At 69.2% G+C, this 57,671-nt stretch carries 50 protein-coding genes and 2 pseudogenes (2 of these 52 running past the window's edge); 31 read left to right on the forward strand and 21 right to left on the reverse strand.

Annotated features, from left to right (window positions below):
* On the reverse strand, nt 1-925 hold the 5' portion of the coding sequence (locus tag ACFY2X_RS00255; RefSeq protein ID WP_389930094.1) for a glycoside hydrolase family 15 protein. The gene continues 917 nt to the left of window position 1, outside the view; 925 of the gene's 1,842 nt are visible here — the first part of the coding sequence; it begins with the start codon at nt 923-925; the stop codon falls past the left edge of the window.
* Between the two features lie 124 nt (nt 926-1,049).
* On the opposite strand from ACFY2X_RS00255, the gene ACFY2X_RS00260 reads away from it, so the two are divergent.
* Nucleotides 1,050-1,760 carry a VOC family protein gene (locus ACFY2X_RS00260; RefSeq protein WP_389930096.1) on the forward strand — a complete coding sequence of 237 codons (711 nt, stop codon included), beginning with the start codon at nt 1,050-1,052 and terminating at the stop codon, nt 1,758-1,760.
* A 33-nt stretch (nt 1,761-1,793) separates the two neighbouring features.
* Here ACFY2X_RS00260 and ACFY2X_RS00265 read toward each other — a convergent pair.
* Nucleotides 1,794-2,088 (reverse strand): annotated as a pseudogene (locus ACFY2X_RS00265) (IS5/IS1182 family transposase); the annotation flags it as partial.
* Between the two features lie 1,299 nt (nt 2,089-3,387).
* On the opposite strand from ACFY2X_RS00265, the gene ACFY2X_RS00270 reads away from it, so the two are divergent.
* On the forward strand, nt 3,388-6,453 hold the full coding sequence (locus ACFY2X_RS00270) for an NPCBM/NEW2 domain-containing protein (RefSeq protein WP_389930098.1): 3,066 nt from the start codon (nt 3,388-3,390) through the stop codon (nt 6,451-6,453).
* A gap of 132 nt (nt 6,454-6,585) precedes the next feature.
* Here ACFY2X_RS00270 and ACFY2X_RS00275 read toward each other — a convergent pair whose 3' ends face one another.
* The 3 genes from ACFY2X_RS00275 to ACFY2X_RS00285 form a co-directional block, all read right to left on the reverse strand.
* Complete coding sequence (locus ACFY2X_RS00275; protein WP_389930100.1) at nt 6,586-7,461, reverse strand: NmrA family NAD(P)-binding protein; 876 nt, start codon at nt 7,459-7,461, stop codon at nt 6,586-6,588.
* A 78-nt stretch (nt 7,462-7,539) separates the two neighbouring features.
* Nucleotides 7,540-8,001: a hypothetical protein gene (locus tag ACFY2X_RS00280; protein WP_389930103.1), complete on the reverse strand. Its 462-nt coding sequence runs from the start codon at nt 7,999-8,001 to the stop codon at nt 7,540-7,542.
* Nucleotides 8,002-8,098: 97 nt separating this feature from the next.
* Nucleotides 8,099-8,620 (reverse strand): MarR family winged helix-turn-helix transcriptional regulator, encoded by a 522-nt coding sequence (locus ACFY2X_RS00285; protein WP_389930106.1) that lies wholly within the window; start codon nt 8,618-8,620, stop codon nt 8,099-8,101.
* Between the two features lie 89 nt (nt 8,621-8,709).
* Here ACFY2X_RS00285 and ACFY2X_RS00290 point away from each other — a divergent pair.
* Nucleotides 8,710-8,965 (forward strand): annotated as a pseudogene (locus ACFY2X_RS00290) (IS5/IS1182 family transposase); the annotation flags it as partial.
* A 259-nt stretch (nt 8,966-9,224) separates the two neighbouring features.
* The gene (locus ACFY2X_RS00295) at nt 9,225-10,124 is read left to right on the forward strand and encodes a hypothetical protein (RefSeq protein WP_389930108.1); all 900 of its coding nucleotides are present in this window, start codon (nt 9,225-9,227) and stop codon (nt 10,122-10,124) included.
* 146 nt (nt 10,125-10,270) lie between these two features.
* Here ACFY2X_RS00295 and ACFY2X_RS00300 read toward each other — a convergent pair whose 3' ends face one another.
* Complete coding sequence (locus tag ACFY2X_RS00300; RefSeq protein ID WP_389930111.1) at nt 10,271-10,525, reverse strand: Smr/MutS family protein; 255 nt, start codon at nt 10,523-10,525, stop codon at nt 10,271-10,273.
* A 462-nt stretch (nt 10,526-10,987) separates the two neighbouring features.
* Here ACFY2X_RS00300 and ACFY2X_RS00305 point away from each other — a divergent pair, with 462 nt between their 5' ends.
* Nucleotides 10,988-14,293: a S8 family serine peptidase gene (locus ACFY2X_RS00305; RefSeq protein WP_389930114.1), complete on the forward strand. Its 3,306-nt coding sequence runs from the start codon at nt 10,988-10,990 to the stop codon at nt 14,291-14,293.
* 159 nt (nt 14,294-14,452) lie between these two features.
* Here ACFY2X_RS00305 and ACFY2X_RS00310 read toward each other — a convergent pair whose 3' ends face one another.
* Complete coding sequence (locus tag ACFY2X_RS00310; RefSeq protein ID WP_389930117.1) at nt 14,453-14,881, reverse strand: CBS domain-containing protein; 429 nt, start codon at nt 14,879-14,881, stop codon at nt 14,453-14,455.
* A 349-nt stretch (nt 14,882-15,230) separates the two neighbouring features.
* Here ACFY2X_RS00310 and ACFY2X_RS00315 point away from each other — a divergent pair, with 349 nt between their 5' ends.
* From ACFY2X_RS00315 to ACFY2X_RS00365, 11 genes are all read left to right on the forward strand, one after another.
* Nucleotides 15,231-16,661: an aminopeptidase P family protein gene (locus ACFY2X_RS00315; RefSeq protein WP_389930120.1), complete on the forward strand. Its 1,431-nt coding sequence runs from the start codon at nt 15,231-15,233 to the stop codon at nt 16,659-16,661.
* A 200-nt stretch (nt 16,662-16,861) separates the two neighbouring features.
* Nucleotides 16,862-17,671, forward strand: a complete 810-nt coding sequence (locus ACFY2X_RS00320) for an MlaE family ABC transporter permease (protein WP_389930123.1) — start codon at nt 16,862-16,864, stop codon at nt 17,669-17,671.
* On the forward strand, nt 17,671-18,537 hold the full coding sequence (locus tag ACFY2X_RS00325) for an ABC transporter permease (protein ID WP_389930126.1): 867 nt from the start codon (nt 17,671-17,673) through the stop codon (nt 18,535-18,537). The genes ACFY2X_RS00320 and ACFY2X_RS00325 overlap by 1 nt, the downstream gene beginning before the upstream one ends.
* Before the next feature lie 6 nt (nt 18,538-18,543).
* A complete protein-coding gene (locus ACFY2X_RS00330; RefSeq protein ID WP_389930129.1) occupies nt 18,544-19,560 on the forward strand; it encodes an MlaD family protein in 1,017 nt (338 codons plus the stop codon).
* A 4-nt stretch (nt 19,561-19,564) separates the two neighbouring features.
* Nucleotides 19,565-20,623 carry an MCE family protein gene (locus tag ACFY2X_RS00335; RefSeq protein WP_389930131.1) on the forward strand — a complete coding sequence of 353 codons (1,059 nt, stop codon included), beginning with the start codon at nt 19,565-19,567 and terminating at the stop codon, nt 20,621-20,623.
* Nucleotides 20,623-21,648: an MlaD family protein gene (locus ACFY2X_RS00340; RefSeq protein WP_389930134.1), complete on the forward strand. Its 1,026-nt coding sequence runs from the start codon at nt 20,623-20,625 to the stop codon at nt 21,646-21,648. Before ACFY2X_RS00335 ends, ACFY2X_RS00340 begins: the two co-directional genes overlap by 1 nt.
* Nucleotides 21,649-21,769: 121 nt before the next feature.
* Nucleotides 21,770-22,801, forward strand: a complete 1,032-nt coding sequence (locus ACFY2X_RS00345) for an MCE family protein (RefSeq protein ID WP_389930137.1) — start codon at nt 21,770-21,772, stop codon at nt 22,799-22,801.
* Between the two features lie 198 nt (nt 22,802-22,999).
* A complete protein-coding gene (locus ACFY2X_RS00350) occupies nt 23,000-24,019 on the forward strand; it encodes an MCE family protein (protein WP_389930140.1) in 1,020 nt (339 codons plus the stop codon).
* Nucleotides 24,016-25,389, forward strand: coding sequence for an MCE family protein (locus tag ACFY2X_RS00355; RefSeq protein ID WP_389930142.1), 1,374 nt, complete (start codon nt 24,016-24,018; stop codon nt 25,387-25,389). Before ACFY2X_RS00350 ends, ACFY2X_RS00355 begins: the two co-directional genes overlap by 4 nt.
* A 3-nt stretch (nt 25,390-25,392) precedes the next feature.
* Nucleotides 25,393-26,256 carry a hypothetical protein gene (locus ACFY2X_RS00360; protein ID WP_389930144.1) on the forward strand — a complete coding sequence of 288 codons (864 nt, stop codon included), beginning with the start codon at nt 25,393-25,395 and terminating at the stop codon, nt 26,254-26,256.
* 83 nt (nt 26,257-26,339) lie between these two features.
* Nucleotides 26,340-26,999 (forward strand): 4'-phosphopantetheinyl transferase superfamily protein, encoded by a 660-nt coding sequence (locus ACFY2X_RS00365; protein ID WP_389930147.1) that lies wholly within the window; start codon nt 26,340-26,342, stop codon nt 26,997-26,999.
* 166 nt (nt 27,000-27,165) lie between these two features.
* On the opposite strand, the gene ACFY2X_RS00370 is transcribed toward ACFY2X_RS00365, so the two are convergent.
* The gene (locus tag ACFY2X_RS00370; RefSeq protein ID WP_389930149.1) at nt 27,166-28,092 is read right to left on the reverse strand and encodes an NADP-dependent oxidoreductase; all 927 of its coding nucleotides are present in this window, start codon (nt 28,090-28,092) and stop codon (nt 27,166-27,168) included.
* A 200-nt stretch (nt 28,093-28,292) separates the two neighbouring features.
* Between ACFY2X_RS00370 and ACFY2X_RS00375 the strand changes: the two genes are divergently transcribed.
* From ACFY2X_RS00375 to ACFY2X_RS00400, 6 genes are all read left to right on the forward strand, one after another.
* Nucleotides 28,293-28,676 carry a winged helix-turn-helix transcriptional regulator gene (locus ACFY2X_RS00375; protein WP_389930152.1) on the forward strand — a complete coding sequence of 128 codons (384 nt, stop codon included), beginning with the start codon at nt 28,293-28,295 and terminating at the stop codon, nt 28,674-28,676.
* A gap of 284 nt (nt 28,677-28,960) precedes the next feature.
* Nucleotides 28,961-30,721, forward strand: a complete 1,761-nt coding sequence (locus ACFY2X_RS00380) for an alpha/beta fold hydrolase (RefSeq protein ID WP_389930155.1) — start codon at nt 28,961-28,963, stop codon at nt 30,719-30,721.
* A 97-nt stretch (nt 30,722-30,818) separates the two neighbouring features.
* Nucleotides 30,819-31,409 carry a malonic semialdehyde reductase gene (locus ACFY2X_RS00385; protein WP_389930158.1) on the forward strand — a complete coding sequence of 197 codons (591 nt, stop codon included), beginning with the start codon at nt 30,819-30,821 and terminating at the stop codon, nt 31,407-31,409.
* 100 nt (nt 31,410-31,509) lie between these two features.
* Nucleotides 31,510-31,974 (forward strand): MarR family winged helix-turn-helix transcriptional regulator, encoded by a 465-nt coding sequence (locus ACFY2X_RS00390; protein ID WP_389930161.1) that lies wholly within the window; start codon nt 31,510-31,512, stop codon nt 31,972-31,974.
* Nucleotides 31,975-32,114: 140 nt separating this feature from the next.
* Nucleotides 32,115-32,792, forward strand: a complete 678-nt coding sequence (locus tag ACFY2X_RS00395; protein ID WP_389930165.1) for an LppX_LprAFG lipoprotein — start codon at nt 32,115-32,117, stop codon at nt 32,790-32,792.
* A 3-nt stretch (nt 32,793-32,795) separates the two neighbouring features.
* A complete protein-coding gene (locus tag ACFY2X_RS00400) occupies nt 32,796-34,424 on the forward strand; it encodes an MFS transporter (protein WP_389930167.1) in 1,629 nt (542 codons plus the stop codon).
* A 149-nt stretch (nt 34,425-34,573) separates the two neighbouring features.
* Here the strand turns inward: ACFY2X_RS00400 and der are convergent, their stop codons facing one another.
* The 11 genes from der to ACFY2X_RS00455 form a co-directional block, all read right to left on the reverse strand.
* Nucleotides 34,574-36,013 (reverse strand): ribosome biogenesis GTPase Der, encoded by a 1,440-nt coding sequence (gene der / locus ACFY2X_RS00405; RefSeq protein ID WP_389930170.1) that lies wholly within the window; start codon nt 36,011-36,013, stop codon nt 34,574-34,576.
* Complete coding sequence (gene cmk, locus ACFY2X_RS00410; RefSeq protein ID WP_389930173.1) at nt 36,010-36,666, reverse strand: (d)CMP kinase; 657 nt, start codon at nt 36,664-36,666, stop codon at nt 36,010-36,012. The genes der and cmk overlap by 4 nt, the downstream gene beginning before the upstream one ends.
* A gap of 200 nt (nt 36,667-36,866) precedes the next feature.
* Entirely contained in the window at nt 36,867-37,967 is a 1,101-nt protein-coding gene (locus ACFY2X_RS00415; protein WP_389930176.1) for a prephenate dehydrogenase, read from the reverse strand.
* Nucleotides 37,968-37,974: 7 nt separating this feature from the next.
* Nucleotides 37,975-38,334, reverse strand: a complete 360-nt coding sequence (gene aroH / locus ACFY2X_RS00420) for a chorismate mutase (RefSeq protein WP_389930179.1) — start codon at nt 38,332-38,334, stop codon at nt 37,975-37,977.
* Between the two features lie 80 nt (nt 38,335-38,414).
* Nucleotides 38,415-40,058: a pseudouridine synthase gene (locus ACFY2X_RS00425; protein WP_389930183.1), complete on the reverse strand. Its 1,644-nt coding sequence runs from the start codon at nt 40,056-40,058 to the stop codon at nt 38,415-38,417.
* Nucleotides 40,058-40,615: an SMC-Scp complex subunit ScpB gene (gene scpB, locus ACFY2X_RS00430; RefSeq protein ID WP_389930186.1), complete on the reverse strand. Its 558-nt coding sequence runs from the start codon at nt 40,613-40,615 to the stop codon at nt 40,058-40,060. The genes ACFY2X_RS00425 and scpB overlap by 1 nt, the downstream gene beginning before the upstream one ends.
* Nucleotides 40,608-41,432 carry a segregation and condensation protein A gene (locus ACFY2X_RS00435; protein WP_389930189.1) on the reverse strand — a complete coding sequence of 275 codons (825 nt, stop codon included), beginning with the start codon at nt 41,430-41,432 and terminating at the stop codon, nt 40,608-40,610. Before ACFY2X_RS00435 ends, scpB begins: the two co-directional genes overlap by 8 nt.
* Nucleotides 41,433-41,463: 31 nt before the next feature.
* Nucleotides 41,464-42,411 (reverse strand): ParA family protein, encoded by a 948-nt coding sequence (locus ACFY2X_RS00440; protein WP_389930192.1) that lies wholly within the window; start codon nt 42,409-42,411, stop codon nt 41,464-41,466.
* A gap of 99 nt (nt 42,412-42,510) precedes the next feature.
* Complete coding sequence (locus ACFY2X_RS00445) at nt 42,511-43,437, reverse strand: site-specific tyrosine recombinase XerD (RefSeq protein ID WP_389931255.1); 927 nt, start codon at nt 43,435-43,437, stop codon at nt 42,511-42,513.
* A 12-nt stretch (nt 43,438-43,449) separates the two neighbouring features.
* Entirely contained in the window at nt 43,450-44,073 is a 624-nt protein-coding gene (locus ACFY2X_RS00450; RefSeq protein WP_389930194.1) for an NUDIX domain-containing protein, read from the reverse strand.
* Nucleotides 44,070-45,740 carry a CTP synthase gene (locus ACFY2X_RS00455; protein WP_389931257.1) on the reverse strand — a complete coding sequence of 557 codons (1,671 nt, stop codon included), beginning with the start codon at nt 45,738-45,740 and terminating at the stop codon, nt 44,070-44,072. Before ACFY2X_RS00455 ends, ACFY2X_RS00450 begins: the two co-directional genes overlap by 4 nt.
* Nucleotides 45,741-45,893: 153 nt before the next feature.
* Here ACFY2X_RS00455 and ACFY2X_RS00460 point away from each other — a divergent pair, with 153 nt between their 5' ends.
* The 4 genes from ACFY2X_RS00460 to ACFY2X_RS00475 all read left to right on the forward strand — a co-directional run bounded on the left by ACFY2X_RS00460 (nt 45,894) and on the right by ACFY2X_RS00475 (nt 49,178).
* On the forward strand, nt 45,894-46,607 hold the full coding sequence (locus ACFY2X_RS00460) for an acyltransferase (RefSeq protein WP_389930197.1): 714 nt from the start codon (nt 45,894-45,896) through the stop codon (nt 46,605-46,607).
* A gap of 51 nt (nt 46,608-46,658) precedes the next feature.
* Nucleotides 46,659-47,810: an NAD(P)H-dependent flavin oxidoreductase gene (locus ACFY2X_RS00465; protein ID WP_389930199.1), complete on the forward strand. Its 1,152-nt coding sequence runs from the start codon at nt 46,659-46,661 to the stop codon at nt 47,808-47,810.
* A 97-nt stretch (nt 47,811-47,907) separates the two neighbouring features.
* Nucleotides 47,908-48,498 (forward strand): DUF4126 domain-containing protein, encoded by a 591-nt coding sequence (locus tag ACFY2X_RS00470; protein ID WP_389930201.1) that lies wholly within the window; start codon nt 47,908-47,910, stop codon nt 48,496-48,498.
* 65 nt (nt 48,499-48,563) lie between these two features.
* Nucleotides 48,564-49,178: a hypothetical protein gene (locus ACFY2X_RS00475; RefSeq protein ID WP_389930204.1), complete on the forward strand. Its 615-nt coding sequence runs from the start codon at nt 48,564-48,566 to the stop codon at nt 49,176-49,178.
* A 188-nt stretch (nt 49,179-49,366) separates the two neighbouring features.
* Here the strand turns inward: ACFY2X_RS00475 and uvrB are convergent, their stop codons facing one another.
* On the reverse strand, nt 49,367-51,478 hold the full coding sequence (gene uvrB, locus ACFY2X_RS00480) for an excinuclease ABC subunit UvrB (RefSeq protein WP_389930207.1): 2,112 nt from the start codon (nt 51,476-51,478) through the stop codon (nt 49,367-49,369).
* Nucleotides 51,479-51,627: 149 nt separating this feature from the next.
* Between uvrB and ACFY2X_RS00485 the strand changes: the two genes are divergently transcribed.
* Genes ACFY2X_RS00485 through ACFY2X_RS00495 form a run of 3 tightly spaced genes read left to right on the forward strand, consistent with a single transcriptional unit; the run spans nt 51,628 to nt 55,282 of the window.
* The gene (locus ACFY2X_RS00485; protein WP_389930210.1) at nt 51,628-53,199 is read left to right on the forward strand and encodes an SPFH domain-containing protein; all 1,572 of its coding nucleotides are present in this window, start codon (nt 51,628-51,630) and stop codon (nt 53,197-53,199) included.
* Nucleotides 53,200-53,203: 4 nt separating this feature from the next.
* The gene (locus ACFY2X_RS00490) at nt 53,204-54,481 is read left to right on the forward strand and encodes an SPFH domain-containing protein (RefSeq protein WP_389930213.1); all 1,278 of its coding nucleotides are present in this window, start codon (nt 53,204-53,206) and stop codon (nt 54,479-54,481) included.
* Between the two features lie 27 nt (nt 54,482-54,508).
* Nucleotides 54,509-55,282, forward strand: a complete 774-nt coding sequence (locus ACFY2X_RS00495; protein WP_389930215.1) for a sporulation protein — start codon at nt 54,509-54,511, stop codon at nt 55,280-55,282.
* Nucleotides 55,283-55,312: 30 nt separating this feature from the next.
* Here the strand turns inward: ACFY2X_RS00495 and ACFY2X_RS00500 are convergent, their stop codons facing one another.
* Nucleotides 55,313-56,254: a PIG-L family deacetylase gene (locus ACFY2X_RS00500; RefSeq protein WP_389930218.1), complete on the reverse strand. Its 942-nt coding sequence runs from the start codon at nt 56,252-56,254 to the stop codon at nt 55,313-55,315.
* A gap of 321 nt (nt 56,255-56,575) precedes the next feature.
* Here ACFY2X_RS00500 and ACFY2X_RS00505 point away from each other — a divergent pair, with 321 nt between their 5' ends.
* Both ACFY2X_RS00505 and ACFY2X_RS00510 read left to right on the forward strand, forming a co-directional pair.
* Nucleotides 56,576-57,193: a hypothetical protein gene (locus ACFY2X_RS00505; protein ID WP_389930221.1), complete on the forward strand. Its 618-nt coding sequence runs from the start codon at nt 56,576-56,578 to the stop codon at nt 57,191-57,193.
* Nucleotides 57,194-57,344: 151 nt separating this feature from the next.
* Nucleotides 57,345-57,671: the 5' end (the start) of a hypothetical protein gene (locus ACFY2X_RS00510; RefSeq protein ID WP_389930224.1), read on the forward strand. 687 nt of this gene lie beyond the right edge of the window; the window shows 327 of its 1,014 coding nt (coding positions 1-327); it begins with the start codon at nt 57,345-57,347; its stop codon lies off the right edge, out of view.

Here is a 57,671-nt window from a genome sequence, read left to right on the forward strand (position 1 = left end):
GCATGAACGCCGCCGCCTCCTCGCTGAAGCCCAGCCTGAGCAGGGCGTACACGCAGAACGCCGAGTCGCGGATCCAGACGTACCGGTAGTCCCAGTTGCGCTCCCCGCCGATCTGCTCGGGCAGGCTGGTCGTCGCCGCGGCCACGATCCCGCCGGTCGGCGCGTAGGTGAGCAGCTTCAGCGTCAGCGCGGAGCGGTGCACCATCTCCCGCCACCGGCCACGGTAGCGCGACGCGGACAGCCAGTGCCGCCAGAACGCGACCGTGGCGGCGAACTCGTCCTTGGCCTCGGCGATCGGGCACGATCTCAGCTTCACGCTGTCGCCGAGCTTGTCGAGGGCGAACACCGCGCATTCGCCTTCCTGGAGCTTGAACTCCGAGCACACGTCCGGGCCGTCGGCCTCGATGGGCGTGCTGGCGCTCAGGGCCAGGGAGAGCGACGGCGACTCGAAGATCGCCAGGCCCTGCCGGACGTCCAGGGTGTGCGGCTGCCTCCCGTAGTCGAACCGGGGAGCCACCCGGGCCCGGAACAGCAGCGACCCCCGGACACACATCACCCGCCGGATCAGCCGGTGCCGTTCGGCTTCGCGCGCGTCCTCGGCGATCGGCATGAAGTCCTGGATCTCGCCCACCCCGTCGGCGGCGAAGAAACGGGTGATCAGCACGTTGGTGTCGGGGAAGTAGAACTGCTTGGTTCTCGCCGGCACGCTGGGGGCCAGCTCGAACGACCCGCCCCGGTCGGCGTCCAGGATCGAGGCGAAGACACTCGGCGCGTCGAAGCGGGGGCAGCAGTACCAGCTGATCGTGCCGGCCATGTCCACCAGCGCCACACTGCGCAGGTCGCCGATCAGCCCGTGGTCGGCGATCGGCGGGTATCGGGAAGCGCCCGTCGAGCCCGGGCGGTAAGCGGATTCCGCTGCCGTCATCTCAGCCTTCTCACCGTCAGCCGCGCACCCTATGTCCTCACGCTACGCCCACCGGGGTCTACGCTGTGTCAAGGAGCCGGCACGTTCGTCAAGGGCCGGCCGGATCCGCTGGGATCATGTCGGTATGACAGAGAAGATTGCGGATTCCGGCGGGAAACTGAGCCGGCAGGAGATCTCCGAGGCCGTCGGCGACCTGGGGTGGCGTTACGTCCTGGGCATCGTGCGCGCGTCGGTGCCCGTGGCGTCGCTGGCTCAGGCGGCCGACGTCGCCGCCCGCGTGGTGGCCGTGGCCGGTGACGACGGCGACGGGAGCCTGTGGATGGACGTCCGCCGGGATCGGATCGTCCTGTCGCTGCAGTCGCTCGCCGTCGGCTGGGTGACACCGATTGAGATCGAGCTCGCCCACCGGATCTCCGCCGCCGTGGGCGAGTCCGGGCTGCGCACCGACGCGGAGATCGGCGATCGGGGAGCACGGTCGATCCAGCTCCTCGAGATCGCGATCGACGCGATCGACATCGCCGCCATCCGCCCGTTCTGGAAGGCGGTGACGGGGTACGGCGACGAGGCGGGCGCGTCGGGTCCCGAGGACCCGCTCGTCGACCCCGTGGGCCAGGGCCCGGCGATCTGGTTCCAGCAGATGGACGCGCCCCGGCCCCAGCGCAATCGGATCCACCTCGACATCTCGGTCCCCCACGACGAGGCGCCCCACCGCATCAAGGCCGCGCTGGCCGCGGGCGGAGTGCTGCTGTCCGACGCCGAGGCGCCCTCTTTCTGGGTGCTGGCGGACGCGGAAGGCAACGAGGCGTGCGTGACGACATGGCAGGGCAGGGACTGATGCCTGTCCGGGGTTCGCTCTTTTGATGGATCGGAGACTCCGGATCCACGGGCCGGCACCGCGTAGGCAGAGCCCGGCCAGGTAGCTCTCCGGGGTCTTGTCGAAGCGGAAGGCCGGCCCGCGCCACTGTTTGATCCGGTTGATGCAGCGCTCCGCCGTGTTGCGCTCCTTGTACAGAACCTCATCTGTGGTGGATGGGACGGCCTTCGCGTGAGCCCCGCTTCGTGCGGTTGGCCGCCTGGTCCGCCTTCTCCGGGATCACCGCCCGGATGCCGCGTCTGCGCAGATAGGCGCGATTGGCGGCCGAGTAGGCCTTGCCGGCGGCCACCATCAGCCGGGCCTTGCCACCGTTGCCGCCGTTGCCGGCGTTCGGTCCGGGCCTCGGCTCCATCTTCTTCCTGCCCGCCTTCTTCCTGCCCGCCCGTGAGGTCACCACGCGCCATGCCCTGCGCTCTGCCAGGGCCTGAGGGTGCCGCGCAGGCGAACCCGCAACCTCATGATTCGAACCCCGAACAGGCCCCATTACTGGGAGGCCTCGTTCCGAACCAGCTCTCAAAGTCACGTACGCCCGGCTGCTGCTGTGGCTTCTCGGCGGGGCGCCATCTGTGGTCAGGGCGCTGAGCTGGAGAAGTCGGCGTCGATCCATGGCGCGGCTCCCGCGGTGGTGGTGTTGCCAGGACGCTACACCCCTGGTTGCAAGTTTTCAATGAAAGTTTTCACTCGATCGGTCAGATTGGCTCCACTCAAGCCGTTCCAGGGCACAGCCGTCCCGTCTCGGTCACTTTGCTGGAGCACGTGCCATCCGGTCGCATCGGGGCATCGAGCCGCCGACATGTGGATTCCGGCGTGTTGAGGCAGCGCGCCTGGACTTGCAGCGCCCGGCCCGCATCTGGTGCGGGCATAGATGAGCCAGGAGCGTAGTCAGCAATCGTCAAACTAAACAACTATTGACATAGATCATGGTGAAGTACTCAATAGGAAACACAGTTCAACTTCTTTCAACGCAATGTTCGGCGTACCGATGAAAGGACGTCACCCGTGCCCACCCGCCGCGTCCGGTGGCGGCTCACCCTCGCCCCCTCCCCCACGCCCCCCTGTGTCAACATCGCCGCGATGACCTCGTGCAGCACCACGCGGAACGCCCTCAATTCCGGCTAGCAGCTCCAGGCCGGTGACGAACGGCCGGAGGGCGACACTCCGGCCTCGCACCGATGGCCCGCACCATCACCTCGGAGGGCCGACTTCATCAACCGGGCGGCCCGTCGCCTTGATCCCCCCGACCCCGCCCCGCCGGTCGCGAAGCAGCGTCGGCAAGCAGACCTGAGCGACCGCACATACCACTCAGGTGACCCCGCCCGGCCGGAGGTACCCCGGCCGCACTTCGGCATCGACGCACTCGCGGGCGGTCGCACCCGCACTCACCGATGGCAGGGCCCTGGAGTCGCCCTGTACCACCCGGGTCGGCCGGCTTCCTCGGCAACGTGGCCGGCGGCATGCAAACGCAGGCCGTCGGGGCCGCCAACGGCTGCCGGCACCGCTCTGTCCCGGCACGTTTCACAGCAAACCAGATGGCGTGCGATGGCGCCCGTCTCGAAACTCGGAATACACCGAAAGGAATCGATCGCACATGCGTCGATTTACTTGTGCACTACTTGCCTTATTGGCATCGGCCCTCACTTTGGTTGCCCTTCCCGGCATACCCGCCGAGGCGGCGGGGCCGTACGTCATCGAAGCCGAGAGCATGACGCTGGCCAACTTCACGACAGCCACCGTCAACCACACCTATAACGGCGCGGCAATCGAGACCGTCACCTACGTCCAGGGCGTTTCAGGGCAGACGAGCACCGCTACCAAGCCCTACACCGGAGCCGCCGGAACCTACGACATCATCACGCGCTACAACGGCAAGACCGCAAGCGGAGTGAAATATACGATTTCCGTGAACTCCACCACCGTGGATTCATGGGAAACGTCGCAGCGGAACGGCAGCGACTACACCAATCCGGTGAACATCGACAACCATACGTCGAGCAAGGTCACACTCAACACCGGTGACACCGTCAAGCTGACGGCCGTGTCCGCCGGCGAGACACCGCGCGTCGACAAAATCACGATCCAGGAATACGTGGGGCCGCCGACCAGCACGCTGACCATCGATTCACCGAACGCGACGCTGAACGACGGTTTCAACTGGGGCAAGGATCGGGCCTTGGGTATGACGTTCTACCCGGGGAACCCGATGATGGGACACGAACCGGAGTGGTGGCGCCTCACGGATTCCACGCACACCACGATGACGCCCGGCTACTGGGGTTCCTACGTCAACCGGGAGGCCTTCTACAACCGGGACATCGCCCACCAGTCGGATGGCGCGCACGCGCTCGGCCTGGATGCCAAGACGTTCAACATGCTGAAGACGTTCGCCGGCGATGCCGACGATCCGGGCCAGAATGGTTGGCCGTTGTGGGCGCATAGCTCCTCCGGGATCATGTACTACATCGACGGCACGGGCTTCCGGGAATTGCCGTCGCCGTTCAACGTGATGGCCAAGGCCTACAAGCAGTACCTGTGGACGGGCGACTCGAACTGGATCAACGATCCGGCCCTTTCGGCGTACTACGACTCGACCATGGGTTCGTTCCTGACCAATCACGAGGTGAAGTGGAACGACGCGAGCCCGTCCAGCGAGCAGCCGGTGGCGAAAAAGCAGACCGGGGAATACACAGCGACATTCTTCGAGTTCCCGAATGAGAATCTCGTCTCCGCCGCCGACGCGCTCGGGTACCAATACCAGTCGATGCTGGCGTATGCGGCGATCCTGAAGGCGAAGGGCGACAACGCCAACAGCACGAAGTGGACCAATCGCGCTCAGCGGGTGCGCGACTACTTCGAGAAGAACTGGTGGGACGCGTCGAACAACCGGTACATCCGCGGCAAGGACGCCGGCGGCACGGGCTACAGCAGCTGGGGGCACGAGGCCAGCTTCCTGATGATGCTGACAGGGCTGGGCGACCACGGCACCAGGACCAGCAGTTACCTGGATTTCATCGCCGCCAACGATGACGACTTGAATGTCGAGGCGACCTCCTATCTGCCGGAGATGTACTACCAGTACAACCGGCCTTCAGAGGGCTGGTCGTGGCTCAAGAAGCTCATGACCGGCAGGAACGGTTACCCGGAGATCTCGTTCATGGTGGTCAGCAGCACCATCGACGGCATGATGGGCGTGCAACCGGATGCCCCGAACAACAAGGTGGCCACCATCCCGCGGTTGACGTCCGAGGTGCCCTGGGTGGAAATCAACCACCTCAAGGTCGGCGGCAACGACCTGAAGCTCAAGCACACCGGCACGACGAGTTCCACGCTGACCAACAACTCCGGCGGCACCGTCAACTGGGAAGCCCAGTTCTACGGAACCCTCTCCACGATCAACGTGAACGGCACCGCGCAGACGCCGCAGACCAAGTCGCTGTACGGCCGGACGGTGTCCTACGTGACCGTGCCGGTGGCCAGCGGTGCGTCCGTGACCGCGACCGCCGGAGCCACAGGGGGTGACACCACGGCTCCCACCGCGCCGACCAACCTCACATCCAGCAATGTGACGTCGAACAGCGTGGACCTGAAGTGGACGGCGTCGACCGACAACGTCGGCGTGACCGGCTACAGCATCTACCGCGGCACCACGCTGATCGGTTCGTCGACGGGCACGAGCTTCACGGCGACCGACCTTTCGGCCTCGACACCGTACACGTTCACGGTGAAGGCGAGGGACGCCGCCGAGAACGTCTCCGGGGCCAGCAACGCGGTCACCGTCACCACCGCCACCAGCGGGAACGGACAGACGGTCGATCTGAGCGATCTCACGTGGGCCAATGCCACGAGCGACTTCGGCACCATTCAGAAGAACAGGAGCGTCGATGGGAACCCCATCAGGCTGAACGGCACCACCTACGCCAAGGGCATCGGTACGCACGCCAACAGCACCATCACCTACACCTTGAACGGCGGGTACTCAAGGTTCCAATCGAATGTCGGCGTCGATGACGAGGTCAGCGCGAACGCGACGATCAAGTTCCAGGTCTGGGGCGACGGCGTCAAGCTGTACGAGAGCCCGGCGGCCATGACGCCGTCGAGCGCGACCCAGTCCATCGACGTCAGCATCGCCGGCGTGACCTCGCTGGTGCTGAAGGTGACGGACGCCGGCGACGGCATCAACAGCGACCACGCCGACTGGGCGAATGCAAAGATCATCGGGAACAGTGGCAGCGGTGGTGCGGTGTCCCTCAGCGATCTGAACTGGACCGGCACTCCCACGATCGAGTGGGGCACCATTCACAAGGACCAGAGTGTTGACGGGCACACCCTCACCCTGAACGGGACCACGTACACCAAGGGCATCGGTACGCACGCCAACAGCACCATCACCTACACCTTGAACGGCGGGTACTCAAGGTTCCAATCGGACGTCGGCGTCGATGACGAGGTCAGCGCGAACGCGACGATCAAGTTCCAGGTCTGGGGCGACGGCGTCAAGCTGTACGAGAGCCCGGCGGCCATGACGCCGTCGAGCGCGACCCAGTCCATCGACGTCAGCATCGCCGGCGTGACCTCGCTGGTGCTGAAGGTGACGGACGCCGGCGACGGCATCAACAGCGACCACGCCGACTGGGCCGGAGCAAAACTGGTGCGGTAACACCGGCACCGAAGCCTGCACCGAAGCCGGCGGGGAGCCCTCCGGGGCGACCCGCCGGCTTGTCACGCGTATGCCAGCCGCTTCCCGTCGCCGATCCTCGACTTCGCCGATTCCGTCGTCCCCCGAGCAGAATCAACGAAAAAGGGGGGCTGTCGTGAACATGGTGAGATGTTCACGGATGAAGGTGTCGAGTGTTCGGGCGGGGTGGCCGAGGACGGTCTCCACGGTGTTGTTCGGGGCCTCTGGACGCGCGATGGCCAGTTGCTGGATCTCCACGACGTGGCTCGCGAGCCAGTCCGGCATGTGCGCGGTTCGGATGAGATGGGCGTGGAAATCGTCCGGTGACAGGTCGATGTAGCGGACGGGGTGGCCCGTCAACTTGCCCAGGAGGTCGGCGAGTTCCGGTTGGCTGAAGGCCTGGGGGCCGGTCAGTGCGTACGTGGCGCCGGCAAGATCCGGACGGAGGAGGGTCTCCACGGCGACGTCGGCGATGTCCCGGACGTCGATGTAGTTGCAGGGCGCGTCGCGCATCGCCCCGATGAGAACGCCCTCGGCGACTGCCTGGGCATTCAGGAGCAACTTCTGCATGAACGCATACGGCCGAAGCACCGTGCCCACCATGCCGGTTGCTGCGAGGCGTTCCTCAACCTGCCAGTGCCCGCGTGAGATGGCGACCGGGGAGTCCGGCTCGGCGGCCGGGGCGGAGAGTTTGACGACGTGCCGTACCCCGCACGCGGCTGCGGCGTCTATCGCGTTGATCTCCAACTCGACCTGACTTGGGCTGTTGGCCATGGCGAGGAACAGTTGCGTGGATCCGGTGAACGCGGCACGGAGCGCGCGGGGATCCGCGGCGTCCGCACCGACGACCTCGACCGGCATTTCCGCACCGATCGCGACGCGCAGTTTGTCCGGAGTACGGCTGACGGCGCGGCAGGGGATGCCCCGTTCGACCAGTCGCCGGAGCAACGCGCCGCCGGTGGCACCGGTCGCGCCTATGATGGTGATCACAGTGTGTGCCTTTCATGGTTGATGGGTCCAGGGAAACGGGTGGAGACCGGCCGGATCATTTCTGCTTCCGGAACACGGTCACGCCTGCTGCCGGGATGCCATGCCGCGCCACCGCCAGGTGACGATTGCGGTGGCCAGGGCGGCCGACAACGGCAGGTCGATCCGCAGCCGTTTCAACCACCAGGCATCGGGCACCGACGTGTGCGACGGCAGCCAGTCGGACGCGAACAACCCGGCCAGGCCCGCGATTCCGGCGGCGGCAATGCCGAGTCCGATGGCGAGTACCGGCCGCGGCACCGACGTCGTCCACCGGCGCGGCCGGCCCCGGCGATGCAGCCACGCACCGATGATGAAGGCCACCACGGCCGACGTAGCCCCGATGGAGGTGAAGGCGGCCATGGTCAGTTCGGGCTGTCCGCTGAGGATTCCACCGAGCCCGCCTGTGAGCGCGGGCGACAGGTAGGCGACCGCGACTTCCTTCCAGAGTGTGAACGGGCGTGTGGCGGAACTGCGCTCGGCGGCCCTGCGGGTACGGCTCACCATCGGCTCCTCAACAAGATAATTAGGTAGCTAACTATATTCCCACAGAGAAGCGCCGCCCGATCAGGGTGGCGCTTCTCTGTGGGGGTGCGGGAGGCTACTCGGCGGCCAGCACGCCGATCCGCTGGGAGATCCGCTCCAGGAGGTCCAGGAACAGCCCGCGTTCGTCGGTGGTCAGTCCGCCGACCAGCGCCTGGATCCGCGCGAAGTGGTCCGCGGCCATATCGCGCAGTCGCTGGGCACCGCGCGCCGTAAGTACGACCACCGCACCCCGCCCGTCCTCCGCGGATGCGCGGCGAACCACAAGGCCCTCGCGCTCGAGCCCGTCCACCAGGCCGGTCACTGTGGCACGCGAGACACCAAGGCTCTTGGCAAGCTGTGACGGCGCCTTTTCTCCGTCGCTGTCCTCAAGGTTCGCCAGGAGGCGGTAACGCCCTGTCGACAGCCCAAAACGCGAGAAGTGCACTTCGGACGCGCGGTCCAGTCGCGCCCCGGCGTCCATCAGCCGCACCGCCACAAGCACCGCCTGCGGGTCGGCATCGAGCCCGTACCGCGCGATCTGCCGCTGCGCCTGATCAAGCGTGGGCACAGCGTCGGGGTTCGCGTCCTCGTTGCTCATGAAATTAATATGGCAGCTAACTATCTATCGGTCAAGTCATGCGACGGCGCCGACCGCATCACAGCCTGGTTCACCACTCGGTGGGGTGGCGCGGCATCCGGGCGGTGATCCCGGAGAAGGCGGACCAGGCGGCCAACCGCACGAAGCGAAGCTCACGCGAAGGCCGCCCCATCCACCACAGATGAGGTTCTGTACAAGGAGCGCAACACGGCGGAGCGCTGCATCAACCGGATCAAACAGTGGCGCGGGCCGGCCTTCCGCTTCGACAAGACCCCGGAGAGCCATCCGGCCGGGCTCTGCCTGCGCGGCGCCGTCCTGTGGATCCGGGGCCTCCGATCCATCTAAAGATCCGAACAGGCCTCAGTGCGGTGACCGCATACCTTCACCGGGTTCGTCGTCCGTCCAGGGCGCCGGTACGGCGAGCGGTAGGACGGTCTCGATCGGCGCGGGTGAGCGGTGCCTGGCCCGCTGAACGTTCCCGGTCACCGCATTAGACGACCGATTAGCCCGCTCGCTCCCGCGGGGATCCGCCTCCCTCGCGCGGGGGAGGCGGATCCCGCCCGGAGGTGAGGTGCGGGGGACTGCGTCCGGCCAGAGTGGACGCATGACAGAGCGTTTGGTCCCGTGGATCGCGGCGGTGTGGGCGCTGGCCTACGCGGCCGTGCGCGGCTATTGGGTGTTGGCGGGCGAGCCCGCCTGGGGCCGGGGCAGTGACCTCACGCTGCCGGGGTGGTCGGCGATCGGGCTGTGCGTGGCGGCGGCGGCCGTCGTGGTGGCGCTGAGGACGACGGGTGGCCGGGCGGTCCTCGTTCTCGCCGCCTGGGTGCTGAGCGTCGCGCTGACCGGTGCCGCGGCCATGGTCCTGCTCGACGTGGTGGGCGGCATCCTGCCTGACATGGGCATCCCGCAGGACGGGATGGGTTTCTTGAGCAGGATGGGCTGCCTGGCCGTGGCCGCGCTCACCGGGGCGACCGCGCTGGCCTACCAGCGCAGGCTGCGTGGCTGCGCCAGGTGCAGCGGGATCCCGAGGCTCGCGCGCACCCCGCGCTGGGCGTATCTGGGCGCCTACGCGGCCGTGACCGGGTTCGCGTTCAGGGTCTTCGCGCAGTTCGCGCTGTTCGACAGCGACGGCATCCCCAGCAGGGGCGGCCCCCAGCTTCTGATCTTCGAGGCCGGGTTCGTGCTCGGCGGCGTGCTGCTCCCGCTGGCCCTCGTCCACTCCTGGGGCAAGGTGTGGCCCCGGTGGGTGGTCCCGCTGGCCGGGCGCCGGGTGCCGCGCTGGCTGGTGGTGGGGCCCGGGTTCGCGGTCGCGGGGGCGCTGTGCGGATATTTCGGCATGGGCCTGGCACAGCTGGTCCTGGAGACCCTCAACGGCACGCTCCAGCAGCCGGTGTTCATGTGGGTGGCGGTGCCGGCGTACGTGATGTGGGGCGTCGGCGTCGCCACCGCATCGGTCGCCTACTACCGGATCACCCGGCCCGCATGCGCGGCCTGCGGGCGTTGACGGTCCGCGGGCATGGACGGTCTGGGGGGTGTGGATGGTCGGGGGCGTGGACGGTCCGGGGACGTTGACGGCCTGCGGGCATGGACGGCCCGGGGGCGTTGACGGATCACGGACGCCGGAGGCCGCGCGTTCGGAGCGCCGTCAGGTCACCTGTGGCGGAAGTAGACGAACAGGCGGCCGTGGTTCTTGGAGTCCTTGTCGATGCGGTGGTAGAGCGCTTTGATCTCCTTCTGCTCCAGGAAGCGCAGGACCTTCTTCTTGAGCTGTCCCGAGCCCTTGCCCGGGATGATCTCGACCTCGGTGGCCTTCTTCCTGATGGCCTCGTCGATGATGCCCCGCAGCGCCCTGTCGATCTCTTCACTCCGGTTGAAGATCGGGTGCAGATCCAGCTTGAGCTTCAAAGCGTCTCCTCCACCGGGAAGTTCGTGTGGACCGGCCGTGCCGGCGTCGATGCGAAGCCGGCAGCGTCAAGGCTAAGGCCTCCGGCGCGGCCGCGACAGACCACCTGGGGCACGTCGTGGCCGGCCGTACGCCGGCCGTACGCCGGTCGTCGGGCGCGGCAAGAGGCCCTTCTGGGCCGCCAAGCAGATCATGTAATTAAATTTGACCAATTCAGCCGATTATTGTGGCAATTTCCGGATCTAGGCAAATAAATGGCCTCTAGTTAGGCTCCCCTTCATGATCGGCCGCCTTTACGGGTGGCCGATCTCTCGTCACCCAACGGGGAGGGCCGAGTCCTCCTCAGCCATGCCCTGATCCGGGCATGTCCGGGTGGCCTGGCACCTCCTTGCCGTGACGTGGTCACGCATCCCCACAGGGAGGTCTCGTTGCCAAGCAAGTCCCCGTTACCCAGGATCAGGCGCGTGGCGGTGCTCGCCGCCGGCGTCGGGCTCGTCGCGGCGATGACGCCGACGGCGAGCGCGGATCCGACCCCCACCCCGGCCTCGAAATGGACCGCGACGCCGCTGACCGGCGGCGAGTCGGTCCAGGGCGCCAAGTCGGTGACCGGCAAGCTCGCCCAGAGCGACGCGGCGCTGCTGAAGTCGACCTCGGGCGCCACGGTCAGCGTGATGGTCAAGCTCGACTACGACTCGTATGCCGCCTATCAGGGCGAACTTAAAGGACTTCCCGCTACGAGTCCTTCTAAAACCGGTAAGTCCCTCGATATCAAAGGTACTGCCGCCAAGAAATACGAAAAGCATATCGAGGAGGTCGAAAACACCTTCCTCTCCGAACTGGCCAAGAAAGTCCCGGGCGCCAAGGCCGGCCAGAAGCTGCGCACCGTCTACGGCGGCATCGCCCTGCGGATTCCGGCCAACAAGGCGGCCGAGCTGCTGAAGCTGCCCGGGGTAGCCGCCGTCCAGGAGGACAAGCCCGAGCAGCTCCTGACCGACTCCAGCGCCTCCTTCATCGGGGCGCCGGCGATCTACAGCAAGCTGGGCGGCAGCGCCTCGTCCGGCAAGGGCGTCATCGTCGGCGTCCTGGACTCCGGCGCCTGGCCGGAGCATCCCCAGTTCGCCGACCCCGGCACCCTGCCCGAGGTGCCCCCGACCAAGGACGGCAGCCCGCGCGTCTGCGACTTCGGTGACAACCCGCTGACCCCGGCGGCCGACCCGTTCCCCTGCAACCGGAAACTGATCGGCGGCGCGCCGTTCCTCGACACCTACAACGCGGTGTTCCCCGGCGGGGAGGTCTATCCCGACAGCGCCCGCGACTCCAACGGCCACGGCACCCACACCTCGACCACCTCGGCCGGCGGTCCGGTGGCCGACGCCAACCCGCTCGGCATCAGCCGCGGTCCGATCCACGGCATCGCCCCGGCCGCGCACGTGTCGGTCTACAAGGTCTGCGGCGAGCAGGGCTGCTTCCCCTCCGACTCCACGCAGGCGGTGGGCCGGGCGATCCTCGACGGTGTCCGTGTGATCAACTTCTCGATCTCCGGCGGCACCTCCCCCTACAGCGACCCGGTGGAGCTGGCCTTCCTCGACGCCTACGCGGCGGGCGTGCTCGTCTCGGCCTCGGCGGGCAACGCCGGTCCTGGGGCGGCGACCGTCAACCACGTCGGCCCCTGGGTGACCACCGTGGCGGCCTCCACGCAGAGCAGGACGTTCCAGTCCACGATCACGCTGACCGGCTCGGGCGGCGCGACGGCCACGGTCAAGGGCGCCTCCATCACGGCCGGGGTGGACTCGCCGCTGCCGGTGGTCCTCGCCTCCGCCCCGCCGTACTCCAACGCGCTCTGCACGGCCCCGGCCCCCGCGGGCCTGTTCACCGGAAAGATCGTCGCCTGTGAACGCGGCGCCGGTCGGGTGCTCAAGGGCTACAACGTGCGCCAGGGCGGCGCGGCCGGAATGATCCTCTACAACTCCACGCCGCTCGACGTGATGACCGACAACCACTGGCTTCCGGCGGTCCACATCGACAAGCCGGAGACCGACACCCTGTTGTCCTTCCTGTCCGCCAACCCCGGCGCGACCGCCAGGTTCACCCAGGGCGCCAAGGCCACCTGGCAGGGCGACGTGATCACCACGTTCTCCTCCCGCGGCCCCGGCGGCGACTTCCTCAAGCCGGACGTCACCGCGCCCGGCCTGCACATCCTGGCCGGGCAGACGCCGACCCTGGAGGGCCCGGCGGGCGGTCCGCAGGGCAACCTGTACCAGGTCATCGCCGGCACCTCGATGTCGTCGCCGCACGTCGCGGGCGCCGCGGCCCTGGTGTTCGCGCTGCACCCCGACTGGACCCCTGGCCAGGTCAAGTCCGCTCTGGAGACGACGGCCAAGACCTCGGTCACCAAGCAGGACCGCGTCACCCCCGCCGACCCGTTCGACTTCGGCGGCGGCCGCATCGACCTGACCAAGGCCGGCGACCCCGGTCTGACCCTGAGCGAGACCGCGGAGAACTTCGCCGCCTCGGCGAACGACGAGCTCAACCGCATCGACCTCAACCTGCCGTCGGTGAACGCCCCGATCATGCCGGGTCTCATCACCGCCAAGCGGACCGTCACCAACGTCACCGACAAGACGCTCACCTACACCGCCGGCGGCACGACCGTGGACGGGGCGCACATCGCGGTGCTGCCGCCGCTGTTCAGCGTCAAGCCGGGCAAGAGCGCCGAGCTCACCGTGGTCATCACCGCGCCGGACCTGCCGGACGGGCAGTACTTCGGCCAGGTGAACCTCAAGCAGGTGGGCGGCAAGCGCGATCTGCACCTGCCCGTGGCGTTCGTCCGCAAGGAGGGCGCCATCCCGGTCGACCAGACCTGCACCCCGGCCAGCATCCCCCGCGGCACCGGTGAGTCCACCTGCACGGTCAGCGTGCAGAACAACACCCTCCAGGACGCCGAGGTGACGGCGGTCAGCACCCTGGACGGGAAGCTGAGCCTGAACAGCGTGACCGGCGCCACGAAGGTCGGCTCCCAGATCGCGACGGCGAAGACCACCCTCGTGGCCAGGCAGCCGGACAAGCCCAGCATCGCCCCGGGCACCGGGCCCGCCCCCTACATACCGCTGGACAGCTTCGGCATCACGCCGACGCCGATCGGCGACGAGCAGGCGATCAACTTCAACGTTCCCGCGTTCACGTACGCGGGCAAGACCTACACCCGGATCGGCATCGTCTCCAACGGCTACACGGTCGCGGGCGGCACGTCGGGTTCCACCGACATCTCCGCCACGCCGCAGCACCTGCCCGACCCGGCCACCCCGAACAACCTGCTCGCCCCCTACTGGACCGACCTGGACGGCACCGGCACTCCGGGCGTGTACGCGGGGACCCTGTCCGACGGCGTGAGCAGGTGGCTCGTCGTCGAATGGCGGCTCAACGTCTACGGCACGACCGACGCCAAGGTGTTCCAGCAGTGGATCGGGCTGAACGGCACCGAGGACATCACCTACACCTACGACCCGGGCCACCTGCCCGGCGACGCCCCGGCGTCCTACGGCCTGACCGTCGGCGCCGAGAACGACGAGGGCACGGCCGGCGGCCAGATCACCGGTCCGCCGACCCAGGACCTGCGGGTGACCAGCACGCCCGGCGCTCCCGGCGGCACCCTGACCTACACGATGAAGGTCAAGGGAGTCAGCGCGGGGACCGGGACGGTGACGACCGGCACCTCCACGCCCAAGGTCAAGGGCATCACCATCGAGGTCGACAAGATAACCGTGCAGTAGGAGGCGCGGAAGACGTGGGACCCCGTGGGGCCCGGCACCCGGTGCCGGGCCCCACGGGCCTTGCCGTGTCTCACCCGCGCCTGGCGTGAGATCTCACGCCAGGCGGCGGAGGGGCGTGCCGCCGGCCTTCCGCCCGCCCCGGCCGCCCGGGAGAGGTCTTCAGCGGTGGAGGTAGTCGACCAGGTAGGCCTTCTCGGTCTCCAGCGTCTCGATGGCGCTCTTGACCACGTCGCCGATGCTCACGATCCCGGCCAGCCGTTCGCCGTCCACGACGGGCACGTGCCGGATGCGGTGCGTGGTCATGGTCTGGCGCAGGTCGTCGACGTTGGCGTCGGGCGGGCAGGTGCGGACCTCGGCCGTCATGATGGACGACACCGGAGAGCTCAGCACACCGGGGCCGCGGTCGTGCAGGCGGCGCACCACGTCGCGTTCGGAGACGATGCCCATGATCGACGAGCCGTCCTCGGACACCACCACGGCGCCGATGTTGTGTTCGGCCAGAACGGCCAGCAGTTCGGTCACCGTCGCCTGGGGGCGGACGGTCGCCACGTCTGTTCCTTTGCCTTTCAAGATCGCACCGATCAGCATCGAGACCACCTCGTTCAGCCGGCTGGGGTATTCCTGAACTTTGCCCTGTCCGCGCTCCGTCTAAGCGTCCGCGACGGCAAAGCGTGTAGTCGCCACGTTAGGGGTGGCAACCGGACCGCGTCGAGGGCTGGAGCGGGTTCTACCTGCGAGAAAGGCACCCGGCCCATGCCGTCGGCGGCGGCGTTCACCGGTCGTCCGGCGACGATCTCCGGCCCGGCCGGAGACGCCTCGGCGCACCGCCGGTCGAGGGTGCGGTTCACACTCCCCCAAAGTCCCTAAAGTAGGGATGCAAGCCGTACCACCCGAGAGTAATGTGTGAAATACCACACTCCTTCGCTCCGGGGACACGATGACCGACAAGCTCAACACCGGCAGCCACGACCTGCCCATCTCCGACGCCCTCGCCGAGTTCATGCGGACCGGCTGGGCCGACACCCACCGCGACGACCTGGCCGCACTGCCCCAGGCCGCGTACACCGCCAAGCGGCGCGGCGCGCTCGCCGCGCGCTTTCCCGGAGAGCGGCTCGTCATCCCGTCCGGCACGCTCAAGGTCCGCAGCAACGACGACGACTACCGCTTCCGCACGCACAGCGCGTTCGCCTACCTCACCGGTGACCAGGAACCGGACAACGTCCTGGTCATCGAGCCGTCCGGGACGGCCAGGCTGTTCCTGCGGCCGCGATCGCCGCGCTCCGCGCCGGGGACGGCGGGGCAGGAGTTCTATCGGGACCGCCGCTACGGCGAGTTCTGGGTGGGCCGCCGCCCCGACCTGGCCGAGGCCGAGGCGCTCTACCAGATCGAGTGCGCGCCGCTCGACAAGCTCGACGATGCGCTCAGCGGGCCCGCGCGGGTCCTGCGCGGGGTGGACGCGTCGGTGGACGCCCGGGTCGCACCGCATGACGGCGGCTCCGACAAGGACGCGGAGCTGGCCGCCTTCCTCTCCGAGATGCGACTGATCAAGGACGAGTGGGAGATCGCCGAGCTACAGTTCTCGGTGGACGCGACCACGCGCGGGTTCGAGGACGTCGTACGGGCGCTGCCCGCGGCCTTGGCCCACCGGCGCGGCGAGCGCTACCTGGAGGGGGTCTTCGGCCTCCGGTCCCGCCTGGAGGGAAACTACGTCGGCTACCAGAGCATCGTGGCCTCCGGCGCCCACGCGTGCGTGCTGCACTGGATCCGCAACGACGGCCGCCTGAACGAGAACGAGCTGCTGCTGCTCGACGCGGGCGTGGAGACCGACAACCTCTACACCGCCGACATCACCAGGACCCTGCCGCTGTCGGGACGCTTCAACCCGGTCCAGCGCCAGGTCTACGAGCTGGTCTACGAGGCCCAGACCGCCGCGATCGCCACCCTGCGGCCGGGCGCGAGGTTCCGTGACTTCCACCGGGCGGCCATGCGGGTCATCGCCGAGGGACTGCACGACTGGGGCGTCCTGAAGATCAGCGCGGACGAGGCGATGGAGGCCGACAGCGGGCTGTACCGCCGCTACACCCTGTGCAGCAGCGGCCACATGCTCGGCATGGACGTCCACGACTGCGCCAAGGCCCGCTCGGAGGTCTATCTGGACGGCGTGCTCGAGGAGGGGCAGGTGCTCACCGTCGAGCCCGGTCTCTACCTCCAGCCGGACGACCTGACGCTCCCGCCGGAGCTGCGTGGCATCGGCGTGCGCATCGAGGACGACCTCGTCATCACCGCCGACGGTGCCCGCCTGATGTCGGCCGGGCTGCCCCGCCACCCCGACGAGATCGAGGGGTGGATGAGCGCGATCTCCTCCTGATCGCGACGCCGGCCTCGATCGGCCCTCACGGACGCCCGGGAAAGGTGTGAGGTCCTGACAAGTTGTGACCTGGGCCTCATCCCTTTTCATCAAATTACACAAGAGCCATCGACTTACTGGACTACCCGTCAGTAGGGTGGCTGCTCCATGGTGGGAGCGGCGAATCCCGAGGTGGTCATGGCACAACGGGCGGCAAGCTGATGGCGGGCGGCGGACGGGACCGGGTCACCGGTTACGTCGTCCGCAGGACCACCGACACTCTGGGCCGGGTGGGCGACATGTCGGTGATCGCCCTGGAGGGCTTCCGCCGTACCTGGGACGTCAGGACCTGGTTCTGGGAGTTCGTCCAGCAGTGCTGGTTCCTCGCCCGCGTCACCAGCCTGCCCGTCCTGCTCGTCTCGCTCCCCCTCGGCGCGACCGTCGCCCTCCAGGTCGGCCAGCTGGCCTGGCAGCTCGGAGCGTCCTCGGCCACCGGCGGCGCAGTGGTCGTCGGCCTGGTCCGCGAGGTCGCCCCCATGGCCTCGGCGCTGCTCATCGCGGGCGCCGGCGGCTCCGCCATGACCTCCGACATCGGCGCCCGCAACATCCGCGACGAGCTGGCCGCCATGGAGGTGATGGCGGTCAACCCGATCCACCGCCTGGTCACCCCCCGGCTCTGGGCCGCGAGCACGGTGGCGGTGCTGCTGGTCCCGCTGGTCATCGTGGCCGGGGCGAGCGGCGGCTACTTCTTCAACGTCATCGTCCAGGGTGTCACCCCCGGCGCCTACTTCGACGGCGCGGTGTCCCTGCTGGTCACCAGCGACCTGCTGGTCACGCTGTTCAAAGCATGGATCTTCGGCTTCATCGCGGCGATCATGTCCTGCTACTTCGGCATGACCTGCCAGACCAGCCCCGTCGGCGTGGGCCGTGCGGTGAACCAGTCCACGGTCGTCACCTTCATGCTGGTGTTCGCGGTCAACTACGTGATCACCATGATCTACTTCCTCGCCTACCCCCCGAGGGCCATGTGATGGCCGCGATCCAGGGGGCGCGCACCGCCGGATTCCGCGTGTACGGCATGCTGCGCGACCTCGCGGACCGCCTGGCCTCGCTGTCGGACTGGCCGCTCTTCCTGTGGAAGGTCGTCTTCTACTCGATCCGGGACATCGTCTTCCGGATGAAGTTCACCAAAGTCGTGCTCCGCCAGATCAGCGACGTGGTAGTGGGCGTCGGGGCGACCATCATCGGCGGCGGCATGATCTTCGTGGCGTTCACCATGGCCTTCGCGGTCGGCGCCACCGTCGGCCTGCAGGGCTACCAGGGACTGCAGTCGATCGGCGCGGAGTCCTTCATCGGCCTGGTGGGCAGCTTCGCCAACGTCCGGGAGATCACCCCGATCATCGCGGCGGTCGCGCTCGCGGCTCAGGTCGGCTCGTCCTTCACCGCGGAGCTGGGGGCGATGCGGATCTCCGAGGAGATCGACGCGCTTGAGGTGATGGCCATCAACGCCTTCACCTACCTGATCTGCACCCGGGTGGTGGCCGCGCTGATCGCGCTGATCCCGGTCTACCTGATCGCGTTGTTCGCCAGCTTCTTCGCCACCCGGCTGATGTGCACGGTCCTGTTCGGCATGTCGCCGGGCGTCTACGACTACTACTTCTATCTCGGCCTGCCGCTGATGGACATCGTCTACAGCGTGACCAAGGTGGTCGTCTTCGCCTTCGCCGTGATCAGCATCCACTGCTACTACGGGTTCAACGCCACCGGAGGCCCGGTCGGCGTGGGGACCGCGGCCGGGCGGGCGATCCGCCAGTCCATCATCACCGTCATCCTTCTCAACCTGCTGCTGTCCTACCTGTTCTGGGGTGGCGGCGGCGGCCTTCTGCTGACGGGGTGAGCGACGATGGCCCATGGTGAAGTCTCCCTGCCCGTCAGGCTCGCGATCTCGCTCGGCGTGGTGCTCATCCTCGTCCTGGCGCTCGTCCTCGTCATCCGCGGCGCGGCGAGCGCGAGCGGAACACGGCTGACCGCGGCGTTCACCCGTGCCGGGCAGGGGCTGGACCCCAACTCCCCCGTCAAGATCCGTGGCATCACGGTGGGCGAGGTCAGCTCCGTCACGCTGAACGGCAAGGGCCGGGCGCTGGTCGCCATCCGCGTGGAGCCCGGCGTCAAGGTGCCCGAGACCGTCACCGCCTCGATCGAGCCGACCTCGGTCTTCGGTCCCAAGTTCGTCAACCTGATCCTCGGTTCCGGCGAGGCGGGCGGCCCCTATCTGGGGGACGGCGCCCTCATCACCCGGGCGGAGGCGCCCAAGGACCTGTCGGACTCCCTCTCCGACGCCTATGAGGGGCTGGGCGCGGTGGACCCCAACGACATCACGACCATCGTGCACACCCTGGGCCGCGGCCTGGACGGCAAGGGCCCGCAGCTCCGGGAGATCGTCGACAGCACCGGGAAGATCATCGAGGTGGCACACCGGCGCCGCGGGGAGTTCAGGCGGTTCATCGGCGACGCCGGAGCGCTCAGCACCAGCCTCGCCGACAAGGGCGACGAGCTGGTGGCGATCTCCGCCGACGTCAACGTGATCACTCCGGGCCTGCTGAAGCGGGCCGACAAGGTGCGCGCGCTGCTCCGGGAGTTCGACGAGATCTCCCACCTGACCGCGCACGGCCTGCGCAGGCACCGCGGGGACCTCAAGGCCGCGGTGAACTCCGGGGAGCGCGCGGCCGCGCTGCTCTACGCCCAGCTCGGCGTCGCGGGCGACGGCGTGCGGGGGCTGAACCGGCTGCTCGCCGTACTGAACGACCTGGTCACGGGCAAGGGCCCGAACGGCGCCAACCAGATCAAGATGGAAGCTTTCGTCGCGACCGACATCTGCGAGCTGTTCGTCGGCGCCTGCGGCCCCACGAACGGCAGGTGAGCGGATGGCACGGTCGAGAGAACAGGTCCAGCGCCGTTGGACACTCGCCAAGTTCGTCCTCTTCCTCCTTGTGACGAGCACCCTCATCGTCCTGATCGGCGCCCAGATCGCCCGCGTGAACGTGGACGACACCTACACCCTCGTCGGCACCTTCGACGACGTCTCGGGGCTGCACGAGGGCGACCAGGTGAAGATCGCGGGCGCCCCGGTCGGCCAGGTCGACTCGATCGAGGTCGTCAACGGCAAGGCAGAGGTCACGCTCAGCGTGCGGAGCACGGTGAGGGTGCCCTCCGACAGCTCGGCCGCGATCCGGTGGCGCAACACGATCGGTCAGCGGGTCGTCTACCTGGAGCCGGGAGCCGCCAAGGACATGCTGGGCGACGGCGCCCGGGTGAAGCGGACGAGCTCGGTGGTGGACATCGGCGAGCTGGTCAGCGATCTCGGCCCGCTCACCCGCAGCCTGGACCCCGAGCAGATCAACCAGTTGCTGACTGCGGCGGGCGAGGCGCTGGACGGCAACCAGGAGAACATCCCCAAGCTGGTCGACAACCTCGACGATCTGACCACCACGGTCGCCGAGCGCAAGAAGATCATCAAGGGGTTGCTCGAAGACTACGCCACGGTGACCGAGGTGGTCGCCCGCAGGGACAAGCAGATCTCCCGGCTCGTGGACGACCTGGTCGCGCTGACCGGCGCGTTCGCCCGCAACCGCGAACTGGTCGACGACGCCCTGGTGGAGCTGTCCACCACGGTCAAGGTCAACAACCAGGTGCTCGGCCGGAACTCCCAGGAGTTCGGCCGGGTGGTGGACGACATGACACGGCTCACCGGCGGCATCCGGCGCAACATCGGCAGCGTCGAGAAGGTGCTCAACACGATCACCCCACCGCTCCAGCGCTCCTTCCAGGTGACCAGCCGGGGCCACTTCGTCACCTCGGCGGTTCCGTGCCTGGCGCTCGGCCCGCTGCCCTGTCCCTATCCGATGAGCAGTCCCCCTCCGCTGCGCGGCGGCCTCAAGCTGACCAGCACGGGGAACCTGCGGCGAGTGCTGGTGGGGCCCTGATGGCGCTCAAGTCGTTCCGTGACCGCGACAAGAGGCTCGTCGGCGTGGTGTCGATGGCGATCCTCGCCACCGTGCTGGTCGTCACCTTCCTCATCGGCAACCTGGGACTGCTGGAGGGCGGCTACACCATGTCGGCGGTGCTGGCGGACTCCGGCGGTCTGCGCTCCGGCAACGACGTGCGCGTGGCGGGTGTTCCGGTCGGCAAGGTTACCGAGGTCCGCGCCGACTACGGGCAGGGGAACGTCGTGGTGACCTGGAAGATGAACGACGGGATCAGACTGGGCCCGCAGACCCGGGCCGAGGTCACCCTGTCGAATCTGCTGGGCGGCCGCTACCTCAAGCTCACCGGGCCGGTCGCCCGGCCGTACATGGACGAGCTGCCCGAGGACAGGCGGCGGATCCCGATGACGCGGACCGGCACCCCCGTGCTGATCACCGACGCGCTCAAGGACGCCACCCGGCTGGTGCAGAAGCTCGACACCGACGCGGTCGACAAGCTCCTTTCGGAACTGGCGGAGCTCAAGCCCGCCCGGCAGGGCCGGGTCAGCAAGCTGCTCGACGACATCGGCGAGCTGTCGGAGACCATCAGCGAGAGCGAACCCCAGCTCCGGAGGCTGCTGGACAACGGCAACAAGATCATGAAGGTGCTGGAGGCGAAGGACGCGCAGCTCGGCCGCCTGATCGACGCGGTCCAGATCATGCTCGACGAGCTACGGCGCCGCCGTGACGAGCTGAAGTCCTTGCTCGGTGACGGCAGCGAGCTGGTCAACAGCATCACCACCCTGGTCACCCGGCACGAGAAGAACCTGATCGCGGTGGTGGACGACGTGACCGCGATCGGCAACCGGCTCGACTCCACCAGCGGCAAGGCTCTCAATTCCGTCCTGGCCTGGGTCGGGCCCACCTTCTCCGGGCTGGCCACGGCCGGAGGCCAGGGACCGTGGGTGGAGGCCATCGCCACCGGGCTCGGTCCGATCAATCCCGAGGTGCTCGGCGCCATCCGCAAGGACAGGAAGAACCGATGACACGTCGTGGACCAGGGAGGACGGGCCGTTCGCGGCGCGCATCCGGAGCGGAGCGACCCAGATGACACGTGGCCTGCGAGGGGCGAATCGTTCACGCCGCGCGCTCGGAGCCGGACGCCCCATGACGAGAGCGGTCGCGGCACTGCTCGCCGGGGTGCTGCTGGTCTCCGCGGGAGGCTGCTCGCCGTTGCCCGGCGGGGCGGCGTCGTACCGGCTGACGGCCTACTTCAGCGCGGCGCCCTCCCTGTACGAACAGGCCAAGGTGAAGGTGATGGGCCTGGACGCGGGGACGGTGGAGAAGCTCACCGTCGAAGGGGACAGGGTCCGCGCGGACCTGCTCATCGACGGGCAGGTGCCGCTGCCCGCCGATGTCAACGCGGTCGTGGCGGCGCAGAACACGCTGGGCGAGCGGAGCGTGGTGCTCCACCCGCCGTGGAAGCCGGGCCGGGCGAGGATCGCACCGGGTGCGGTGATCCCGCTGGAGCGGACCGACCTTCCGGTGGAGATCGACGACGCCCTGGAGGCGTTCACCAAACTCACCGACGCCCTCGACACCGACAAGATAGGCGATGTGGCCGGGAACCTGGCCGACACGGTCCGGGGCCGGGGCAGGCAGATCAACCAGGCGCTGGCCGACGCCGCCTCGCTGACCCGCACCCTCGCCGGGCAGGACGAGCAGCTGATCGATCTGGCCGAGGGCCTGAACCGGATCGCCTCCAGCCTCAACAAGCGCGAGGGCCAGGTCAAGACGACCATCGACGCCTTCGCCGAGGCCAGTGCCACCCTGGCCGACGAACGCCGGCGCATGGAGCACTTCATCACCGGGCTGGCGCAGTTCGTGCAACGGGGCGACGTGCTGGTCGAGGCCTACCAGGAAAGGCTGCCCAGAGGCGTGGCCAACCTCGCCGAGCTGGTGCTGACGCTGAAGGTGAACAGCGAGTCCGCGGCCAGGGCCATCGCCGGAGCCCGCGGGTTCACCGACAACCTGGTCACGTCCTGGGACAGGGAACATCACCTGATCAAGATTCGCCTGGTGCTCAACGCGATGACACGGGCCTGGCTGAGGCCCCTGTTCGACTCGCTGGGCCTGGGCAGGGTGCCGTGCCTGCCGGGAGAGCTGAGCAACTGCCCCTGGGAGCGGGGAAAGCGGTGAGCGCGGCGGTCGGCGCGGTGGAGCAGGCCGCCCGCGAAGCGAACGAGGAGACCGAATGACCCACCAGCACGGAAAGAAACCGACGAAGCACGCAAAAAGGGCAAATGACCTGCAGTGAGGGTAGGAACCCGACACGGTGAGCACGGCGGCGGGGGCGAACGAGGAGGGCGAGTGACCGGTGGAAAGGGAGGGCGCTCGATGGGACCGTGGGCGCGCCTGACCGCGGGGCTGACCGGGCTCTGCCTGACCGCGGCCTGCACCCTGCAAACCGTGGGTGCGCCGACCGGCGAGCTCACCCTGAACGCGACCTTCGACGACGTGCAGAGCCTGGTGCCCGGGCACAGCGTGCAGGTCTCCGACGTGCGCGTGGGCAGCGTGACCGACATTCGCCTGGAGGGATACCGCGCGAAGGTCACCATGTCCATCGAGGACGGCAACCAGGTGCCCGAGGGCACGAGCGCCGTCGTCGCCAAGACCTCGATCCTGGGTGAGAACTACATCGAGCTGAAGCTGCCCGACGGCAAGGACATGACGACCGGGCCCTTCATGCGAAGCGGCTCGACGATCACCAGGACCTCGGTGAAGCCGGACATCGAGCAGGTCACCGAACGCGCGGGACCTCTGATCGACGCGCTCGGCGCCCAGGACGTGAACGCCGTCCTGGACGCGGCGGCGACCGGGATCGGCGGCAAGGGCAAGGACCTCAACCGGCTGCTCAAGCAGGTCACCGAGGTCACCACCGTCTACGCCCAGTCCCGCGAGGACCTGGCCCGCACCATAGACGGCCTGGCCAGGCTCGGCGACGACCTCGCCAAGGGCTCCGGGGAGCTGGACAGGCTGCCCGGCACGCTCGCGGACGCCACCGCCCGCCTGAACCACGGCCGCAAGCACGTGAAGAAGACACTCCAGGAGCTCACCGCGCTGGCTCGCGAGGTCAACACCACCGTCTATCCGAGACACGCGGCCCGGCTGCGCGCCCTGCTGAACAGGCTCGACGCGGTCTCCAACGCGATGGTCCGCGGCAAGGAGGACCTGAAGGTCCTGGTCGGCCGGGTGCAGCGGTTCATCGACCTGCCGCCGATCGTGGTGAACGGCCAGCTCCTGATCTTCGTCTGGCTCAAGGGGCTGTTGCTGCCCAAACCGAAGAAGAGCCGCGACCGGCCCCGTCTGCCCAACTCGGTGGACGACTTCCGCCTGCTCCTGGAGCCGCCGCGATGAAGAACCGCGTCTGGATCAACCTCGGCTTCTTCGCGGTGCTCGGCGTCGTGATGACCGTCTGGGCGTTCACCAGCGTCATCAAGCTGGATCTCATCGAGCGGCCGTACCGGATCAACGCGGAGTTCCTCTCCTCCCCCGGGCTGGTGCGTGGCTTCGACGTGGCCTACCTCGGCGTCCGGGTCGGCCGGGTCGACGAGGTGTCGCTGGCGCCCGGCAAGATCGTGGTGGGCCTGAGCATCAACCGCGACGTACGGCTGCCGGAGGGCGTCACCGCCGAGGTGCGCCGCAAGTCCGCCGTCGGCGAGCCGTACGTGGAGATCTCCCCGCCCAGATCGGGTGCCGGTGGCACGCCCCTCGCCGCGGGCGCCACCATTCCGCTGGCCAGAACCTCGGTCCCGCTCGACTACAAGAAACTGTTCGACGGGGTCGGCAAACTGTTGAACGCGGTGCCGCCCGAGGACGCCCAGACCATCGTGCACGAGCTGGCGACGGGCCTGGACGGCCGGACGACCTCGATCCGCGAGATCGTGGACAACGCGCACGATCTCACCACGACGCTGGCCGAGAACACCGACCTGCTGGACGACCTGTCGGTGGAGCTGACCCGGCTGACCGGCACGCTGGCGGGCAGGCGCGAGAAGCTGTCGCAGGGCGTGACCGACCTGGCCGGGGTGACCCGGTCGATCCGCGAGTCCCGCAAGCAGCTCTACGCCGCTCTCGAACACGGCCCGGGCTTCTTCCGGCAGGTGGACAACCTGCTCAGGACCGCCCGTCCCGGCTTGTCCTGCGCGCTGACCGCCGCGGGCATGAACTCGGGCGTGCTGTTCACCCCCCGGACACAGGAGAACATCAACCACCTGCTACGGACCGTGCCCACCGCCGAGGCGCTGCTCGCCGACGTGACCGACAGGCGGGCCGACGGAGTGTACGGCAGGGCCACGTTCGTCTTCAGCGTCCCCGGTGGCCCCCGGGCGGCGCGGGAGTATCGAAACCCGCTGTCCCCCCCGAAGGTCCACAAGCTCGGCGCCTGTCCCAAGGGGCCCGCAGTCAAGGTGTCGGCCCGAACCGGCGACGAGGATCCCGGACCGCATCCCACCGACGGCTCACAGGCCGCCGACGAGCCGGCCGCCGACGAGGCCACCGCGTCTGACGAGGCCGTCCCGGCTCCGCGGGAAAGCGACGAACAGACCGGCGCCGAGGCCTCCGCCGGGGCCGGCGACCCCACCGTGAGCGCCGACCGGACCTCGGGTTCGGACCGCCAGAACCTCACCCCTTTCGTCATCGTGACCTTCTTCGCCGTCGTCATCTCCGGCGGCGTGCTCGGCTGGATCGCCGTCGGCCGGGCCTCCCGCCGCCGTGAACAGGAGTAAGCCATGAGCCCTATCCCGCAGCAGCCCGGCGAACGTCCCCAGCGGGCGGACTCGGATCACGTCGAAGCCCCCGGAGAGGCCACGGAACCCACCGGCGCCGTCGACCCCGGCCCGCCCACGGAACCCGCCTCGGTCCTCGACGACACTCCCCCGCCTTCCGCCTCCCGCAAGCCGGAGCCGGCCCTCGCGCCTGCCACCGCCGGCGGGGCCCGGCAAGACCCGGAAGCCACGAACAACGCGGACGGCACGAGCAACCCGGGGGAAGAGGGCGGGGCCCGCGCGGGCTCCAGGGCATGGCGCGGCAGGCTGGTGGGCGCGGTCGTGGCCATGGCGTTCGCGGCGACCGCGGCGACCGCCGTCCTCCAGTGGAGGGCGGCCGACCGGCTGGCCGAGGAGAAGGCCGAGCGCGACGCGGTGTCCGCCCGCGCGGGCGAGTTCGCCGTGGCCCTGCAGACCTACGACTACGCCAACCTCCAGGCCTATCGCGACCAGGTCTTCGCCATCTCCGGCGAGGACTTCGAAAAGACCTACAACGAGGCGTTCAGCCCGCTCGAAGGCGTGATCACCTCGATGAAGGCGAGCTCGTCCGCCTCGGTCCGGGGTGTTTACGTCTCCGAGGTCGGCGAGGGCAGGGCCAAGGCCATCACGGTCGTCGACTCCCAGGTCACCAGCACCGCCGGCACCCGGCGCATGCTCGGCACCTACATGGAACTCGGCCTGATCAAGACCGGCGGCCACTGGAAGGTGAACGACGCCACCGTGATGGGCGCGGCGGAGGAACTCGTCACCGATCCCAACGGCAAGGCCGTCGAACCGACCCCTGAGCCCTCCCCGACGACCTCGGAGAGCACGAAGAAGACCGGGTGACGCGTTCCCCGGGCTGTGCTGTGTTTCCGCCCGACCTTGGCACCGGACCACCCATTGCCCCCGTGAACGCCTAATCTGGGCGAATGCGCGATTGCCTGGTGCTGGCCGGTCCCACCGACGAGATCTACTCCCCCGCCGGAATGGATCTGCTCACCGACGTCGAGCGGGAGCGCGCGGCGAACTTCCGCCACGAGTGCGACCGCCGTGACTTCGTCGCCGCGCATCTCCTGGTACGGCGATGCGCGGCCAAGATCACGGGTGTCCCCGAGGACCGGCTGACGCTGCTGCAGCACTGCGACCATTGCGGGCCGGGGCATGGCAGGCCGTACCTCGCGGAGGTTCCCGAGCTGGGCGTGAGCCTCTCCCACAGCCACGGATACGTGTGCGCGGCGGCGGGTCCGGGCCGGATCGGCGTGGACGCCGAGCATGTCCCCGCGGGTCCCCTGGACAAGTCCCTGGCCTCGCACGCGCTGGCCCCCTCCGAAAGGCCTCTGGTCCGCGACAACGAGGCGCTGATCCGTCTCTGGGTCCGCAAGGAGGCTCTCATCAAGCGCGGTGAGCTCACCCTGGACGGCCTGCGCACGACGGATCTGTCCGCGCTGCCCCTCGAGGGCTCCTCCCTTCCCCGTGCCGGAGAGGAGCCGCGCCGTCTGGAATGGGACGGCAGGCACCTGCTGGAGTGGCGGACCGATTCATGCGTCGCGGTCTGCGCCGTCACCGACCGGCCGGCCGTCCTGGGCTGACCTCCCGAGGCCGGCTCGAGGGCCCTTCATGCGCTGCCGGTCGCGGTGCCCGGCGCGGTCGCCGCGGCCTGCACGATCCGAGCGTCCCCGAGCGAGTCGCCGCTCAGACCGCTCAGACCGCTCAGACCGCTCAGACCGCTCAGACCGCTCAGACCGCTCAGGCCGCTCAGATCAGGATGCCGAGCTTGCCGAGGGTTCCGCCGGTGAAGTCCGTGATGGCCTGGGCCGCCTCGGGCAGCGGATAGGCCTTGGCGAGCGGAATCCGCAGCCGACCCGCGACCACATCTGCGGCGATCCTGGTGAGGGTGGCCGGAGCCGGGTCGGCCATCACGGTCGTGGCCTTGATGTCCCGTTCGGCGGGTTCGTCCGGAGTGAAGTGCACGGTCGAGGCCAGCCGCCCGCCTCGCGCGAGCAGTCCGGCCACGGCCGTGCCGTCACCTGCGAGGTGCAGGGCGGCGTGCACGCCGCCGGGGGCGATGGCACGCACCTGCGCCACCAGATCGGCGTGGTCCACGGTGTGTGCGGCGCCGAGTCCGGTGACGAACTCGGTTTCGGAGCCGGGCCTGGCGGTCGCGATGACGGTGGCTCCGCGAGCGGCGGCGAACTGGATCGCGTACGCGCCGACGCCGCCGGTCGCCCCCGAGATGAGGACCGTCTCCCCCTCGGCGGGGGCGATCGCGTCGACCGCGTTGAGCGCGGCGGTACCGGCCAGACCGAGCGCCCCGGCCTGGCCGTGGTCGAGCCCCTCGGGAATCCGGGCGATGCCGTACGCCTCGTTCACCGCGACGTATTCGGCGAAGCCGCCCTGACCGAGGGTGGGCCGCATCACGACGCCGAACACGTCGTCGCCGACGGCCAGAGTGGTCACGCCGTCGCCGACGGCGGCGACCACGCCGGAGAAGTCCTTGCCGATCACCACCGGGAACTCGTGCTCGAACATCTCCTTGAAGACGCCGCCGAGCACGCCCAGGTCGAAGCCGTTGACCGACGAGGCCCGCACGCGGACGAGCACCTCGCCCGGTCCCGGTTCGGGCGTCGGCAGCTCGGTGAGCGCGGGGGCCACGCCGAAGCCGGTGAACGCTACTGCACGCATATCTTGTACTCCGTCTCTGTGCCGGTGAGGACCTGTCGCCGGGACGTGTTTGCCCGGACACGGCGGTCAAGGCGCCCGCCGCCAGGAAGCGCACATCACGGTGACGGCGAAAGACAGTCACCGCACTTTCTGTGCGCTGGTTACTTCTTGTGCGCATCTGGAGTCTGGTCCACAATGCCGGGATGACGGAAGAAGGCACTTTGCCCCGCGTAACACACACCGATGTTCGTGAGCCGGTCGGCGCCACCAGCCCGACCTGCCAGCTGCGCGACGTTCTCGACCGGGTCGGCGACAAATGGAGCGTGCTGGTCATGGCCCTGCTCGGCACCGGGCCGAAGCGCTACTCCGAGCTGGGGCGGGCGATCGACGGGATCTCTCAGCGGATGCTCACGCTGACCTTGCGGAGCCTGGAGCGCGACGGGCTGGTGGCCCGTACCGTGACCCCCACCTCACCGCCCCGGGTGGACTACACGCTGACCCCGGTCGGCGAGACGCTCTCCGTCGAGGTCAGCTCGCTCATCCGGTGGGCCGACCGACACCGTGAGTATGTGACCGAATCCCGGCACCGTTACGACGAGGCCTGACTGACCCCTTACGGCCCCCGAGCCGCACCGTCGCGGACATGTCGAGAAGGGTGAGCCGATTGAAATCGGCAGTGGCAGGACCGATGTCCTCCGCCGCGCGCAGCTACCGCAAGCCGGGGCTCGCCGCCTCTTCCTAAGATCGCACTGCCTGGCCTCCCCACGCGGTCCCCGGGCCGCTAGCCTGGGATCTTGTGATCTTCGCGCGCGTTTTGATCGCCATTGTGCTCATGGCCGTGGGGCTCCTTGTCAGACCACTCCCGCCGGCTGCTGCGGCGGCCCGGCCAATGCCCGCGGTTCAGGACCGGACCTGCCCGGTCCAGGTCCCCGCCGGCACGCGGTGCGGCTTCCTGCTCGTTCCCGAACGGCGCGGCGTGCCCGGCAGCAGGACGATCAAGGTGGGGTTCGCGGTGCACCGGTCGGCGGCCCCCGACCGTAAGCCCGACCCCGTCGTGTACACCAGCGGCGGGCCCGGCTCGGGGTCAATCCAGCTCACCGGTTACCTGTCGCAGATGACACTCGGCCGCGACCGCGACGTGGTGGTCCTCGAGCAGCGTGGCAGCCGGTGGTCCGAGCCCGCGCTCGACTGCCCCGAGATCGCCCGCGGCGTCCTGGATGCGCTCGCCCGGCCCGGCCCGATGCGGTCAGAGACGGCTGGGATCGCCCGCGGCGCTGGCACCTGCCGCGACCGGCTGGCGAAGGAGGGCGTGGACCTGCGCGGTTACACCACGGCGGAGATCGCCGCCGACGTGGTCGACTTACGCCGGGCGCTGGGCTACGACAAGTGGAACCTGTTCGGGGTCAGCTACTCCACTCGTTCGATGCTGGCCGCGGCGGCGGCCGACCCCGGCGGCGTGCGGTCGGTGGTGCTCGACTCGTTCCTGCCCGCCCAGGTGGACTGGTACGGCGACGCGCCCGGCAACCTCGACGCGACGCTGCGCTCGTTCGGGCCCCAGTGGCGGGACCTGCCCGAGCGGTTCGCCCGGATGGTGGCCCGCTACGACGCGCAGCCCGCGACCGTGGTCACCACCGACCCGTTGACCGGCGGCCGGCTCACGGTCCGGCTGACCGGCGAGGACCTGATGACGATCTTCGCCGAGGCGCTGCACGAGGTGGACTTCATCCCGGTCGCGCCCACGATGATCGGCGCGCTGGCCGATGGCCGGCAGGAACTGCTCGGCGCGCTGGCCGATGCCGCCGGCCCTTCGCTCGTGTCTCGGGCGATGGGGCTGTACTACGCGGTGCAGTGCCAGGACGAGGTCGACCCGGCCGCCGCCGGGCAGCTGGCGCGGCTGTTCACCACGGTCGTGGACCGGGCGGTGTGCCAGGCGTGGCGGCTGCCGTACTCGGCCGGGACGGCGGCGATCACCCAGGCGCCCGTGCTCGTCGTCGGCGGGGCGCTCGATCCGACCACGCCGCCGCGCACGGCCCGATCGGCCGCCGGACAGCTGCCGCGCGGGCGGTTCGTCGAGTTCGCCGGGGTCGGGCACGCGGTGTTCCTGTCCAGCCTGTGCGGGCGCACAGCGATCTCCGCGTTCGTGGCCGACCCGGCCTCCTCCGCGGTGCTCTGCGACCCGGGCCGGGCGCCGAACCAGGTCATCGGGCCGGGAGAACTGCGGCCGACGGCGATGCCGTACCGGATGCTGGTCGGGGGCGAGTGGTGGTGGCTTGCGCTCCTGGCCGTCTTCGCGGCGGTGTCGCTGGGGCAGGTGACCGCAGCCGTCGTCATCGCGGTGCGGCGGTGGCGGGCGGCACGGCGGGGCGCGGAGGCTCCGCGGCTGTGGCGGGTGCTCCCACTGCTGCTCGCGGGGGCCGCAGGGCTCACGTTCTTGGCCCTGATGGCATACGGGCTTTATGAGGTGGCGGCGGTGAATGAGACAGTGCTCGCGGCCGGCGTGCCGGCGAGCATGGCCGGCTACGTCGTCCCGCTCGTCGTGGCGCTGGTGCTGAGCGGGTGGCGCCGGCGGGGCGAGCGGCTGTGGCCGCGCCTGCTCGCGGCGGTGGTGGCGTTCGGCACCCTGCTGTGGTGGTTTCAGGGATTCGCCTGAACGCGGCCACCACGGGTATCCGGCCGACAGGGAATAGTTGAAATTTCATCTATGTTGAAAGGGGCGAATAACCCGCAACACCCACAAAGGACCACAAATGACTCTCGCTCTCTCCACCGACGCCCAGAACCTGCTCTTCCGCGATGCCCGCACGGCCAACACCTTCACCGACGAGCCGGTCGGCGACGAGCAGGTACGGGCGATCTACGATCTGGTCAAGTACGCCCCGACCGCGATGAACCAGCAGCCGCTCCGGATCGTCCTGGTGCGTACTCCCGAGGCCCGCGAGCGCCTGGTCGGCCTCATGGCCCCCGGCAACCGGGCCAAGACCGCCGCCGCCCCGCTGGTCGCCATCCTCGCCGCCGACCTGGACTTCCACGAGGAGCTTCCCCGGCTCTTCCCGCACGCCGCCGGCGCCAAGGACATGTTCTCCGCCGACGAGGCCAAGCGCGCCCAATCCGCCAGGTTCAACGCGACTCTGCAGGTCGCCTACTTCATCCTGGGCGTCCGCGCCGCCGGACTGGCCGCCGGGCCGATGTCCGGTTTCGACGCCGACGGCATCGACAAGGAGTTCTTCGACGGCGACCACACCGTGCTGGCCGTGGTCAACATCGGCAAGCCCGGCGAAAATGCCTGGCGGGACCGCCTTCCCCGTCTCACTTACGACGAAGTCGTCACCACCGTCTGAGGTAAGTTCTGATCTATGGACCGGAAGCCGGCTCAACGGGGTGAGCGCGGCGGCTGCCGGTCGGTTCCGCCGCGCAGTGAAGAAGAAATGGGGAACGCCAGTGAACGATGAGGAGCCCCGCTGGCTCACCTCGACCGAGCAGCGGGCCTGGCGTGCCCATCTGGCCGCCCACAAGCTCCTTGAGCACCGCCTCGATCGTGACCTGCAGGCCTTCAAGCTGTCTCTGAACGACTACGAGATCCTGGTCAACCTTTCGGAGACCTCCGGCCATCGCATGCGCATGAGCGACCTGGCCGACGCCACGATCCAGTCGCGCAGCCGCCTGTCCCACCAGATCTCCCGCATGGAGGCGGCGGGGCTGGTCGCCAGGGAGAACTGTCCCGACGACCGGCGCGGCACCTTCGCCGTGCTCACCGAGCACGGCTGGGAGACCATCCAGAAGATCGCCCCACACCACGTGGCCAGCGTGCGGCAGCACTTCATCGACCTGCTCACCGACGACCAGCTCCACGGGCTGGAGGCGGCCTACGCCCCCGTGGTGGACCATCTGAAGTCCCTCCGCTGAGGGGGCGGCCCGATCGTCCGGACGGACCCACCGGCTCCTTTCACACGTCTTTCACGCGTCAAGGCGGGAAGGACGCCTGAAGCGAAACCGATACCGGCGGGTTCTCCCTTAGTTGACCGAGCGGTCGCTACGATCCGGCCATGTTTGCTCCCCGGACCCTCATCGCCGCGGTGATCGCCGCGCTCTCCCTGGTCACCGCGTGCAGCGGTGGCACCGCCGACGGCACGGCGGCACTGCCCGGCGGGGCCGAGCTGACCAAGAAATCCGCAGAGGCGATGCGATCCGTCAAGTCCGTCGCCTTCACCATGGAGACCGAGGGCACCCCGCCGGTGCCGGTCAAGAAGGCCGGCGGCCGCCTCAGCGAGACCGGCGACGCCGACGGCACCATCCAGATCGAGCTGGCGGGCAACCTCCAGGAGATCACATTCGTCCTGATCGGGGAAACCGTCCACTTCAAGGGCGTGACCGGTGGCTTCCAGAAGATGTCGCGGAGCCAGCTCGCCTCGATCTACGACCCTTCGGCCATCCTCGACCCCGCCAGGGGCATCGTCCAGCTCATGACCAACGCGCTGGATCCGAAGACCCAGGCCGAGGAGAAGGTGAACGGCACCGACGCCTACCGGATCTCGGCCACGCTCTCCCAGAAGGTCCTGGCGACGATGGTGCCCGGGCTCGTCCAGAACGTCGAAGGCACGCTCTGGGTGGACAAGGCCACCAGCCGCCTGCTCAAGGCCGACCTGCCGCTGAACGGCGGCAAGGTGATCGTCGTCTTCCGCGACTACGACGTACCGGTCCGTGTCACCGCACCGGCGGAGTGAGCCGTGACCGACCCCGCGCCCGACCCCTCGACCGGCCCCGCAACCGGCCCCGCGGCTGACCCGGTGACAGGCTCTGCCGCCGCTCCCGTGACCGGCGCCGCCTTCGGCCGCGATCCGGCGGCCCGGCGGCGGACCGCCCTCGGCGTCGGCGGCACCGCCGTGCTGCTGGCGGCGCTGGACGCCTACGTCGTGGTCACCGTTCTCGTCGACATCGCGAAGGACGCCGACGTCCCGCTCAACCATCTGGAGCGGGCCACCCCGATCGTCACCGGCTTCCTGCTCGGCTACATCGCGGCCATGCCGCTGCTCGGCCAGCTGTCCGACCGGTACGGCAGGCGCCCGCTGATCCACCTCTGCCTGGCGGGCTTCGCGGTCGGCTCGGCCATAACCGCGCTGGGCGACACGGTCCCCTTGCTGGTCACCGGACGGAGCATCCAGGGCGTGGCGGGCGGCGCGCTCCTGCCCATCACCATGGCCCTGGTCGGCGACCTGTGGGACGAGCACGACCGTCCGGTGGCCCTCGGCACGGTCGGCGCGGCCCAGGAGCTGGGCAGCGTGCTCGGTCCCCTGTACGGCGCCGCCCTCGCCGCCCTGGTGCCGCCGGCCCTGCACCTGGGCGGCGTCCAGCTCGGCGGCTGGCGATCGATCTTCTGGCTGAACATCCCGCTGGTCGCCCTGGCCGCGGTAGCCGTACAACGATCCGTACCGCCACCGGCGCGCGGTCCGGCGCGAAGCACCCGCGTCGACGTGATCGGCGGCCTGCTGCTGGCCCTCTCGCTGGGCCTGCTCGTGGCCGGGCTCTACAACCCCGACCCGAGCACGTCGGTGCTCCCGCCGTGGGGTCTGCCCGCGATCGCGGCCGGAATCGCGGCCGCCGTGGTGTTCGCTGTGTGGGAGTACCGATCCCGGACCCGGCTGATCGACATGACCGGGGTGCCGCGCGGCCCGTTCTTCGCCACGCTGGGAGTGAGCTTCCTGACCGGCGCGGCGCTGCTGGTCACGCTGGTGGACGTGCAGCTGGCGGCGCAGACGCTGCTGAGGCTGAAGACCCTGGACGGCGCGCTGGTGCTGTCCCGTTTTCTCATCGCGCTCTGCGTGGCCGCGTTGCTGGGCGGGGTCATGGCCCGGCGGTACGGCGAGCGGGCGGTGGCGATCGCCGGGCTGGTGCTCGCCACGGCCGGCTACGTCCGCATCGGCCAGTGGCCCGTCGACCTGGCCGCCGCCGGATATCGCATGGATGCCGATCTGGTCGTCGCCGGGCTCGGCCTCGGCCTGGTGATCGCACCCGTCTCCTCCGCGGTGCTTCGGGTCACCCCGGCCGCGCAGCACGGCGTGGCGTCCGCGGCGGTGGTCGTGGCGCGGATGATGGGCATGCTGCTCGGCGTCGCCGGACTGTCGGCGTGGGGCTTCCACCGGTTCCAGTCGCTCACGGCCGATCTGGACACGCCGCTGCCGTTCGGCGTGGATCCCGTCGTCTACGCCGGGCGGCTCGCCGAGTACGAGAGCAAGGTCCGGGCCGCCCTGCACACCGAATACAGCGAGATCTTCCTGCTCACCGCGGCCCTGTGCGCGGCAGGGGCGCTGGTGGCGCTGCTGCTGCCGCGCAGGCCCGGGAACACGGTCGCACGGTGAACCGGATGACCGCCCGGGAAGACCGCGACGCGGCACGGGCCGTCCCGGCGCGGCCCGAACGAAAGTGATCCGCCTCGCGGCGGGACGCCCGCCCCGTCAGGCGGGCGAAGGCGAACGGCCCGGCGCGGGCCGGGCCGTTCGACGGGACGTCACTTCTTCTTCTGGCTCTTCTGAGGCGGCCGCTTCTCACGGATCTTCATCGTGACCTCGATGGGAGAACCGGCGAAGCCGAACTCCTCACGGATCCGGCGTTCGATGAAGCGGCGGTAGGTCTCCTCAAGGAAGCCCGAGGTGAACAGCACGAACTTGGGCGGCTCCGTCGACGCCTGGGTGGCGAAGAGGATCTTGGGCTGCTTGCCGCCGCGGACCGGGGGCGGGGTGGCCGCGACCAGGTCGGTGAGGAAGGCGTTGAGGCGGGCCGTGGGAACCCGGGTGGACCAGGAGTCGAGCGCCTTCTCAAGGGCCGGGACGAGCTTTTCCACGTGCCAGCCGGTCTTGGCGGAGATGTTGACCCGCAGCGCCCACGGCACGCGGATGAGCTGGCGGTCGATCTCCTTCTCCAGGTAGTAGCGGCGGTCCTCGTCGAGGAGGTCCCACTTGTTGAACGCCACGACCATCGCACGGCCGGACTCGATCACCAGGGAGATGATCCGCAGGTCCTGCTCGGTCAGCACCTCGCTGGCGTCGATGAGCACGACCGCGATCTCCGAGCGCTCCAGGGCGCCGCGGGTCCGCATGCTCGCGTAGAAGTCGGCGCCCTTCAGCTCGCGGTCACGCCGGCGGATGCCGGCGGTGTCCACGAAACGCCAGGTCTTGCCGCCGAGCTGGATCAGCTCGTCGACCGGGTCGCGGGTGGTGCCCGCCATCGGGTCGACAAGCACGCGCTCCTCACCCGCCACCTTGTTCAGCAGCGAGGACTTGCCCACGTTGGGCTTGCCGAGCAGGGCCACCCGGCGCGGGCCGCGCTCGGTGCCGAAACGCTGCTGCGGCGTCTCCGGCAACGTGTCGAGGATCACATCCAGCAGGTCGCCGCTGGAGCGGCCGTGCAGGGCGGAGACCGGGTACGGCTCGCCCAGCCCCAGGGACCAGAGCCCGGCGGCCTCCATCTCCATCTGCTGGTTGTCGACCTTGTTCGCGGCGAGGATGACCGGCTTGCCGGAGCCGCGCAGCACGTGGCCCACGATCTCGTCGGCGTCGGTCACGCCCACCACGGCGTCCACCACGAAAAGGATCACGTCGGCCAGCTCGGCCGCGATCTGCGCCTGCTCGGCGATCTTCAACGCCATGCCGGTCGCGTCGGGATCCCAGCCGCCGGTGTCGACCACCGTGAACCGGCGCCCGCGCCAGGTGGCGTCGTAGGTGACCCGGTCACGGGTCACGCCCGGAACGTCCTCCACGACCGCCTCCCGGCGGCCGATGATCCGGTTGACCAGGGTGGACTTGCCCACGTTGGGGCGGCCCACCACGGCCACGACCGGCTGCGGGCCGGAGTCGGGGCCCGCCTCCTCGAAGTCAGAGCTGTCGTCGGTACCCAGATCGGCCAGCTCAAGCTCGATCCAGCCGCTGTCTTCCGCGTATTCCTCCGTCACGCCTTTTCCTTAATCAACCGCAGTATTTCGGCGATGACCTCTTCCAGGTTCATCTCCGTGGTGTCCAGCTCGACGGCATCGGCCGCCGCTGCCAGCGGGTCGGTCTTGCGGGTCGAGTCCAAGGTGTCGCGCCGGGCCATCGCGGCCTTCTGCGCCTGCACCGTGGTGCCGGTGAGCTCCGCCGTACGGCGCAGCGCCCGGGCATCCGCGCTCGCGGTCAGGTAGATCTTGACCGGGGCGTCCGGAGCGACCACGGTGCCGATGTCACGGCCCTCGACGACGATGTCGCCCGCACCGATGATCTCGCGCTGCTCGGCCACCAGCCGGCGCCGCACCTCGGGCACCGCGCTGACCGCGGAGACGGCGGCGGTGACCTCGGAGGTGCGGATGGCCACGACGGCGTCCGCACCGTTCACGGCCACCGACGGGGCGTCGGGGTCGGTTCCCATCGAGAGAACCGGCTCCAGCGCCCTTGCCGCGATCGCCTCGGGATCGGCGAGGTCGACGCCCTGCTGGAGCATCCACCACGTGATCGCCCGGTACATCGCCCCGGTATCGAGATAACGCAGCCCCAGCGCCCGCGCGACCCCGCGCGACGCACTCGACTTACCCGACCCCGAAGGACCGTCCATGGCGACGACCAGTCCGGTCACGGCGCCTCTCCCTTACAGCCCGCTTCAGTTGTTCTGTACGAGGCTACCGGCCCCGAAGGCGGAACCACGCATCAAGCGGCCGGAGCCCCCGGCGGACGCCCCGGGCGGCGTCCGGCCTCCGCACGGGCGATCGCGGCCGCGGCCCGCCTGCGCGGGCCGCGGAAAGAGCTACGGCCCGCGCAGGCGGGCCGCGGAAAGAGCTACGGCAGGTGCCAGCCGTGGGCACGCAGGGCCTCCGACAGCACGGCCACCGCTTCGGGCTGCACGAACAGGTCCGCGGCACCCAGCGGCAGGCCGGGGGCGTGCTCCAGCCGGACGTCCTCGATGTTGACGCCCGTCTCCTCGGCCACCTGGAACAGCCTGGCCAGCTCGCCCGGCCGGTCGCCGATGATGACCTGGACGGTCGCGTAGGTGCGGGCCGGACCTCCGTGCTTGCCGGGGATGCGGCCCGTGCCGGCGACGCCGCGGCGCAGCAGCTCGGTGACCCTGTCCATGGCCTCCGGATCGGCCGAGGCCCGCAGCGAGGCGGCCGCGGCGGCCAGGTCGGCCGCCACCGCCTCCAGCACGTCGGCCACCGGCAGCGCGTTGCCCGACAGGATCCCGGTCCACAGGCCCGGATCACCGGCCGCGATGCGCGTGACGTCGCGGACGCCCTGCCCGGCCAGGCCGAGCGCGGTGGCCGGGGCTTCGGCGAGCCGGGCGGCCACCGCGGAGGCGGCCACGTGCGGCGCGTGCGAGACGAGCGCGACGGCCCTGTCGTGCTCGGCCGCGTCGACCTGGACGGCCTCTCCGCCGCAGAGCTTGATCAGCCCGCGCAGTGCCTCCACCGCGTCGGGCGAGGTCTCCTCCGTCGGGCACAGCGCCCACGGGCGTCCCAGGAACAGGTCGGCCCGGGCCGCGGCGGGCCCTGAGCGCTCCCGGCCCGCGAGCGGATGCCCGGCGATGTATCTGGTCAGATCGCAGCCGAGATCCGCGGCCTGCCGGAGGGGAAGCACCTTGACGCTGGCCACGTCGGTGTAGAACCGTGCCGCCCCGGCCTTCTGAAGCCGGGCGAGCTGGTCGGCGACCATGTGAGGCGGAACCGCGATGACCGCCACGTCCACGCTCTGCTCGCCGGTCCACTCGATGCCCGCGCCCAGTTCCCGCGCCAGCCGTACGGCTCCCGCGTCACGGTCGGCCAGGTGGACGGTGACACCCTGCTCGCGCAGGGCCAGGGCGACCGAGGTGCCGATCAGGCCCGTACCGACGACGAGAACGCTCTCCAGATCGCTCACGCGTGCTCCTTGGACGTCATGACGCATGATGGGATCACTGGGCGATGTCCACGCGCAAGGCCACCGCACCGCGCAGGTAGACGTGCTGGATCTCCTGGCGTGGCCGGTCGGTCTCCACGTGGGCCATCAGCCGTACGACACGGGGCAGCGCCCCCGGCACGTCGATTTCGGACGCACAGATCAACGGAACGTCGTGGAAGCCGAGCTTGCGAGCGGCCAGGGCCGGAAACTCTGCGGTCAGGTCGGGCGTGGCCGTGAAGATCACACTGATCACGTCGTCGGTGGTGAGCCTGTTGCGGCTCATAACCTCTGTGACCAGCTCGGTCACGCCGGACAAGATGGCGTCTCGGTCGTTGCTCTCGACCTGGATCGCCCCCCGGATCGCCCGCACCATCGTTCGCTCCTCCATACCGCTCACGCCGGACCGCCCGCGGGGGCGATCCGGCGTGTCCTAAACGTGCGTGTTCTGGAAGGTTACAGTCCAACGGCGGCGTAGAGCTCGCCGACTTCCTTCACGGTCAGCGCACGGACCGTGCCCGGCTTGAGACGACCGAGCTTGACCGGACCGAACTCGATGCGAGCCAGGTCGATGACCGGATGCCCGACCTCCTCCAGCATGCGGCGGACGATGTGCTTGCGGCCCTCGTGAAGGACGATCTCCACCAGTGCCTGTTGCCCGTGCTCCTGGACGAGGGTGAAGGAGTCGGCCTTGGCGATGCCGTCCTCCAGTTCGATGCCCTTCTTCAGGCGGCGGCCCAGGTCGCGTTCGATCCGGCCGGGGACCTTCGCCCAGTATTTCTTCTGCACGCCGTAGCTCGGGTGGGTGAGCCGGTTGGCCAGTTCCCCGTCGTTGGTGAGCAGGATGAGACCCTCGGTCTCGGTGTCCAGGCGGCCCACGTGGAACAGCCTCTCGGTGCGGTCGGCCACGTAGTCGGCCAGCGAGGGGCGGCCCTCGGGGTCGGACATGGTGCTGACAACGCCGATCGGCTTGTTGATGGCGAGGTAGACCAGATCGGGCATCGTCGGCAGGCGCTTGCCGTCGACGTGGATGACCTGCTTGGCCGGATCGACCCGGGCGCCGAAGCGGCGGACCACCTGGCCGTCGACCGTCACCCGGCCGTCACCGATCATCTCCTCACACGTCCGGCGGCTGGCCACACCCGCCTGGGCGAGGACCTTCTGCAGCCGGACACCGCCGGGGACCTCGGTGGTGTCGCGCTCGTCGACGTAGTCGCCGTCGTAGAAGTCCGGGTCCCGGCGGGGCTGGCGGGAGGTCTTGAAGCGGTCGTTCTCGATCGTGCCGGGCCTGCGCTCGGCCTTCGCCGCGGGACCACGGCCCCCGGCGGTACGGCGCTCGCCGTAGGAGCCGGTCCGCTTACCGCCGATCGTCTGGACCTCGTCCCGGCGATCGGTCTTGCCGAACCGGCTGCGGGAACCCCCGCGAGGCGCCTCACCACGGTCACGGTCCGGGGCGAACCGGCTACGCGAGCCATCGCGCTCGGCACGGAAACCGCCACGATCATCGCGGCGCGGCGCATCGGACCGGAACCCACCACGGTCGTCCCGGCGGGGCGCGTCCGAACGGAAACCACCACGATCGTCCCGGCGGGGCGCGTCCGAACGGAAACCACCACGATCGTCCCGGCGCGGCGCATCGGACCGGAAACCACCACGGTCATCCCGGCGCGGCGCGTCCGAACGGAAACCACCACGATCGTCCCGGCGGGGCGCGTCCGAACGGAAACCACCACGATCGTCCCGGCGGGGCGCGTCCGAACGGAAACCGCCCTGCGACCCGCCTCCCGGCCTGTCGTACCTGCTACGCGAGCCATCGCGCTCGGCGCGGAAACCGCCACGGTCGTCCCGGCGCGGCGTGTCGGACCGGAAGCCGCCGCGATCGTCACGCGAACGATCCGAACGGAACCCACCACGGTCATCGCGACGCGGCGCGTCCGAGCGGAACCCACCACGATCGTCACGACGCGGCGCATCGGAGCGGAAACCGCCCTGCGACCCGCCTCTGGAGTTGCCGCCCCCACGGGGGTTACCACCGCGCGGGGCTCCGCCACGGCCTCGACCGCGTCCATCACCGGACGGGGTACTACGCCTGCTGTTCACTACTTCTGCTCCTCTAGGGTTTCCACGTCGTCGGGCAGGAACGGTGCCAGTTCGGGAAGCTCATCGAGATCCTTCAGGCCCATCCGCTCGAGAAAATACGAACTTGTCCGGTAGAGCACCGCCTGGCTCTCCGGGTCGGTGCCGGACTCTTCGACCAGCCCCCTCGCCACCAGCGTGCGCATGACGCCGTCGCTGTTGACGCCTCGGATGGCCGCCACCCGCGCCCGGCTGACCGGTTGCCGGTAGGCGACCACGGCCAGGGTCTCCAGGGCGGCCTGGGTGAGCCGTGTCTGCTGGCCGTCGCGGACGAACCGCTCCACGAGCGGCGCGCACTCGGCTCGCGTATAGAACCGCCAGCCACCCGCGACCTCTCTAAGGTCGAAACCCCGACCGGCCTCGGTGTATTCCGCCGACAGTTGACGGATCACCGTGGCTATCTCCTGGACGGGCCGTTCCAGCACCTGGGCGAGGGTCATCTCGGTGACCGGCTCGTCGACTACGAGCAGGATGGCCTCCAGCCCGGCGCGCAGATCCGCCTCGGGCGCCACGTCAGTCATCGGAAGGCTCTTTCTTGGTGCTCTTGTCGTAGTCGTCGACCACGGCGACATCCCCGTCGTCGCTGCCGGTCCAGGTCACGTGCAGTTCCCCGAGAGGCTCCATCTGGTCGAAGGAGACGGCGGCCTCCCGATAGAGCTCCAGGACGGCCAGGAAACGCGCGACGACTTCGAAAGTGCCGGCGCAGTCGGCGGTGAGAGCTCTGAAGGTCGCCCGGCGCACTCGCCGCAGCCGCTCGACAAGGATAGCCGCCTGCTCGCGGACATTGGCGAGTGGTTGATAGATGTGGGCGACGGAGACCGACGGGGGCTTCTTTGGCGCGAAGGCCCGCTGGGCGATCTCAGCGAGGCGGTCGGGGCCGATGCCCAGGATCAGGGCCGGGAGGAGGTTGGCGAACTGGGCCTCCATCGGCACGATCCTGGGGAAGCGCAGGGCCTCCTCGGCCATCCGGCTGGAGAAGACCTTCACGACCTCCTTGTAGGCCCGGTACTGCAGCAGGCGGGCGAACAACAGGTCACGGGCCTCCAGGAGGGCGAGGTCTTCCTCGTCCTCCACCTCGCCCGACGGCAGCAGCCGGGCCGCTTTGAGGTCGAGCAAGGTCGCCGCGACGAGCAGGAAGTGACTCGTCTGATCCAGGTCCCACTCCGGGCCCCTCGCGCGGATGTAGGCGATGAACTCGTCGGTGACCTGGCTGAGCGACACCTCGGTGATGTCCAGTTTGTGCTTGGAGATCAGACCGAGCAGCAGGTCGAAGGGACCCTCGAAGACCTCCAGATGCACTCTGAAGGTGTCGACGGCCGTCTGTGGCTGCTCGGTCATACCGCCATTGTCGCGCCAGCCGGGACCGGAATCACCGACCCTGCGCGTCCCACCTGGCGAGCACTTCACGGGCCAGTTCGCGGTAGGCGCTGGCGCCGAGCGAGGAGGAGTCGAAGCTGGTGATGGGCTCGCCGGCCACGGTGGCGTCCGGGAAACGGACCGTCCGGTTGATCACCGTGTGGAACACCTTGTCGTCGAACGCCTCGACCACCCGGGCCAGAACCTCACGGCCGTGCAGGGTGCGCGCGTCGTACATGGTGGCGAGCAGGCCTTCGATGACCAGGTCCTCGTTGATGCGCTGCTGGACCTTGATGATGGTGTCCATGAGCAGCGCGACTCCGCGCAGCGCGAAGAACTCGCACTCCAGCGGCACCATGACGCCGTGCGCGCAGGCCAGCGCGTTGATCGTGAGCAGGCCCAGAGAGGGCTGGCAGTCGATCAGGCACACGTCGTACTCGGGCAGCAGGGGCTTGATCACCCGGCCGAGCACCTGCTCGCGGGCGACCTCCGTGACGAGCTGGACTTCGGCCGCGGACAGGTCGATGTTGCTGGGCAGCAGGTCCATGCCCTCGACACCGGTCTCCATCAGCACGTCCCTGGCGGTGATCTGCCGCTCCATCAGGAGGTTGTAGACCGTCAGGTCGAGCTGGTGGGGGTTGATGCCGAGACCGACGGAGAGGGCGCCCTGCGGGTCGAAGTCGACCAGCAACACCTTCAGCCCGGCTTCGGCCAGGGCCGCTCCGAGGTTGATGGTGGTGGTCGTCTTGCCGACGCCGCCCTTCTGGTTGACCATGGCCACGACGCGTGCCGGTCCGTGCACCGTCCGCGGGGGCGGGTCGGGGAAGACCGGGCGGGGTCGCCCGGTCGGGCCGAGGACTCCCCCAGTGTGAGGGGTCCCGGCGGTTTTGGTGTCACCCCAGGGATTCTCGGGGTTTCCGGGGGTCGTCCCCCGGACAGAACCGTCGGTGGTCACAGTCACCAGTCGAACCTCCCTGACGGCCTCGAACCGGACCGTCCGGACGGACACTATGGCGTCAACACGTATGCGGCAAGGCGGCACGCCCGGACATAAGCAAGGTCAATGCCGTGCGCGCGGATGCGCGGCAGCATATACCTCCCGAAGCTTGTCGACCGTGACCTGGGTGTACACCTGCGTGGTGGCCACCGAGGCATGGCCGAGTAATTCCTGAACCACCCTAACGTCCACACCCCCGTCCAGGAGGTGCGTTGCGAACGAATGTCGCAACATGTGGGGCGAGACTCCCGCCAGTCCTCCGCGTTCGGCGGCGGCCTGGAGAACCTCCCAGGCACCCTGGCGGGTGAGCCGGCCGCCCCTGGCGTTGAGGAACAGCCCGGAGGTTCCCCGGCCCTGGGCGGCGATGCCGGGACGCGCCCGGGTGAGATAGGCGCCCAGCGCCTCCCTCGCGAAGCGGCCCAGGGGCACCAGGCGCGTGCGCCCGCCCTTGCCCCGCAGCCGCACCTGCTGGGCCTTGGAGCTCAGGTCGACGTCGTCCACGGCGAGCCCCACGGCCTCGGAGATGCGGGCGCCCGTGCCGTACAGCAGCTCCAGCAGCGCCCGGTTGCGCATCGTCAGCGGCGCGCCCTCGGGCCCCGCGGCGGCGATGAGCCGTTCCACGTCTTCCACGCTGATCGCCCTGGGCAGCCTCCGGAGCTGGCGCGGCGGGCGCACCTTGTGGGCTGGGTCGTGGCCGGAGAGTCCTTCCCGCAGCGCGAAGCGGTGCAGGCCGCGCACCGCGGAGACGGCACGCGCCGCCGAGCTGGCGACGAGGGCCTGATGCTCCTCGTCGCCTTCTCTGAGCGCGGCCAGGAAGGCCGTGACGTCACCTTCGGCGATCTCGGCGAAGGTGACGCGGCCACGGCTCCTCAGATGCTCCACGTACCGCATGAGGTCACGGCGGTAGGAGGCCAGTGTGTTGGCAGCCAGACCCCGCTCCACCGCCAGATGGGCGAGGTAGCTGGAGAGGACGGCCTCCGTCTCGCTCAGGGTGTCCTCCTGTCATGCCTCCGGTGCGTCGGCGGGCCGCAGCGAGGCGAAAGCATCCGCCGAAGCGGCGTATGCGGCGAGAATACCGGCCACGGCTTGGGAATTGTGGATCATTCCCGCCATGGCACGCCGAACCGCGTCGGACAGGGGAATCCAGACCACCGGCATGTCGGCTTCCTCGTGCTGCTGAACGAAGTTCCGCTCCTGTTCGGGGATGGGGCTGAGGTCCCTGGCGAGGAAGATCCGGGTCCGCTCGTCGGTCATCCCCGGCGAGATGAAGGCGTCGATCAGGGTGTGCCAGGTCTCCGCCCGGTAACCCGCCTCCTCGGCCAGCTCGCGGGCCGCCCCGATGTGGAGCGGCTCGCCCTCGACGTCACGCAGACCGGCGGGCAGCTCCCAGAGCAGGCGGCGCACCGGGTGGCGGTACTGCCGGATCATCAGCACACGGTTCTGGTCGTCGAGCGCGACCACGGCCACCGAGCCGGGATGGAGCACGTAGTCACGGTTGACGACCTCCTCCTGCATGAGAACGGCGTCGGTCACCGTGGTGATGACGCGTCCTTTGAAGTGCTCGGTCGAGGAGACGACCTTCCACTCCTCCGGGACGTCCTGAACCTCCAGTTCGGGATCGCTCACTTGCTCCGCCCCGCCTTGGCGGTGGTGCCGCGGATCTCGGCGTAGGTCAGGGAGGCGCCGATCAGGCCCTTGAACAGCGGGTGCGAGCGGGTCGGCCGGGACCGGAACTCCGGGTGCGCCTGGGTGCCGATGAAGAACGGGTGGACCTCGGCGGGCAACTCGGCGTACTCCACCAGGCGGCCGTCGGGCGACAGGCCGGAGAAGACCATGCCGACTTTCTCCAGGTCGCCGCGGTAGGCGTTGTTGACCTCGTAGCGGTGGCGGTGACGCTCGTCGGCCTTCGCCTTGCCGTACAGCTGGCGCGCGAGGGAGCCCTCGGCGAGCTTGGCGGGGTAGAGGCCGAGCCGCATGGTGCCGCCCATGTCCCGCTCGCCGGAGACGACGTCCTCCTGGTCGGCCATGGTGGAGATGACCGGGTGGGAGGTCTCGGGGTCGAACTCGGTGCTGCCCGCGTCCTCGATGCCCGCCAGGTTACGGGCGGCCTCGATGACCATGCACTGCATGCCCAGGCAGATGCCGAGCAGCGGGATCTTGTTCTCCCGGGCGTGCCGGATCGCGCCGAGCTTGCCCTCGATGCCGCGCACGCCGAAGCCGCCGGGGATGAGCACGCCGTCCACGCCGTCCAGCTCCCGGGCGGCGCCCTCGGAGGTCTCGCAGTCGTCGCTCTTGACCCAGCGGATGTTGACGCGGGCGTCGTTGGCGAAGCCGCCCGCGCGCAGCGCCTCGGTGACCGACAGGTAGGCGTCGGGCAGGTCGATGTATTTGCCGACGAGCGCGATCGTGACCTCCTTGGCCGGGCGGTGCACCCGGCGCAGGAGCTGCTCCCACTCCTTCCAGTCCACGTCACGGAAGGGCAGGCCCAGGCGGCGCACCACGTAGGCGTCCAGGCCCTCGGAGTGCAGCACCTTGGGGATGTCGTAGATGCTCGCCGCGTCGACGGCGGAGACCACCGCGTCCTCGTCGACGTCGCACATGAGGCTGATCTTGCGCTTGAGCGAGTTGGTGATGGGCCGGTCGGAGCGGCACACGATGGCGTCGGGCTGGATACCGATGCTGCGCAGCGCGGCGACCGAGTGCTGGGTCGGCTTGGTCTTCAGCTCCCCGCTCGGCCCGATGTACGGCAGCAGCGAGACGTGCAGGAAGAACACGTTGTCGCGGCCGACCTCGTGGCGGACCTGGCGGACGGCCTCCAGGAAGGGCAGCGACTCGATGTCGCCGACGGTGCCGCCGACCTCGGTGATGACCACGTCCACGTCGGGGCCGGCCATGGACCGGATGCGGTCCTTGATCTCGTTGGTGATGTGCGGGATGACCTGCACGGTGTCACCGAGGTATTCGCCGCGGCGCTCCTTGGCGATGACGTTGGAGTAGACCTGGCCGGTGGTCACGTTCGCCGAGCCGTGCAGCTCGGTGTCGAGGAAGCGCTCGTAGTGGCCGACGTCGAGGTCGGTCTCCGCCCCATCGTCTGTGACGAAGACCTCACCGTGCTGGAACGGGTTCATCGTTCCGGGGTCGACGTTGAGATAGGGGTCGAGCTTCTGCATGGTGACCCGCAGGCCACGCAGCTTGAGGAGGCGTCCCAGGCTCGACGCCGTCAGTCCCTTGCCGAGACTGGAGGCGACGCCGCCGGTGACGAACAGATGCTTGGTTTGTGCGGCGCTGCGCAAGAAGTCTCCCGTGGTCGTCATAGATCAGTCGGCGCCCTGGTAGCGGCCTACTTGTCCACGGGCTCTCAGAATATCAAACGGTTCCGGCGGACTGCCCAGACATCTCTGTCCGGCATTCCGCCGGAACCCAACCAGAGGGTAACTTGGGCGGTTATGTCGCTTCGTGGTGCGGTACGGCGTGCCTTGGGCAGCCTCATTCACCGTGTCTGGATTGCCGTCCGCACGGCCGGCGCGGTGAGCCCCGCCAATCCCGCGGGTTACCGGTTCCGCCGTCTCGGTGAGGGAACCTGCCTGTCGTTCCCCGTCGGCGCGATCTTCGGCGAGGCCTGGATCGAGATAGGCGAGCACACCCTGGTCGGCGAGCGGGTCTCCATCTCCGCGGGCATGGGCCCGGGCGTGGACCTGGGCCCGGACTCGATCGTGCGGATCGGCGACAGGTGCTCGATCGGCCGGGGCAGCCACATCGTGGGCCACCAGTCGATCGACATCGGCGATCACGTGTTCACCGGCCCGTACGTCTACATCACCGACCAGAACCACGTCTACGACGACCCGGAGATACCGATCGGCCGCCAGTGGCCGCGCAACAACCCCGTGGTCATCGGCCCGGGCTCCTGGCTGGGCACCGGCTCGATCATCCTGCCGGGCACCCGGATCGGCAGGCAGTGCGTGGTGGCGGGCGGGGCCGTGGTCCGCGGCGAGTTCCCCGACCACTGCGTGATCGCCGGCGTGCCCGCCAGGGTTGTCCGCCACTATGTGCCGGGAGAGGGCTGGCTGCCGCCCCACCTCAACGGCACTCCCGTCCAGCCGGTCGAACCCGCCGCCGTCCAGCCGGTCGAGCCGGTCGAATCGGTCGGCACCGCCTGAGCCCCCGCCGACCCCTGGACCGAACAAGGTTCTGGGATTTACGGTCGCGGCATGAGGACCGCGATCTGTGAGAGATTCGGCGTCGAGTTTCCGCTCTTCGCCTTCAGCCACTGCCGCGACGTGGTCGCCGCGGTGACCAACGCGGGCGGGATCGGCGTGCTCGGCGCCGTCGCCTACTCACCCCGGCAGCTCGAAACGGAACTGAGCTGGATCGACGAGCGGGTCGGCGGCAGGCCGTACGGCGTGGACGTCCTCGTCCCCGGCAGGATCGACGCCTCGGCCGCCGACCGGAGTGCCCGCCTCGTCGACTTCATCCCCGAACGGCACCGCGACTTCGTGACACACCTGTTCGGCAAGTACGGCGTGAGCAACGCGGAGCCGCTCGCCGGCGGGATGGCGTCCCACGCCGACGAGGCGGGCCGCCGGGTGACCGCGGAAGGGGCGACCGGCCTCGTCGACGTGGCGCTCAAACACCCGATCAGCCTCATCGCCAGCGCGCTCGGCCCGCCGCCGCCGGAGATGGTGGCCAAGGCCAGGAAGGCCGGGGTGCCGGTCGCCGCCCTGGTGGGAACCGTCGAGCACGCCCGGCGCCAGGTGGCCGCCGGGGCCGATGTGATCGTGGCGCAGGGGTCGGAGGCGGGTGGCCACACCGGGGAGATCTCCACGATGGTGCTGGTCCCCCAGGTCGTGGACGCCGTGGACGTCCCGGTGCTGGCGGCGGGCGGCATCGCCGACGGCCGGCAGATGGCCGCGGCGCTCGCGCTGGGAGCCGAAGGGGTGTGGTGCGGCTCGGTCTGGCTGACCACGGAGGAGGCCGAGACGCCGCCCTCGGTCAGGCGCAAGATGCTGGCCGCCACCTCCTCCGACACCGTGCGGTCCCGGTCGCGGACCGGCAAGCCCGCCCGGCAGCTGCGGTCGGCGTGGACCGAGGAGTGGGACGAGGCGCAGGAGAGCCCGGGCCCGCTGCCGATGCCGCTGCAGATGCTGCTCGCCGAGAGCGCGATGGCCCGAATCGGCAGGGCGGCCGAGAGCGGCGACCCCGGGGCCGAAGAGCTCGTCAACTATTTCGTCGGGCAGGTCGTCGGCCAGATGAACCAGGTCAGACCGGCTCGCCAGGTCGTCTACGACATGATCGAGGAGTTCGCCGCCGCCATCGAGCGCCTTCAGGCCGTCACCGGGGACGGAGAGCACCCCGAAGCATGACACCCCTGTCATTTCATGTCCGTAAATAAATAGAGACCTTGGGATCCAACCGCGGCCGGGAATCGTTGAAGGAGGAACAGGACTCGACGGAGGCGTCATGCTCGCGGCACTGACAGGCCTGGGACTCTCCACCGCGGCGGGGTTGAACGCCTACATCCCGCTGCTCGTGGTCGGCCTGCTCGCCAATCTCACAGATCAGGTACGGCTTCCGCAGGAGTTCGCCTGGCTGTCCAACGGCTGGGTGCTCGGGATCATCGGCGTGTTGCTGCTGGCGGAGATCGTGCTCGACAAGGTCCCGGTGGTGGACAGCGTCAACGACATGATCCAGACCGTGGTCCGCCCGGCCTCCGGCGGTGTGGTGTTCAGCGCCACCGAGGCGGCGGCCCGTCTGGACGGCTCGACGTGGATGAGCCAGAACCCCTGGGTCGGCTGGGTCCTGGGCATCGGGATCGCGCTGGCCGTACACCTGATGAAGACGACCGCCAGGCCCGTGGTCAACGCCTCGACGGCCGGGGTCGGCGCGCCCGTGGTCAGCGCCGTGGAAGACGCCGGATCACTCGGCATGAGCCTGATCGCGATCTTCCTGCCGATCCTGGTCGCCGTCATGATCGTCGCGCTGGCCCTGCTCGCCTGGTGGGCGCTCCGCACGGTACGGCGCCGCCGTGCGGCCCGGCGAAGTCCGGTCTGATCGGCTCCCGCGTATGTGAGAGTTACGCGGGCTATGCTCAAAGAACCCGTTTCGCCCGTCGGGAGGTGGCTCCAATCGGCACTTTCCTCACCATCGTGCTGGTGATCCTGCTGTTCATGCTTCTCATCGGGGCGGCCGGGGTCTACCTGCTGGTCAAGGTCGGGAAGAAGGCCACCAAGAAGGCCCGCAAGGTGACCAACCGCGTGGCCTCCCACATGGCGGCGATGGGCACCGGCGACGCCGCGGAGAGCGAGCGGATGCGCCTGGACCTGCGCCGCGAGGTCTCCCTGACCCGTCAGGCCGTGGATCAGGCGTTGCGTGACGGGTGGGGTCTGGGTGACCTGCCCCAGCTGGTGGCCGAGATCAGCACGCACGCCGACCAGTTGGACGCCCAGCTCGGCCTCTACGCCCAGCACAGCCGCACGTCCGTCTACGTCGACCACGCCTCTCTGGGGCGTCTGCGCGAGCACCACGCCAAGCTGACCACGTCCTGCGCCCGGATCCGCGCCGACCTGCTCAACGACCAGATGGCGCACTCGGCCGGCGGTATCAACGACATCCAGAGCCGCACCGACCTGGAGATCGAGGCCCGCCGCCGCGCCCCCGACCCTCTGGACCAGATCGACGAGCTCTACAACCGCGCGATGATCAACCGCCCCCAGCCCGACGACCGCCGCTGAACCACTCCGCGACGCCGTCCGCACCGGACCGCGCCGCCTCCTGCCACCCACGCGGAGCAGGAGGAAGCGACACTCCCCTCAGGGTACGGACAATGGCTGAACGTCATCCCAGGCCTGCCGAACCGCCCCCTCCCGCCCACGCGGAGCGGCAGGAGGGCGGCCTTCCCCTGAGGGGAGCCGGGCAGACTCTAGGAGACTCCGGCCTCGCGCATGTCGCGGACCTCTCGCTTGAGCTCCTTGATCTCGTCGCGGAGCCGGGCGGCGACCTCGAACTGAAGGTCCGCGGCGGCCTGGTGCATCTGCTCGGTGAGCGACTCGACCAGCGCCTCCAGCTGGGCCCGGGGCATCTCCCCCGCGATCGCCTTGGCATGCTGGCCCGCCTGCTTGACCGCGAAGCCGGGGACCGGGGCCTTGCCTCGCGACTGCTGACGGCCGCTGCCCCCCAGAAGCTGGGCGGTGTCGGCGTCTTCGCGGCTGAGCGAGTCGAGGATGTCGGCGATCTTCTTGCGGAGCGGCTGCGGATCGATGCCGTTGGCCTCGTTGTAGGCGACCTGCTTGGCCCGGCGCCGGTTGGTCTCCTCGATCGCCCGCTCCATGGAGGGGGTGATCCGGTCGGCGTACATGTGCACCTCGCCGGAGACGTTACGGGCCGCGCGGCCGATGGTCTGGATCAACGAGGTCTCCGAGCGCAGGAAGCCCTCCTTATCGGCGTCGAGGATGGCCACCAGCGACACCTCGGGCAGGTCCAGACCCTCGCGGAGCAGGTTGATGCCGACCAGCACGTCGAACTCGCCCGCCCGCAGCTCCCGCAGCAGCTCGATGCGGCGCAGGGTGTCGACCTCGCTGTGCAGGTAGCGGACCCGGATGCCGAGCTCCAGCAGGTAGTCGGTGAGGTCCTCGGCCATCTTCTTGGTCAGCGTGGTGACCAGGACCCGCTCGTCCTTCTCGGCCCGGATCCTGATCTCGTGGACCAAGTCGTCGATCTGCGACTTCGTGGGCTTGACGATCACCTCGGGGTCGATCAGGCCGGTCGGCCGGATGACCTGCTCGACCACGTCCCCCTTGGAACGGCCCAGCTCGTAGGAGCCCGGGGTGGCCGACAGGTAGACGGTCTGACCGATCCGCTCCAGGAACTCCTCCCATTTCAGCGGGCGGTTGTCCATCGCGGACGGCAGGCGGAAGCCGTGGTCGACGAGCGTGCGCTTGCGGGAGGCGTCGCCTTCGTACATCGCGCCGATCTGCGGCACGGTCTGGTGCGACTCGTCCAGGACCAGGAGGAAGTCCTCGGGGAAGTAGTCGAGCAGGGTGTTGGGCGCGCTGCCGGGGGCACGGTCGTCCATGTGGCGGGAGTAGTTCTCGACGCCGGAGCAGGTGCCGATCTGGCGCAGCATCTCCAGGTCGTAGGTGGTGCGCATGCGCAGCCGCTGGGCCTCGAGGAGCTTGCCCTGCCGCTCCATCACCTCCAGGGTCTCGGCCAGCTCGGCCTCGATGCCCCGGATGGCCTTCTCCATCCGCTCCGCGCCCGCGACGTAGTGGGAGGCGGGAAAGATGTAGACCTCGTCGTCCTCCGTGATCACCTCACCGGTCAGCGGGTGCATGGTGGAGAGCTTCTCGATCTCGTCGCCGAACATCTCGATCCGCACGGCGAGCTCTTCGTATTTCGGGATGATCTCAATCGTGTCGCCGCGCACCCGGAAGGTGCCCCGGGTGAAGGCCAGGTCGTTGCGGGTGTACTGCATGTCGACGAGGCGGCGCAGCAGCCTGTCGCGCTCGATCTCCTGGCCCACCTGGAGGCGGACCATGCGGTCGACGTATTCCTGAGGGGTGCCCAGGCCGTAGATGCACGAGACGGACGCCACCACGATCGTGTCGCGGCGGGTCAGCAGCGAGTTGGTCGCCGAGTGGCGCAGCCGCTCGACCTCCTCGTTGATCGAGGAGTCCTTCTCGATGTAGGTGTCGCTCTGCGGGACGTATGCCTCGGGCTGGTAGTAGTCGTAGTAGGAGACGAAGTATTCGACCGCGTTGTTGGGCAGCATCTCGCGCAACTCGTTGGCGAACTGCGCGGCGAGCGTCTTGTTGGGCTGGATGACCAGCGTCGGCCGCTGCAGCCGCTCGATCAGCCAGGCGACCGTGGCGGTCTTGCCGGTGCCCGTGGCGCCCAGCAGGACGTTGTCCTTCTCTTCCGCCTTCACTCGCCGCTCAAGCTCGGCGATCGCGGCGGGCTGGTCACCCGAAGGGGTCATGTCGGTGACGACCTCGAAGGGGGCCACCTTGCGCTGCAAATCTGTTACCGGCCTCACGCCACCCACTGTAGGCGGAACCACCGACATTCCTGGTTCAACCGTGTGGCAAGCGAACCGCAAGCAGGGCCCTCTTTACTGATACGCGTGCCTATGCCTACCAAGCGTGATATATCGGGCTCTCGACCTATGACTATCCCGGAGGTTTGATGTCCCGGCGAAAAGGGGCCGCGCAGTCGGCGATGGCGGCTGCCCAGGCGATAGGGCAAGGAGGCGACCTCCAGCAGATGGTGGGGCAGGTCGTCGGCCAGCTCGTGGACCAGACCACCGGTGAGAAGAGCTTCTCGCTCAATCCGGCCGACTTCCTGGCGGCTCGCGAGTACAGCACGTACGCGGGCATGGGCATCGAGGCGCGAAGCGCATCGCTCAACGAGGCCGGCGAGATCGTCAACCGCAGCTTCACCGGCACCGGCCCGAACGGCGAGCCGATCCACGTGATCTCACCGGTGGTGATCCCCAAGGGCACGACGGCCCGGGCGGTCGTCCCCCTGATCGTCCTGGCGGTGCTCGGCCTGATCGGGCTGCTCGCCACCGGGCTGCCCGACAGCACCCGGGTGCTGTTCGGCCCGCACTACTGGGCCGTGCTGGTGCTGGCCGCCGCGTTCCTGTGGTGGCGGCGGAGCGTGGTCATGGTGCCTGACGGCTGCAAGGCCCTGATCACCAAGTTCGGCAAGCTCGTGCAGATCGCCGAGCCGGGCCGGGTGACGCTGTTCAACCCGTGGAACCGGGTCAGCTACATCGTCAACACCACTCGCGAATACCCCTACAACGCGCCCATCCACGAGGCCCCGACCCAGCAGGGCGTCAAGGCCAGCGTGGACCTGTTCCTCCAGTTCCGGATCGAGGACCCGGCCGAGTTCATCTTCGTCCTCGGCTCGGTCGGCGGATTCCAGGCCAAACTGCAGAACGCGATCAGCGAGGTCACCCGCTCCCTCATCTACGCCCAGCGCGCCGAGGACATCTACGACCTGGTCGGCGAGAGCACCAAGGGCATGCTGGACAACCTCAACCAGCAGTTCCTGCCCGCCGTACGGCTCACCGACGTGAACATCACCCACGCCGAGCCGTCCAGCCAGGAGTACCGGATGGACCTGGCCGCCCCGGAGATGATCAGGGTCGCCAAGGAGGCCTACACCTACGAGTACGAACTCCAGCTGCGCAAGGAGCAGAACGAGGGTGACCTGATCAAGGAGCTCGCCGGACTGCAGGAGCAGCTGTCGGCCATCCACGCGGAGATCGCCGGATACCAGGCCCGGATGGACACCGCGCTGGAGCGCGCGTCCCACCAGGCCAAGGCCCAGGCGAGCCAGCGGCTGGTCGAGGCGGAGTCCACCGCCAAGGCCAACGCGGCGCTGCTGGAGGCACAGGCGCTGGACATCCGGGCGCTCAGCGCCGCCGAGGCGCCGGAGATCCTGGACTACCGCTTCCAGCAGGACCTGCTCGACAAGCTCGAAGCCGTGGCCTCCCACCTGCCCCGCGTGGTGCAGGTCGGCGAGAGCACCGACATCGATCTGCTGTCCTTGGCCAAGCAACTGCTCGGCAGCCGCGACGCGCAACTGTTCTCCGAGGCGGACATGGCGGCGATCAGAGCGCGGGTCGCCGAGATCGGCAGGCGGGTCGAAGGCCGCACGGCGGAGATCACCACCCTGCTCAGCCCGGCCGCCGAGACCTCCCCGGCCACGGTGCCCGCCGTCCAGGAAGCCGCACAGGAAGAGGCCTGACAACATGAGCTCATACGGCAAGAGGCCTGAAGACGTGGGCCGGGAATTCTCCAAGATCAAGGAATCCCTGGCCTCCTGGTCGGAGATCCGCCAGCTGCTGCGCGGCGGCGAGTCCGGCCAGCTCGTCCCGGTGGTCATCCCCAAAGACGGCCGCGGCTTCGCCTGGGTGACGCTGCTGTTCCTCGCGCTCTACCTCACCGGTACGGCGGTGCTGGGCAGCGGGGCGTTCTCCTTCCTGGCCGCGATCGGCGCGGTGCTCTCCCTGCTCACGGCGCTGGTCTGGCTGTGGCGCCGGGCGATCATCGAGATCGAGGAGGGGACCACCGGCGTGCGCAGCCGCTGGGGCGCGATCGCGGGCACCCTGCCTCCGGGGCGCCACTACCTGTGGCTGCCGTGGGACCGGGTGGACGCGGTGGTCGACACCTCCACTGAGATCCCCTACTCGGCGCCGGTCGCCGCCTGCCCGACGGCGGAGAACGTCCCGTTGAAGTCGATCCAGTTCTTCCTCAAGTTCCGCATCGTCGACCCGATCGCCTTCGTCCGCACGATCGGCGCGGGCAACTTCGACCTCGTGCTCAGCAGCGCCGTACAGGACGCCATCCGGCAGCGCAGCCGCCTGGTGCACACCGAGCGGGCCTACGACCTGCGCGGATCCGACGTGGGCGACATGCAGGAGCTCCTGACCCGCCAGCTCGGCCGGTACGGCGTGCGGATCACCGGCGCCAACATCCCCGAGGTGCAGCTGCCCGACCAGTACCAGCAGCACCTGGCCACCCGCGAAAAGGTCGCCAAGGAGCTGTCGGCCTTCGAGCGGGAGTGGGAGCTCACCCGCAAGCGGCGGATCGACACCCTGCTGATGGAGATCGAACGCGCCAAGAAGACACGGGACGCGCGTATCGTCGAGGTCAGAGCCGCCGCCAACACCGCGCGCAAGGATGTGGCCCGCATGCTGGAGGAGCACGAGACCGAGGCCCAGAGAGTGCGCTGGGAGATCGAGGCCAAGGGCAGGGCCGAACTCACCTCCGCTGAGAACGAGGCCAAGGGGCTGCGCCGGCTGGCCGACTCCTACCGCGACAACCGGGCCGTGCTCCAGTACGAACTGGCCCGCCGCCGCCTGGAGGTGGGGGCCAAGCTCGCGGAGAGCGCCCCGCGTCCGGTGGTGGTCCGCACCGACGGCACGTCCGGCGAGTCCTCCGCGCTGTCCACCATGCTCCTGGCCCAGATCCTGCCGCAGCTCGGCAGCGGGAACGGTCACGTCAAACCGCCCGTTGAACCCAACTGAACCCTTCTACCCCGGGAGAGTCACCCCATGGTGTTCCGCAAGCTGATGGCCGCGTTCGGCGCGGGCGTCGAAGTCGACACGATCCTGCAAAACTCCAACGTCCGCCCCGGCGAGGTCCTGCGCGGGCAGGTCAACTTCCGCGGCGGCGGCTCCGACTACAAGGTCGAGGGCATCTTCATCGACTTCACCGCGGTCGTCGAGATCGAGAGCGGCGACAACGAGTACAAGACGACCTACAGCTTCCTGCGTCAGCAGATCGCCGGCCCGTTCCATCTGGCGGCGGGTGCCCCGCAGACGGCCCCCTTCGAGATCCCCGTGCCGTGGGAGACCCCGATCAGCGCCATCGGCGGCCACCCGCTGCGCGGCATGCAGCTGGGCGTCTCCACCGAGCTCGCCCTGGCCGGCGCGCTGGACAAGGGCGACCTCGACCCGCTGTTCGTCAACCCGCTGCCCGCCCAGGACCACGTGCTCGGCGCGCTGGACGGCATGGGCTTCCGCTTCAAGAAGGCCGACCTGGAGCGCGGCACCCTGCACGGCTCGCGGATGCCGTTCTTCCAGGAGATCGAATACTACGCCGGCCACGAGTACGGCCGGCACTTCAACGAGCTGGAGCTGACCTTCATCGCCGGTCCGCAGTCGATGGACGTCATCCTCGAAGCCGACAAGCGCGGCGGTTTCCTGACCTCCAGCCACGACACCTACAACCGGTTCACGGTCCGCTACACCGACCACCCGGGCCAGGTCGAGCAGTCGCTGCGCGCCGGGTTGCACGCGATGGCCCAGAAGCGCGGCTGGTTCTGACCCGTTTCCGTACGGCTGCCGCCCCGGCCGTCACCTCTCACCGGCCGGGGTCGCTTCCGGGCGGGCGACCTTGTGGGCGACCAGGTTGTCCGGCCAGCGGAGATACATCCGTTTGACCCAGATGTCGTAGCGCCGGCCTGAACCGATCCGGTAGTCGTGCTGCCGGTAGATGGCGAAGGCCTTGCGTTTGACCTCGCGCTCGACCGGGTCGAGGTTGGGCGGGAGGGATTCGATCGTGTATCCCCGGTAGGCGATCACGTCGATGCCGTGAGGCGCGGCCTCGGCCGCGAATCGGGCGGCGGCGATGTGGTCGACGTGGTCCCGGCCGACCGGCGGCGGATCCGGGTCGAGGGTGCGCAGCACCGTGGGGTGGAAGGTGCGCATCATGGCGCGCAGCATGTCGAGCACGTTCTCACGGGTCAGGCATTCGGGGCCGGACGCGAAGGCGTGCACGCAGGTCTGGCCGGTGCTGTCATCCCACAGGCGGGTCAGTGATCCCCGGCCGCCTTTCGCCCGGGGGTCGCCGCCGTCGGGCAACCGGGCGAAGACGAGTTTGATCCAGGGCCGGTCCACCAGCGTGTCCTCCGCGACCTGGATCGGGCCCCGCCTCAGCATTTTGCGCCGCCACCGGTCACGGGCTCCGGCGACCCAGGCGTAGGCCGCCCGGACGCCCCGCTCCCGGGCCGCCGCGTACCGCCGCGGGTTGCGATCGTCCTTGAGGCCCGCCACCGACTCCCCCGCCGTCAGGTAGACCGTGACGCTGCGTCCGCCCTTCGCCACCAGCTTCTCCAGGTCGGGGCTCATGAACAGCAGGTCGTCGTCCGGATGGGCGACGACCTGCATGGACAGCCCTTCCGCGAACCTCCCCGCGAACAGCGTCCCCGGCCCCGGCACCCGGGCAATCGGTAACACCAAAGGCAGGGTGACGGCGACGACCGCCATCACCGCGCCCACGCTTCGCGCGCGCCTCATTTCGACCCCCGTCGCCCCGTAATGATCTAACTGTAGGGAACGCCGTGAATGGTCGGCGGCTTATCTGGGCCGATCTTTCATAACATTCGGTCATCCGAAAGGTGGATCCCGGGAACGGCCTGGAGGAGGACCCGGGTGTGGCCTACCATGACGGCGGGGCCGACCGGCGCCGGACGGGCGAGACGCGCATGAGGCGGGGGCCGGGAACATCGCCGATCAGGTCTGCCGAAGGCCCGTGTCGAGCCGCCGGTCACGGTAACGAAAGGCGTTTCGGGCCAAGAATCCATGTCTGTGATGAGATATCAGGATTTATACGATGAGATGGTCAATGGCACGGCGCGTGACCGCCTGCCCGGATGGGCCGGGCAGGTCCTGAGAGCCATCGGGTCCGGCGACTCGGCGGTCACCGGTGTCCGTCATCCGCTCGGCTTCCTCTGCCTGCCGCTGGAGCGGACCGGAGAGTACGGCGTGTGCGTGCACATCTGGTCCGGCACGCTCGCCCGCGCCGCGTCCACGACCTCCCAGATCCACTGCCACAGCTGGGACCTGGTCAGCCACGTGCTGTACGGCCGGGTGGAGAACGTGCGCGCCGACGTCAGCGACGCGACCTCGGCCGCCACCCACCGGGTCTTCGAGGTGGTCAGCGAGGCCGGCGGGGACCGTATCCGGCCGACCCCGCGCACCGTCCGATACTCCCTCGGGACGAGCGAGGTGTTCGGTCCCGGCCAGACCTACACGCTGCCGGCCGGGGTGTTCCACGCCAGCGTCGTCCCGAGCGGCGAGGAGACGGCCACGATCGCGCTGGGCCGGACCCGGCCGGGCCGGAGCGATCTGTCGCTCGGCCCGCCCGGCCTGAGCGCCCATCTCGTCCCCCGGCACCGATGCGACGCATGGGAGACCGTACGGGCGGCGCTGCACGCCGCCGAGCGCCTGGGCTAGGGGAAGGCCGGAAGGGGGTCACCGATCTCCCAGGAGGCCGTTGAGCGCCCGGAAGGCGGAGTTCTGATCGCGCTCCCCCGGCGGTGGCCGCCGGGTTACCATTCGGGTCACGAGAACGGACGCCGCGAATCAGTCACATCAGGGTGGCAGAATGCGAATCGCTCAACGGCTCCAGAAATCCCTGCAGAGCGCATGGGAGAACTTCGACCTTGTCGTGGTGTTCCTGGTCGCGCTGATCGTGGGCGCGCTCGATGTGCTCAACGCGGTCGACGGGGAGAACGCGGCGGGGGCGATCCTGCCGGTGCTGGCCGCCCTGGCGTTCGCCTGGCTGCGTGACCGCTCCCGCAACACCAGGCTCTCCGAGCAGGTCGCGGGCGTCGCCACCACGGCCGACGGCATCAGGGAGCTGCTGAGCACCAGCGAGGGCACCCGCACCCTCGTGGGGTCGGAGATCAGCCGGGAGCTGGCCGAGGCCCGG

The sequence above is a fragment of the Streptosporangium sp. NPDC000396 genome (assembly GCF_042898655.1).
Taxonomy (GTDB): domain Bacteria; phylum Actinomycetota; class Actinomycetes; order Streptosporangiales; family Streptosporangiaceae; genus Streptosporangium.

Coding starts and splice junctions, on each gene's coding strand:
- ACFY2X_RS00465 (WP_389930199.1), top strand. CDS start 46,659: ATGAGGACCGCGATCTGTGAGAGATTCGGCGTCGAGTTTCCGCTCTTC.
- ACFY2X_RS00505 (WP_389930221.1), top strand. CDS start 56,576: ATGGTCAATGGCACGGCGCGTGACCGCCTGCCCGGATGGGCCGGGCAG.
- ACFY2X_RS00415 (WP_389930176.1), bottom strand. CDS start 37,967: ATGCGTCATGACGTCCAAGGAGCACGCGTGAGCGATCTGGAGAGCGTT.
- ACFY2X_RS00380 (WP_389930155.1), top strand. CDS start 28,961: ATGCCCGCGGTTCAGGACCGGACCTGCCCGGTCCAGGTCCCCGCCGGC.
- ACFY2X_RS00460 (WP_389930197.1), top strand. CDS start 45,894: ATGTCGCTTCGTGGTGCGGTACGGCGTGCCTTGGGCAGCCTCATTCAC.
- ACFY2X_RS00355 (WP_389930142.1), top strand. CDS start 24,016: ATGAAGAACCGCGTCTGGATCAACCTCGGCTTCTTCGCGGTGCTCGGC.
- ACFY2X_RS00310 (WP_389930117.1), bottom strand. CDS start 14,881: ATGCTGATCGGTGCGATCTTGAAAGGCAAAGGAACAGACGTGGCGACC.
- ACFY2X_RS00345 (WP_389930137.1), top strand. CDS start 21,770: ATGACGAGAGCGGTCGCGGCACTGCTCGCCGGGGTGCTGCTGGTCTCC.
- ACFY2X_RS00330 (WP_389930129.1), top strand. CDS start 18,544: ATGGCCCATGGTGAAGTCTCCCTGCCCGTCAGGCTCGCGATCTCGCTC.
- ACFY2X_RS00470 (WP_389930201.1), top strand. CDS start 47,908: ATGCTCGCGGCACTGACAGGCCTGGGACTCTCCACCGCGGCGGGGTTG.
- ACFY2X_RS00485 (WP_389930210.1), top strand. CDS start 51,628: ATGTCCCGGCGAAAAGGGGCCGCGCAGTCGGCGATGGCGGCTGCCCAG.
- ACFY2X_RS00370 (WP_389930149.1), bottom strand. CDS start 28,092: ATGCGTGCAGTAGCGTTCACCGGCTTCGGCGTGGCCCCCGCGCTCACC.
- ACFY2X_RS00385 (WP_389930158.1), top strand. CDS start 30,819: ATGACTCTCGCTCTCTCCACCGACGCCCAGAACCTGCTCTTCCGCGAT.
- ACFY2X_RS00270 (WP_389930098.1), top strand. CDS start 3,388: ATGCGTCGATTTACTTGTGCACTACTTGCCTTATTGGCATCGGCCCTC.
- ACFY2X_RS00495 (WP_389930215.1), top strand. CDS start 54,509: ATGGTGTTCCGCAAGCTGATGGCCGCGTTCGGCGCGGGCGTCGAAGTC.
- scpB (WP_389930186.1), bottom strand. CDS start 40,615: ATGACTGACGTGGCGCCCGAGGCGGATCTGCGCGCCGGGCTGGAGGCC.
- ACFY2X_RS00315 (WP_389930120.1), top strand. CDS start 15,231: ATGACCGACAAGCTCAACACCGGCAGCCACGACCTGCCCATCTCCGAC.
- ACFY2X_RS00490 (WP_389930213.1), top strand. CDS start 53,204: ATGAGCTCATACGGCAAGAGGCCTGAAGACGTGGGCCGGGAATTCTCC.
- ACFY2X_RS00435 (WP_389930189.1), bottom strand. CDS start 41,432: ATGACCGAGCAGCCACAGACGGCCGTCGACACCTTCAGAGTGCATCTG.
- aroH (WP_389930179.1), bottom strand. CDS start 38,334: ATGGTGCGGGCGATCCGGGGGGCGATCCAGGTCGAGAGCAACGACCGA.
- ACFY2X_RS00285 (WP_389930106.1), bottom strand. CDS start 8,620: ATGAGCAACGAGGACGCGAACCCCGACGCTGTGCCCACGCTTGATCAG.
- ACFY2X_RS00260 (WP_389930096.1), top strand. CDS start 1,050: ATGACAGAGAAGATTGCGGATTCCGGCGGGAAACTGAGCCGGCAGGAG.
- ACFY2X_RS00500 (WP_389930218.1), bottom strand. CDS start 56,254: ATGAGGCGCGCGCGAAGCGTGGGCGCGGTGATGGCGGTCGTCGCCGTC.
- ACFY2X_RS00325 (WP_389930126.1), top strand. CDS start 17,671: ATGGCCGCGATCCAGGGGGCGCGCACCGCCGGATTCCGCGTGTACGGC.
- ACFY2X_RS00335 (WP_389930131.1), top strand. CDS start 19,565: ATGGCACGGTCGAGAGAACAGGTCCAGCGCCGTTGGACACTCGCCAAG.
- ACFY2X_RS00320 (WP_389930123.1), top strand. CDS start 16,862: ATGGCGGGCGGCGGACGGGACCGGGTCACCGGTTACGTCGTCCGCAGG.
- ACFY2X_RS00395 (WP_389930165.1), top strand. CDS start 32,115: ATGTTTGCTCCCCGGACCCTCATCGCCGCGGTGATCGCCGCGCTCTCC.
- ACFY2X_RS00350 (WP_389930140.1), top strand. CDS start 23,000: ATGGGACCGTGGGCGCGCCTGACCGCGGGGCTGACCGGGCTCTGCCTG.
- ACFY2X_RS00340 (WP_389930134.1), top strand. CDS start 20,623: ATGGCGCTCAAGTCGTTCCGTGACCGCGACAAGAGGCTCGTCGGCGTG.
- ACFY2X_RS00360 (WP_389930144.1), top strand. CDS start 25,393: ATGAGCCCTATCCCGCAGCAGCCCGGCGAACGTCCCCAGCGGGCGGAC.
- ACFY2X_RS00295 (WP_389930108.1), top strand. CDS start 9,225: ATGACAGAGCGTTTGGTCCCGTGGATCGCGGCGGTGTGGGCGCTGGCC.
- ACFY2X_RS00365 (WP_389930147.1), top strand. CDS start 26,340: ATGCGCGATTGCCTGGTGCTGGCCGGTCCCACCGACGAGATCTACTCC.